Genomic DNA, 55,708 nt, shown 5'->3' with positions numbered 1-55,708 from the left:
GCACCGACGCCCCCGGCACGTCCGGCTCCGACGCCGCCGGCCGCATCGTCCTGCTCACCGCCAGCCACCGTGTGGCGCCGGGCCTGCTGTCCTGGCCCGCCTGGCAGGCGCTGCACGCGGCGGACCGGGTGCTGTGCGGGGACGCCGACCACCCCCAGCTGCCCTACCTGCGGGAGGCCGGGGTGGCCGTCGAGATCCTCCGGCCGTCCGCGCCGGAGCTCGTCGAGGCGTGCGCGGGCGGCCGGACGGTCGTCGTGCTGCCGTCGGGCGAGGGGGACCGGGCGCTGACCGACGGGCTCGCACGGATGGCCGGCTCGGGCCGGGCCGTCATGCCCGACCTGGAGCTGCTGCCCGGCTCGTACGACCTGCCCGGGGCCCGTCTGCTCGACCTCGTGCAGGTCATGGACCGGATCCGGCGCGAGTGCCCCTGGTCCTCCCGGCAGACCCACCAGGGCCTCGCGAAGTACGGCATCGAGGAGGCGTACGAGCTCGTCGAGGCCATCGAGGACGGCGACCGGGAGGCCCTGCGCGAGGAGCTCGGCGACGTGCTGCTCCAGGTGGTCTTCCACGCCCGGATCGCGCAGGAGGACGCCGAGGAGCCGTTCTCCGTCGACGACGTGGCCGGGACGATCGTCGAGAAGCTGATCCACCGCCATCCGCACGTCTTCGGGGACGCCACGGCGTCGACGCCGGAGGAGGTCAAGGAGCACTGGCTGCGGACGAAGGCCGTGGAGAAGCAGCGGGAGTCCGTGACCGACGGCGTGCCGCTCGGCCAGCCGGGGCTCGCCCTCGCCGCGAAGCTCGCGAGCCGGGTGCGGACCGCCGGGCTCGACGTGGCACCGCCGACGGGCGACGGCATCGGCTACGAACTGCTCGCCCTGGCCGTACGGGCGGAGGCCGCCGGGGTCGACCCGGAGGCGGCCCTGCGGGCGGCGGGCCGGCTCTACCGCGAGGCGATCCGCGCGGCGGAGGGCGTGGACCCGGCGTAGGCGCGGAGTCGGGGGAGGGCGTGGACCCGGCGTGGCGCGGGGTCGGGGGAGGGCGTGGACCCGGCGTAGGCGCGGGATCGGCGGCGGGCTCGCGCGCGGCGCGTGGCCGGTGTCCGTGAGGACGCCTACGGCTCGTACGGGGCGCGGGCGTCGGGGTTGTGCCAGTGGAGCGGGGGCGGGTCGAGCAGCCGTTCGGCGCTGCTGCCGGGCCGGGTGATGAAGCGGCCGACGGCCGGCAGGCGGTCGCGGAAGACGCGGGCCGGGTCGGTCCCGAGGTCCTCCAGCTCCTCGGCGACCTCGGTGAGGAAGGCCGGCGGGCCGGCGAGGTAGACGTCGTGCGCGGGCCAGTGGACGCAGGCCCGCAGGGCCTGGACGAGCCGCTCGGTGGCCTGGTCGCGGGGGCGGCGCGGGGCGGCGGTGATGTAGGTGACCTTCAGGCCGGGTATCGCCTCGCGGAGGCGTTCGGCGTCGGCCCGCCCGTACAGGTACTCCTTGGCACGGGCGACCACGAACAGGCGTCCCTCCAGCCGCGGTTCGTCCCGCGCGGCCTCTTCGAGCAGCGCGCGGACCGGTGCCCAGCCCGTGCCGGCCGCGATGTAGGTGCGCGGCTTGCCGGGCGGGGTGCGGGCGGTCACGGCGCCACCCGGCGTGCCGAGCCGCAGCGTCTCGCCCACCCGGAGCCGCTCGGTGAGCGCGGTGCTCATCAGTCCGCCCTTGATCCGGCTGACGTGCAGGTCGAGCGTGCCGTCGGGCCGGGGCGCGTTGGCGAGCGAGTACGTGCGCCAGACCCGGGGCACGTGCAGCGAGCTCACGCTGGCGTACTGGCCGGCGAGGTAGGGGTAGGGCTGCCGGGGCCGCAGGGTCAGCAGCGTCAGGTCCTCGCCGCGCCGCTCGTGCCCTACGACGTCCGCGTCCCACCAGGCCGGGTGACCGGCCGCGACGGACTCCTCGGCCCCGGCGATCATCAGGTCGGCGACCAGCCCGTACGCCTCGGTCCACGCCTTCTCCGCGTCCACGGTCCAGGCGGCGCCCGCGGCGTGCGCGAAGGCGGCGAGCAGACTGGCCCCGACCGCGCTGTAGAGCGCGGGCGTGGCCAGGAACTTGCGGTGGTCGCGGCCCAGCTGCCCGAGGTAGCCGGCGAGTCCGGGGTCCTCCAGGTGCGTCACCACATGGGTGAGCGCGGCGAAGAGCCGGTCCCGCTGGGCGCCCATCTCCTGGGGGAACAGCTCGCGGACGCCCGGGTTGTGCCAGAAGAGGTGCGAGTAGAAGAACGTGACGGCGTGCTCGGCCCGTCTCTCGACGACCGCGAACGTCTTTCTCAGCAACTGGGCATCCACGCGGTGAATCTAAGCCACGGAGCGTCACCACACGTGCGGATCCCGCGCGGACATGTCACCTCACGCGGTACCGCACGTGCGTGACCTTCGGCGAGCCGATCACGCGGACGGGCTCCAGGCGCAGGTCGGGGGAGACGCCGTCGAACAGGCGGGTGCCGGAGCCGAGGACGACCGGCGCGAGATGGATCTCCAGCTCGTCGAGGAGTCCCGCGGCGAGGAACTCCCGTACGGTCTCGGCGCCTCCGGAGACCTGGACGTCCTTCTCCCCGGCCGCCTCGCGGGCGAGCGCGAGGGCGGCCTCGGGGCCCTCGGTGACGAAGTGGAAGGTCGTGCCGCCCTGCCGGACCCACGGCTCGCGCGGGGTGTGGGTGAGGACGAGGACGGGAGCGCGGAACGGCGGCGGGTCGGGCCAGCCGAGCTCTCCCTCGGCGAACATGCGCCGCCCCATGACGTAGGCCCCGGCCCGCTCGAAGTTCTCCGCGACGATCGCGTCGTCGGGATCGCCGCCGGTGCCCCCGGCCAGGCTCTGGCGTTCCCGCCAGGTCTCCACGTCCTCGACCCACTCGTGGATGCGCAGGCCGCCGTCGCCGAGGGGGTTGCCGGGGCGGGCGTTCGGGCCCGCGACGAAGCCGTCGAGGGACATGCCCAGACTCGCGTAGACCGTGCTCATCTCCTCAGGCCTCCTTGCCGGAGAAGAAGTCGGCGAGGACGGGGGCGAGCAGCTCCGGGGCGATGGTGTGCTCCTGGCCGGGGAAGACCCGCAGGGTGTACGGGGCGCCCGACGCGGCGAGTTGGCGCGCGCCGGTCAGCATGTGCGGCGCGCCGGCGTCGCCGCTGCCGACGAGGACCGGCACGGTCACGGACGCCCAGCGCTCGGTGGGCAGGGGGCGGCCGGACATCGTGTCGCCCATGATCCGGCCGTCGTAGGGGAGGGTGTGCGCGACGGCTTCCATGCCCTTCCAGAACGGGGCCTGGCGCATGCCCGCGACGACCTCCTCGGGCAGGCCGACCGCCGCCGTCAGGAAGTACGCGACGGCGTCCCCGTACGCCTCGCGGCGCACGAGGTCCGTCAGGTGCGCGACGTAGTCGTCCGGCAGCGGCGGGCGGGAGGCGTCGGTGACGAACGGCGGCTCGTACAGGGCGAGGCGGGAGACGGCGCTGCCCCGGGCGGTGGCCTCCAGGGCGAGGACGGCGCCGGAGGACATGCCGAAGACCATGGCCGTCCCGCCGGCCGGGCCCTCGACGAGCGCGTCGAGATCCTCGACCTCCCGCTGCACGTCGTACGCGGGGGCATCCGCGCTGTCGCCGCGGCCGCGCCGGTCGTAGGTGATCACCGTGAAGCGCTCGGCGAGCAGCGCGGCGAGGCCGGCGGAGTCGCCGCGGGTCATGAAGGCGCCGCCGACGAGGACGACGGCGGGGCCGGAGCCCTGCCGCTCGTAGGCGATGGCGGTGCCGTCGGCGGAGACCACCGTCTTCACCGCGCGGTTCTCGTCGCTCTTGCTGTTCTCGTGCATGAAGGAACCCTTCCCCCTCGACTTGGGAACTGGACGGTACAGTACTCACGTGAGTACTGGTCAGTCCAGTACTGTTCCGGGAGGGGGGTGCGAACCGAGAAGGAGAAGGAGCAGAGGATGGACAGCCGCTCGGCGCTCAAGCATCAGGCGATCCTGGAGGCCGCCACCACGGTGTTCCTGACCAAGGGGTACTCGGGCACGAGCATGGACGACATCGCGAAGCTGGCGGCGGTGTCCAAGCAGACCGTGTACAAGCACTTCGCCGACAAGGAGTCGCTGTTCGCCGAGATCATCCACGGCGGACTCGACCGGATCGACGAACTCTTCAGCGACGTCACCGGCTCCCTCGCCGAGACCTCGGACCTGGAACGGGACCTCACCGCGCTCGCCCGGCAGTTCGTCACGATCCTCACCCGGCCGCGGCTGCTCCAGCTGCGCCGGCTCGTCATCGCCGAGGCCGACCGCTTTCCCGACCTCGGCCGCACCTATTACGAGCGGGGGCCCGAGCGCGTCCACGCGCTGCTCGCCGGGAGCCTCGCGGAGCTCGGGCGGCGGGGGCTCCTGAGCCGGCTCGGCGACGACGCGGTGCTCGCCGCCAACCACTTCACCTGGCTCATCACCTCCGTCCCCGTGAACCGGGTGATGTTCTGCGGCTCGCAGGAGGGTTTCGCGCCGGAGGAGCTCGACGGCTACGCCGACGCCGCCGTCCGCGTCTTCCTCGCCGCCTACCGCTGACCCGGCGCGAGCGCCCGCCCGTCCCCTTGTACGGTCGGAGCATGAGCACGCCCCCCGCCCCCGAGCTCTTCACCTGGGAGTTCGCCACCGATCCGTATCCCGCGTACGCCTGGCTGCGCGAGCACGCGCCCGTGCACAAGGCCACGCTGCCCAGCGGGGTGGAGGCCTGGCTGGTGACCCGGTACGCGGACGCGCGGCAGGCGCTGGCGGACCAGCGGCTCTCGAAGAACCCGGCGCACCACGACGAGCCGGCGCACGCCAAGGGGAAGACGGGCATCCCGGGCGAGCGCAAGGCCGAGCTGATGACGCATCTGCTCAACATCGACCCGCCGGACCACACCCGGCTGCGCCGGCTGGTGTCGAAGGCGTTCACGCCGCGCCGCGTGGCGGAGTTCGCGCCGCGGGTGCAGGAGCTGACCGACCGGCTGATCGACGGCTTCGCGGAGCGGGGCGAGGCCGACCTGATCCACGAGTTCGCCTTCCCGCTCCCCATCTACGCCATCTGCGACCTGCTCGGGGTGCCGCGCGAGGACCAGGACGACTTCCGGGACTGGGCCGGGATGATGATCCGGCACGGCGGCGGGCCGCGGGGCGGGGTCGCGCGCTCGGTGAAGAAGATGCGCGGCTACCTCCTGGAGCTCATCCACAAGAAGAGGGGAGAGCCGGGGGACGACCTGATCTCCGGGCTCATCAAGGCCTCGGACCACGGTGAGCACCTGACCGAGAACGAGGCCGCCGCCATGGCCTTCATCCTGCTCTTCGCCGGCTTCGAGACCACCGTCAACCTGATCGGCAACGGGGTGTACGCGCTGCTGCGCGACCCGGGGCAGCGGGCCCGGCTGCAGGAGTCGCTCGCGGCGGGGGAGCGCGGGCTCCTGGAGACCGGCGTCGAGGAGCTGCTGCGGTACGACGGGCCCGTTGAGCTGGCCACCTGGCGGTTCGCCACCGAGGCGCTGACCGTCGGCGGGCAGCGGATCCCGGCCGGCGACCCGGTCCTCGTGGTGCTCGCCGCCGCCGACCGGGACCCGGCGCGGTTCGCGGAGCCGGACGTGCTGGATCTGGCGCGGCGTGACAACCAGCACCTGGGGTACGGGCACGGCATCCACTACTGCCTGGGTGCGCCGCTCGCCCGTCTGGAGGGGCAGACCGCGCTCGCGACGCTGCTGACTCGCCTTCCGGACCTGCGACTTGGGGCCGATCCCGCGGAACTGCGGTGGCGGGGTGGGCTCATCATGCGTGGCCTACGCACCCTTCCGGTGGAGTTCACGCCTTCCCACAAAGACCCGCGGAGCTGACGGGCCGTCAAGAATGTGATCTTCGCGTGATCTCCGCTGCATCGACTTGTGACTCACGTTCGAATGCCGCTACTTTCACCCGCAGTCTCAGCTGTCACGCGAAAGGCACTCCGCATGCGCTCCGGGAACGGACGTCACCGCAGACCCCGCCAGGCTCCCGCGCTCGTCGTCGCGGCGGGAGTCACCGGCTCGGCCATGGCGCTGCCACTGCTCGCCACCGGCTCCGCCTCCGCCGCCGACGCGACGACATGGGACCGGGTCGCCGAGTGCGAGTCGGGCGGCGCCTGGAGCGCCAACTTCGGCAACGGGCTCTACGGCGGCCTGCAGTTCTCCCAGGAGAGCTGGGAACGCCACGGCGGCCTCGCCTACGCGCCGAGCGCCGACCTCGCGAGCCGCGCCCAGCAGATCGCCGTCGCGGACCGGGCGCTCGCCGCGGGCGACACCCAGTGGGCCACCTGCGCCCCCATCGCCGGTCTGACGAACGACGGCAAGGCGCCCGGGGTCGACCCGGGCCCCGGTGTCACGCCGAAGCAGAAGACGGGTCCCGTCCCCGAGTCCAACCGCACCGACGGCCTGCCCGCCGGCTCCGACCGGGAGACCGTCGAGCCCTCCGTGACCCCCGCGGCGCCCTCGGCCCCGGCCGGCTCGGTCACCCCCGCGACGCCGACCGGCCCCGCGACCTCGACCCCCGGGACCCCCACCTCCCCCGTGACGCCCGGCATGCCCGTAACACCCGATACGTCCACGACGCCGGGTCTGCCGGGTACGCCCGGTACGCCGGACGCGACCGCGCCGGGCACCGGCAAGCACCGGGGTGACGCGGCGCCGGAAGAGCCGGGCAACCCGGACACCTCATCCGATTCCGGGCGACACGCCGCGCCGACTGACGGGGCGAAGGGTGACGCGACCGACACGGCCACGACCGAGAATTCGGGCACCACGGACAAGGCGGACGAATACACCGTCAAGCCGGGTGACAGTCTGTCGGGCATTGCGGAGGAGAACGGGCTGCCGGGCGGCTGGACCGCCCTCTACGGCGCCAACAAGAAGACCGTCGGTTCCGACCCCGACCTCATCATCCCTGGTCAGAGCCTTGAGTTGGACCTCGGCCTGACGGAATCTCCTAAGTAGTTCGGGGGTGAATGTCCGTTCTGCGTAAGTGAGACATGGGTCTCTCTTCCCGAACTGGCGTGTCACGTCCGCAAACTTTGCTCGGGTCGCCCCTCACCTGCACAAACAGCCCCTGACGGCGTGCAAGTAGGGGCGATTTTTCCGGGTTGATGGACTTTGAACTTCCCCGGGGTCTGTGTCTACGGTCGTGACCGCTCGCCACCGCGGGCCCCACCGACCGGTACGCCGAATCCTGCCGCCGGACGGAGGGAACAGTCGTCGCGCAAGCGCCGAAGGCAGGAGCGGGGGACCCAAGGTAGGTGCCGTCCCCGGCCGTTGAGACAGACGGCCGGCGACCGGCTAGGGGTGGAGCCGCGTGCAAGGTCACGCGGCCGGGCAACTCACTCGCCCGAACCCGACAGCTCACCTCGCAGGCGTCGGTGAGGAGAACTTCCATGCTGCTTTCCGGCAAGGGCAAGCACCGTCGTGCCGCCAAGGTCACCCGTGTCGTCGCGCTCGCCGGTGTCGCCGGCGTCGCCGTCGCGGCCCCGCTGATGACCGCCGGCACCGCCTCGGCCGCCACCGCCTCCGAGTGGGACGCCGTCGCCCAGTGCGAGTCGGGCGGCAACTGGTCCATCAACACCGGCAACGGCTTCTACGGCGGCCTGCAGTTCACCAACTCCACCTGGGCCGCGTACGGCGGCACCGCCTACGCCGCGCGCGCCGACCTGGCCTCCAAGTCGCAGCAGATCGCCGTCGCCGAGAAGGTCCTCGCGGGCCAGGGCAAGGGTGCCTGGCCGAGCTGTGGCGTGGGCCTGTCCAGCGCCGCCTACGACGGTGGCTCGGCCGAGACCGCCGCCCCGAAGCCCGCCGCCCCGCAGCGCACCACCGAGCAGCCGGCGACCCGCAGCGAGCAGCGCCAGGCGCCGAAGAAGAGCGAGTCCAAGAAGACCGTCACCACCCCGACCGGCAAGAAGGTCAAGAAGGGCGACGGCGAGTACAAGGTCGTCGCCGGCGACACCCTCAGCAAGATCGCCGCGGCGCACGGCGTCAAGGGCGGCTGGGAGAAGCTCTTCCAGCTGAACAAGGACGTCGTCGAGAACGCCGACCTGATCTACCCGGGCCAGCAGCTCCACCTCAAGTGAGCCTGCCGACCCTCCCGCGGTGAGTGACCACCCCGGTCCGGAGCGCCCTTCCCCCGTGCGCTCCGGACCGGGGTTTCTCCGCTCCGCGCGGCTCCACGGCGCGCGGCTCCAGGCGCCTCCACGGCGCCGCTCCACCCGCCTCCATGGCGCGGCTCCACCCGCCTTCACGGCGCCGCTCCAGGCGGTCCGACGTGGTTACCCTCCGGTAGATCCGGGGCGTTTCGTCCCCAGATACCTGCCCTCGGGTCCTTTTTCGTCCCAGGGGGCGGGCGCCCGGCTGGCCGGAGCCCCCGAGCCGGTTAGGCTCTTGTCGCAAGGCGAACGAGACCTTGCCGCATGCGTCACAACCAGCGTCACATCCCAGAAGGAGATGCTCGTGCCGTCCATCGACGTCGTCGTAGCCCGGGAAATCCTGGACTCCCGAGGCAACCCCACGGTCGAGGTCGAGGTCGGCCTCGACGACGGCAGCACCGGCCGTGCTGCCGTGCCGTCCGGTGCCTCCACCGGTGCGTTCGAGGCCCTCGAGCTCCGCGACGGTGACCCCAACCGTTACCAGGGCAAGGGCGTGGAGAAGGCCGTGCTCGCCGTCATCGAGCAGATCGGCCCGGAGCTGGTCGGCTACGACGCCACCGAGCAGCGTCTGATCGACCAGGCGATGTTCGACCTGGACGCCACCCCGGACAAGTCCTCGCTCGGCGCCAACGCCATCCTCGGCGTCTCCCTCGCCGTCGCGCACGCCGCCTCCGAGGCCTCGGACCTCCCGCTCTTCCGCTACCTGGGCGGCCCGAACGCGCACCTGCTGCCCGTTCCGATGATGAACATCCTGAACGGCGGCTCGCACGCCGACTCCAACGTGGACATCCAGGAGTTCATGATCGCCCCGATCGGCGCGGAGTCCTTCTCCGAGGCCCTCCGCTGGGGCACCGAGGTCTACCACACCCTCAAGAAGGTCCTGAAGGACAAGGGCCTCTCCACCGGCCTCGGCGACGAGGGCGGCTTCGCCCCGAACCTGGGCTCCAACCGCGAGGCCCTCGACCTCATCCTCGAGGCGATCAAGCAGGCCGGCTACGTGCCCGGCAAGGACATCGCGCTCGCGCTCGACGTCGCCGCCTCCGAGTTCTACAAGGACGGCTCGTACGAGTTCGAGGGCAAGTCCCGCTCGGCCGCCGAGATGACCGAGTACTACGAGGAGCTCGTCTCCGCGTACCCGCTGGTCTCCATCGAGGACCCGCTGTTCGAGGACGACTGGGCCGGCTGGAAGGTCATCACCGAGAAGCTCGGCGCCAAGGTGCAGCTGGTCGGCGACGACCTGTTCGTCACCAACCCGGAGCGCCTGGCCCGCGGCATCGAGGAGGGCACCGCCAACGCCCTCCTGGTCAAGGTCAACCAGATCGGCTCGCTGACCGAGACCCTGGACGCCGTCGAGCTCGCCCAGCGCAGCGGCTTCAAGTGCATGATGTCCCACCGCTCCGGCGAGACCGAGGACGTCACCATCGCCGACCTCGCCGTCGCCACCAACTGCGGCCAGATCAAGACCGGCGCCCCGGCCCGCTCCGAGCGCGTCGCCAAGTACAACCAGCTCCTGCGCATCGAGGAGATCCTCGACGACGCCGCGGTCTACGCCGGCCGCAGCGCCTTCCCGCGCTTCAAGGGCTGAGCCTCTCCGTAGCGGCAGCTTCCGTACGTCCCCGCACTCGGTCCCGTACCGTGTGCGGGGACGCACGTTTGACCAGGGGAGGCGCACGACATGGCCGTGAAGGACCGGGACCGGTTCTCGACCGCGACCCGGATCAGGCTGCTCGGCGAGCAGACCGCCGCCCGTGTCTACCGCTCCCAGACCCGCCGCCAGGCGCGCCGCTCCCGGCTCACCGGCCGCGCCGCCTTCCTGGCCCTCGTCGTCTGCTCGCTGGTGGTGGCGCTCGCCTACCCGATGCGGCAGTACGTCTCCCAGCAGGGCGAGATCGCCGACCAGGAGCGCAAGGCCGCCGAGGCCGCCCGCCGGGTCGAGGAGCTGCGGGACGAGAAGGCCCGCCTCCAGGACCCGGCCTATGTGCGCCGGCTGGCCCGCGAGCACCTGCACTACGTGATGCCCGGCGAGACCGGCTTCACCGTCAACGACCCCGACGCGGAGCACCGGCCCCGCACCGACCAGGGCGCGACGGACCGCCCCTGGTACGACAACCTGTGGGACGGCGTGGACCACGCCGACCGCCCGTAGAGTCGTCACCACGCCCCGAGACCCCGAGCAAGGCAGACATGGAAACGCCCCCTCCGCAGACCGAACGCACCGAGCCCACCGACGCGGACGTCGCCGCGTTCGAGGCCCAGCTCGGCCGGCCGCCCCGCGGCCTGCGCGCCATCGCGCACCGCTGCCCGTGCGGCAACCCGGACGTCGTCGAGACCGCGCCCCGGCTCCCCGACGGCACGCCGTTCCCCACCACGTACTACCTGACCTGCCCGCGCGCCGCCTCCGCCATCGGCACCCTGGAGGCCAACGGGGTCATGAAGGAGATGCAGGCCCGGCTCGCGACCGACCCGGAGCTGGCCGCCGCCTACCGGGCCGCGCACGAGGACTACATCGCACGCCGTGACGCCATCGAGGTGCTGGAGGGCTTCCCGAGCGCCGGCGGCATGCCGGACCGGGTGAAGTGCCTGCACGTGCTCGTCGGGCACTCGCTGGTCGCCGGCCCGGGCGTGAACCCGTTCGGCGACGAGGCGCTCGCGATGCTGCCCGAGTGGTGGGCGAAGGGTCCCTGCGTCACCCCCTGCGTGGACGAGGACGAGGAGCAGAAGTGACCCGGGTCGCCGGAATCGACTGCGGTACCAACTCCATCCGCCTGCTCGTCGCGGACGTGCACCCCGAGACGGGCGAACTGATCGAGCTGGACCGGCGGATGACCATCGTCCGGCTCGGCCAGGGCGTGGACCGGACCGGCCGGCTCGCGCCCGAGGCGCTGGAGCGCACCTTCGCCGCCTGCCGCGAGTACGCGGCGGTGATCGAGGAGTTCGGCGCCGGGAAGCTGCGCTTCGTCGCCACCTCCGCCTCCCGTGACGCCGAGAACCGGGACGACTTCGTGCGCGGGGTCGTCGAGATCCTGGGCGTCGAGCCCGAGGTCATCACCGGCGACCAGGAGGCCGAGTTCTCCTTCACCGGCGCCACCGGCGAGCTGCACGGCGACGACCGGCGGCTGGTCGTCGACATCGGCGGCGGCTCGACCGAGTTCGTGGTCGGCAACAAGCACGTCGAGGCCGCCCGCAGCGTCGACATCGGCTGCGTCCGCCTGACCGAGCGGCATGTGCGCCACGATCCGCCGACCGCCGAGGAGATCGCCGCGGTCCGCGCCGACGTGCGGGCCGCGCTGGACCTGGCGGCCGAGACCGTGCCGATCACGGAGGCCGAGACCCTGGTCGGCCTGGCCGGTTCGGTCACCACGGTCGCCGCCGTCGCGCTGGGGCAGCAGGAGTACGACTCCACCGAGATCCACCACTCCCGGATCTCCCGTGCGCAGGTCGACGCGGTGGTGGAGCGGCTGCTGCGGTCCACGCACGACGAGCGGGCGGCGATCCCGGTCATCCACCCCGGCCGGGTGGACGTGATCATCGCCGGCGCGCTGGTCCTGGTCGAGATCATGGAGCGGACGGGGGCCTCCGAGGTCGTCGTCAGCGAGCACGACATCCTCGATGGGATCGCCCTATCCGTCGCATAGCGGGCAGCTATCGACCCCGGCCATGACCACATGGCGAGAAAGTTCGTGAAGTTCTTCACAAGAGAAAGGGCCCTGTGGGAGCCCGAGGAGCGCCTTTGGGGCCTCCGAGGGGTTCCCCGGGGCCCTTTCGCAGGTGTGGAGGCCACTTCGCTCGAAGTTTCCATCGTGTGAACGGGCCCCTTGGTTCAGCGTTAAGGAAGGCTCTCCGGGCCAGTTCACAAGGGGTGAACAACGTTCGCCCGCGCACCCTGGTTCCTTTGCTGGACCATGACCTGGGTCACGTGGGCGGCGGAGTGTAGCAGAGGACCCCCGGATGCTTGTGAAGGGGCGCACGAGCAACCCCCCTGGAGGGGGTGGATACTCGATGGCATGAGCACCACGGAGCGTCCCAGGATCCTCGTAGTAGGCGGTGGGTACGTAGGCCTGTACGCAGCTCGGCGCATCCTCAAGAAGATGCGCTACGCGGAGGCGACCGTCACGGTCGTCGACCCGCGGTCGTACATGACCTACCAGCCCTTCCTCCCCGAAGCCGCCGCCGGCAGCATCTCGCCGCGCCACGTCGTCGTCCCGTTGCGACGCGTCGTGCGCGGAGCCGAGGTGCTCACCGGTCGGGTCACCACCATCGACCAGGACCGCAAGGTCGCCACGATCGCGCCGCTCGTCGGCGAGGCGTACGAGCTGCCCTTCGACTACCTGGTCATCGCGATGGGTGCCGTCTCCCGCACCTTCCCGATCCCCGGCCTCGCCGAGCAGGGCATCGGCATGAAGGGCATCGAGGAGGCCATCGGCCTGCGCAACCACGTCCTCGAGCAGCTCGACAAGGCCGACTCGACCACCGACGAGGAGGTCCGCCGCAAGGCGCTGACCTTCGTCTTCGTCGGCGGTGGCTTCGCCGGCGCCGAGACGATCGGCGAGGTCGAGGACATGGCCCGCGACGCCGCGAAGTACTACCAGAACGTGTCGCGCGAGGACATGCGCTTCATCCTGGTCGACGCGGCCGACAAGATCCTTCCCGAGGTCGGCCCCAAGCTCGGCCAGTACGGCAAGGAGCACCTGGAGTCCCGCGGGATCGAGATCTACCTCGAGACCTCCATGGACTCCTGCGTCGACGGTCACGTCGTGCTGAAGAACGGCCTCGAGGTCGACTCCAGCACGATCGTCTGGACCGCCGGTGTGAAGCCGAACCCGGCGCTCGCCCGCTTCGGTCTGCCGCTCGGCCCCCGCGGCCACGTGGACTGCAACGAGAAGCTCCAGGTCAACGGCATGGACTACGTCTGGGCCGCGGGCGACAACGCCCAGGTCCCGGACCTGGCCGCGATCAAGGCCGGCGTCCCGGCCGAGCGCGCCTGGTGCCCGCCGAACGCCCAGCACGCCCTGCGCCAGGCCAAGGTCCTCGGCGACAACGTGGTGGCCGGCATGCGCGGCTTCCCGCAGAAGGAGTACAGCCACGCCAACAAGGGCGCGGTGGCCGGACTCGGTCTGCACAAGGGCGTCGCCATGATCGTCATGGGCAAGATGAAGATCAAGCTCAAGGGCCGTCTCGCCTGGTACATGCACCGTGGCTACCACGGCATGGCGATGCCGACCTTCAACCGCAAGATCCGCGTCTTCGCCGACTGGACCCTCGGCATGTTCCTCAAGCGCGAGGTCGTCTCGCTGGGCGCCATGGAGACGCCGCGCGAGGAGTTCTACGAGGCCGCCAAGCCCGCCCCCGCGCCGGCCGCCCCGGCGCAGGAGAAGGCCAAGGCCTCCTAAGCAGTACCGGTAGTACACGCAAGGCCGTAAAAGGGCCGTCCGCCATCCGTGGTGCGGACGGCCCTTCGCGTGTTTTTCCCAGCGTTTACGCGCGGGATGGGATGGCTTCGCCTACGGACGGTGTTCTCCTGGTGACAAGCATTTCTGGGGCACCGGATCACGGAGGTGTTGCACCATGGCCGACGCCGCGTCGCGGCTGACCGCCCTTGCCGAGGACGTCCTGGGAGCGAAGTTCCCGGTGCGGCTGCGGGCCTGGGACGGCAGCGAAGCTGGTCCTGCGGGCGGCCCCGTTCTGGTCGTCCGCGAGCGCCGGGCGCTGCGCCGGCTGCTGTGGAAGCCGGGCGAGCTGGGTCTGGCACGGGCCTGGGTGGCCGGTGAGATCGACGTCGAGGGCGACCTCTACGAGGTCCTGGACAGGCTCGCCGGCTTCGTCTGGGAGCGCGGCGAGGAGTCGCGCGGCGCCCTGGAGGCGGTGCGCGACCCGAAGGTGCGCGCGGCGGTCAGGACGCTGTTCAAGCTGGCCGGCCCCTTCCCGCCGCCGAAGCCGCCCGTGGAGGAGATGCGCGGACGCAGCGGCGCCTCGCACAGCAAGCGGCGCGACAAGCAGGCGATCAGTCACCACTACGACGTGGGCAACGACTTCTACGAGCTGGTGCTCGGCCCGTCGATGGTCTACTCGTGCGCGTACTGGACGGACGGCGGGACGCTGGAGGAGGCCCAGCGCGACAAGCTGGACCTGATCGCGCGCAAGCTGCGCCTGAAGGAGGGCGACCGGCTGCTCGACGTGGGCTGCGGCTGGGGATCGATGGCGATCCACGCGGCGCGGGAGTACGGAGCCCGGGTCGTCGGCGTCACGCTCTCGCGCGAGCAGGCCGCGTTCGCCCGCAAGCGGATCGCCGAGGAGGGTCTGACGGACCGGATCGACATCCGGGTCCAGGACTACCGGGACGTGGCCGACGGGCCGTACGACGCGATCTCCTCGATCGGCATGGCCGAGCACGTGGGCGCCGTGAAGTACCGGGAGTACGCGGACACGCTGTACCGGCTCCTGAAGCCGGGCGGGCGCCTGCTGAACCACCAGATCTCGCGCCGCCCGGAGCCCGACGAGGAGGCGTACCGGGTGGACCCCTTCATCGACGCGTACGTGTTCCCGGACGGCGAACTGGCCCCGATGGGCCGGACCCTGACGACCCTTGAGGACGCCGGCTTCGAGGTCCGGGACGTGGAGGCGATCCGCGAGCACTACGCGCTGACGCTGCGCCGCTGGGTGGGGAACCTGGAGGCGGAGTGGGACACGGCGGTCCGGCTCACCTCCCCGGGCCGTGCGCGGATCTGGCGCCTGTACATGGCGGCCTCGGCGCTCTCCTTCGAGCGCAACCGGATCGGGGTGAACCAGTTCCTGGCGGTGCGGACGCCGGGTTCGGGCGCCTCGGGGCTGCCGCTGCGGTCGCGGGTGTGGAGCGAACCGAGCGAACCGGGGGGAGGCGCCTCCGAAGGCCGTTGATACGTTCGGGGCTTCGGGCTCCGGGTAGGCGGGGTGCCGGCGACGACCGGCACCCCGTTCTTTGCGGGTCCGGTTTGTCATGTATATGCCGTTCTCGTGTCTCGAGGGGGAACCTTGCGCCGCACGACCCGTCTCCTGCTCGCCCTGACCGCCGCCGTCGGCCTGCTCGCCGTCCCGTCACCGGCCGGCGCCGCCGACGCACCGGTCACCACCACGGCCACCTTCAACGACCCGTCGGGTGACGCCACGGCACAGGACCGCATCCGGGCCCACGTCGTCGACCTCATCGGCCGGGCTCCGGCCGGCTCCACGATCACCGCCGGGCTCTACACCTTCACCGACGACTCCGTGACCGACGCGCTCGGCACCGCGAAGAGCCGTGGCGTGAACGTCAGGGTGATCGTCGACCACACCTCCGTCACCATGACCGGAGGCGAGTACGACCGCCTCGCCGCCCGCCTCGGCACCGACCGCACCCAGGGCTCCTGGGTCTTCGCCTGCCCCGCGGGACGCGGCTGCATCGGCTCCCGGCAGCTGCCCGGAGACGCCGACGGCGCCATCAACCACAACAAGTTCTGGCTGTTCTCCAGCACCGGCGGCGCGAGCGACGTCGTCGTGCAGACCTCGGCCAACATGACCGGCGTCCAGCGCACCGACCTGTTCAACAACGCCGTCACCGTCGTCGACAGCGGCCTCTACGGCATCTACCAGGACTACTTCGCCGACCTGCTCTCCTACGGCTCCACGACCGCCGGCGTGAGCCACTACTACAAGACCCCGGCCAGCGGCCCGTACAAGGCCTACTTCTTCCCGCGCAAGGAGGCCTCGGGCACCACGTACGACAACGACGCCTCCACGGACACGGTCAAGCTGATCCTGGACAACGTCGGTTGCGCGGGCGGCACCCAGATCCGGATGGCCGCCAACCTCTTCACCCGCGACGAGGTGGCGAGCAAGCTCGTCGCCCTGAAGAACGCCGGCTGCTCGGTGATCCTCGCGCACGACGGCTACCCCGGTTCCATGAGCTCCGGCGTCGAGTCGATCATCTCGGGCAAGCTCACCCAGCGCGTGCAGTGCTACGAGGACCGGGGCACCGGCGTCGCCAAGGCGGGGCTGCACTCCAAGTACCTGCTGGTCGAGGGCACGTACGACGGCGTGGCCGGCCGGAAGCTCGTCTGGACCGGCAGCCACAACTACACCTACCCCGCCCTGCGGGCCAACGACGAGACCCTGCTGAAGATCGACAACGGGGCGCTCTACGACCAGTTCAAGGCCAACCACCAGTATCTGATGAGCTACTGCGCGGGCAGCTGACCCGCGGGCACGCGCGAGGGCCGGACTCCCCCCGGGGGAGTCCGGCCCTCGTCGTGTTCCTCCGGCCGCTACTCGGCCTTGATCGCCTGCAGCATGTTCAGCTTCGCCGCGCTGCGCGCCGGCCACAGGGAGGCCAGGACGCCGACCAGTCCGGCGAGGAGCAGGAAGACCGCGATCCGGCCCCACGGCAGGACCAGCGCGTAGTCCGGCAGGCTGTCCCGCAGCGTCTCGCCGATCGCCCAGCCCAGGAAGGAGCCGAGGGCGATGCCGACCACCGCGCCGAACAGCGAGATGACCACGGCCTCCAGACGGACCATCCGCTTCACCCGGCGCCGGTCGAGACCGATCGCCCGCAGCATGCCGATCTCCTGCTGCCGCTCGAAGACCGACATCGCCAGCGTGTTGACCACCCCGAGCACCGCGATGATCAGGGCCATCGCGAGCAGGCCGTACATGATGTTCAGCATCATGTTGATGATGCCGCCGAACTGGTCGCGGATGTCCTTCTGGTCCATCACCGTCATGGCCGGGTTGTCGCCGAGCGACTTCGTCACGGCCTTCTCGGCGGCGTCCGACGGGCCGCCGTCCATCTTCACGAAGATCTGCGGGATGTACGGCTTGGGGTCGTGGACGTTGAGGATCCGGGCGTCCAGGACCAGCGGCGAGACGAACTCGCTGTCCTCGAAGACCGCGCCGACCTTCAGGGTGCCCTTCTTCTTGTCCGAGAACTCCACCGGCAGCGTCGAGCCGACCTTCCAGCCCTTCTTGTCGGCGGTCTTGTCCGCGACCGCGACCTGGCCGTCGGCGAGCGAGCCGAGCGAGCCGTCGACCACCCGGAGGTTCAGCACCTTCTCGACGTCACCCGGGGTGACACCGGACGCGGACGTGAAGTCGCCCTTCACCTGCAGCCAGCCGGCCTGCTGCGGGGAGACCGCGGTGGCGCCCGGGGTCTTGCGCACCGCGTCCAGCGCGGCCTGGTTGAGGCCGTCGCCGCTGGCCATGGTGATCATGTAGTCGGCCTTGATCTGGTCCGTCGTCATCCGGTCCACGGCCGAGCCGACCGTGGTGCCGAGCACCGACAGACCCGTGACGAGGGTGAGGCCAATGGCGAGCGCGGAGGCGGTGGCGCCGGTGCGGCGCGGGTTGCGGACCGCGTTCTGGCCGGACAGCGCGCCGGCCACGCCGAAGGGCTTCAGGAACGGGCGGGCGAGCGCGATCACCGGGCGGGCCAGCAGCGGGATCAGGATGATCACGCCGATGAGCGCGAGGAAGGCGCCCAGGCCGATGAGCATCCGGCCGCTGTCGCCGCCGGTGGAGGCGCCGCCGAGGATGGCGAGCACACCGAGGCCGGTGATGATGCCGCCGATGATGTTGCGCGTCACCAGGGACTTGGTGGTGGCCACCGCGTGGACGCTGTTCATGGCGGCGACCGGCGGGATCTTCGCGGCGCGGAAGCCGGGCAGCAGCGCGGCCACCATGGTGACGAGGACGCCGACGGCGAGGGCCGCGACCAGCGGGGTGCCACCGATGATCAGGTCACCGGCCGGGATCTTCAGACCGAAGGCGTTCATGCCGGAGCGCAGGCCCGCGGCGAGCCCGATGCCGAGCCCGAAGCCGATCGCGGAGGCGACCAGGCCGACCAGGCCGGCCTCGGCCAGCACCGAGCGGGTGATCTGGCCGCGGGAGGCGCCGACGGCGCGCATCAGGGCCAGCTCCTTGGTGCGCTGGGCGATGAGCATGGTGAAGGTGTTGGAGATCAGGAAGACGCCGACGAAGAGCGCGATGGCGGCGAAGGCCAGCAGCATCGTGCTGAGGTTGCTCAGCCCGCTCTCGATGTCCTCGGCCTGCTGGTCGGCGAGGGCCTGACCGGTCTGGGCCTCGGCGTGGTCGCCGACGATCGGCTTCACCGCGGCGAGGATCTTCCCGGCGTCCGCGCCGGGCTTGCCGGCGACGTTGACGTCCTGGAAGAAGCCGGGGCGCAGGAAGAGCTTCTGGGCGACGTCCGTGTCGAAGAGGACGAGGCTGCCGCCGGCGTTCACCGCGCCGTCCTCGGTGGTGAAGACACCGGAGAGCGTGTAGGTCTCGACCGGGCCGTTGGTGGCGACGCGCACCTGGTCGCCGACCTTGTAGCCGCCCTTCTCGGCGGTCTCCCGGTCCAGCGCGATCTCGTCGTCCTTCGCCGGACCGTCTCCGGAGGTGAAGGAGTACGCGCTGTCCTTGCCGTCCTGGCCGGGGGCGAAGTTGGTGCCCTTGTTGGACCAGCCGGCGCCGATCAGCTTGCCGTCCTTGTCCGGCACGCCGGCGAAGCCGTTGACGCGACCGGTGGCCGAGGCGACGCCGTCGATCGCGGCGATCTTCTGCCGGGTCTGCTCGGACAGGCCCGGGACGGCGTTCGGGTCCTTGCCGTCCGGCGTGGCCGAGACGGCGACGGCGATGTCGTCGTAGCTCTTGGCGGACTGGTTGCGGAAGGCGTTGGAGAGGGTGTCGGTGAAGACCAGGGTGCCGGAGACGAAGGCCACGCCGAGCATCACGGCGAGCACGGTCATCAGCAGCCTGGCCTTGTGCGCGAGCACGTTGCGCAGGGCGGTACGGAACATGGGGTGTCCTGAACGGAAGGTGGGACGGAAGGACGGGTGAGGGGCCCGGGGGGGCCGGGGCTCAGCTCGTGCGGCCCTTGGCGTCGAAGGCCTTCATGCGGTCGAGCACGCCGTCCGCCGTCGGGTGCAGCATCTCGTCGACGATCCGGCCGTCCGCGAGGAAGATGACGCGGTCGGCGTAGGACGCGGCCACCGGGTCGTGGGTCACCATGACGACGGTCTGGCCGAGCTCGCGCACCGAGTTGCGCAGGAAGCCGAGGACCTCGGCGCCGGAGCGCGAGTCCAGGTTTCCGGTGGGCTCGTCACCGAAGATGATCTCGGGCCGGGAGGCCAGGGCGCGGGCCACGGCCACGCGCTGCTGCTGGCCGCCGGAGAGCTGCGAGGGGCGGTGGCTCAGCCGGCCGGAGAGGCCGATCATGTCGATGACCTGCTGCACCCACTGCTTGTCGGGCCGGCGGCCCGCGATGTCCATCGGCAGCGTGATGTTCTCCAGGGCGGTCAGCGTCGGCAGCAGGTTGAACGCCTGGAAGATGAAGCCGATCTTGTCGCGGCGCAGCTGGGTGAGCTGCTTGTCCTTCAGGGTGCCGAGCTCGGTCTCGCCGATCCGGACGGAGCCGGAGGAGAAGGAGTCGAGGCCGGCGACGCAGTGCATGAGGGTCGACTTGCCGGAGCCGGAGGGGCCCATGATCGCGGTGAACTCGCCCTGCCGGAAGTCCACGGTCACCCGGTCCAGAGCGACCACCTGGGTCTCGCCCTGTCCGTAGACCTTCGAGAGGTCGGTGGCGCGGGCGGCCACCGCGGTGGCGCGGGGCACGGTGGGGGTGGTGGTCACGACGGCGACTCCTGTCACTGCGGCTGCTCGGGAACCACTCCATCGTTTCGAACGTTCTGGCGCCGGACGTCCGTCCACGTGCCCGTTCCCGGGGCAGTCTCGAGTCGGACCACCGGGGTGCTCCGTCATCCTGAGGTATGACGGCGACCCTGAGCCGGTGACTCCTTACGGGTGTGCCGGGGATGTGCCGGAGACGTGAGGGTGCCGTGCGGGGCGAGGTGACACAGTCCCGTCGATCAGGCGGCGAGTTTCCGTCAATCCAGGGGCCCCGCCTTTGCTGCCGCGAGCCCTGTCACACTTCGTCAGAAGGCCCCCCACCTGCACTGACACACCCTCAGGTGTCAATAAAATAAGACAACATCGGGCGGCCGTTCCGCTGAACGGGCGACGCGCCCCGATAGGCTCGTGTGCCAACGCGGAGCTTCGCGCCACGCCCGGATGGTGGAATGCAGACACGGCGAGCTTAAACCTCGCTGGCCTTCGGGCCGTACCGGTTCGAATCCGGTTCCGGGCACTCCTCGCCACCGCATCTCCCCCGCACTCCTCGACACGATCGTATAAAGATCCTCCCCCAGCACGAGGGAGTTCCTTTTGCCTTCGCATTACTCTTGACGCAAGGCCGCGCAGTGCGGCCATGGAGGAGTGAGATGAGGAGCAGCAACCCGGTCTTCTCGCGACGGGGGTTCAGCCGCGACAACGGCTACGCCGGCTTCAACGCGCAGCAGCCGCAGGCCGGGGGCCCCGCCGCAGGAACCAACCCGTACGCCACCGGCAACCCCTACGCCGAGGGCGCGACCAACCCGTACGCGACCAACCCGTACGCGCCGCAGGACACCCTGGGCGCGCCGCAGCAGGCCCGCGGCAACGTCATGACCATCGACGACGTCGTCAGCCGTACGGCGATGACGCTCGGCACGGTCGTGCTCACCGCCGTGCTGTCCTGGCTGCTGCTGCCGGTCGACCCGGCGAACCTGAACAAGTCGTACGCCATCGGCGTCGGCGCCGGTCTGGTGGCCCTGGTCCTGTCGCTCGTCCAGTCGTTCAAGCGCAGGCCGTCGCCGGCGCTGATCCTCGGCTACGCGGCCTTCGAGGGCGTCTTCCTCGGGGTGATCTCCGCCGCCGTCTCCACGTACATCGCCGACGGCGTGGTCGCCCAGGCCGTGCTCGGCACGATGGCGGTCTTCGCCGGTGTGCTGATCGCCTACAAGATGCGCTGGATCCGCGTCACCCGCCGCTTCTACGGCTTCGTGATGGCGGCCGCGATCGGCTTCGTGCTGCTGATGGCGGTCAACCTGCTGTTCGCCGTCTTCGGCGGCGGTGACGGCCTCGGCTTCCGCAGCGGCGGCCTCGGCATCATGTTCGGCGTCATCGGCATCATCCTGGGCGCCTGCTTCCTGGCCCTCGACTTCAAGCAGGTCGAGGACGGCATCACCTACGGCGCTCCGCGCGAGGAGTCCTGGCTGGCGGCCTTCGGCCTCACCATGACCCTGGTGTGGATCTACATGGAGTTCCTGCGCCTGCTGTCGATCCTCCAGGGCGACGACTGACGCACCGCGTGACACGGGAAGGGCCCGTCCGGCATCCGCCGGGCGGGCCCTTCCGCCTTCCCGGGTCTCCGGGGTGCTCCGGCGTTCTCCGGGGCTCTCCCGGGGCGCCTCAGGGCACGTAGGCGTCGAGCAGCACCCTGGCGGCGTCCTTGGCCTGCGCGGCGGGCTCCGAGGTGCCGTGGATGCCCGCGACGGCCATGGCTCCGTTGGCGAGCAGCGCCAGCTGGTCGGCGAGCGCGGGCGGGGCGTTCATGGCCGTGGTCTGCTCGGCGAAGTAGTCCCGCAGGGCCTGCTTGTGGCCGCGGGCGATCTCGGCGACGGCCGGGGAGATGCCGCCCATCTCGCCGAAGGTGTTGATGAAGGCGCAGCCCCGGAAGCCGGGGTCGGCGAACCAGCCGCCGAGGTAGTCGAAGACCGCCAGGGCCCGCTGGTAGGGGTTGGTGGCGTGGGTGGCGCCATGGGCCGCGATGGCCTCGCGCACGGCGCGGTCACGGCGCTGGAGGACCGCCCAGACCAGATGGTCCTTCGACGGGTAGAGCTGGTACAGCCGCTTCAGTGAGACGCCGGACGCGCTGCGGATGGCGTCCATCCCGACGGCCTGGACACCCTTCTCGTCGAACAGGGCCTCGGCCGTCTCCAGGAGTCTCAGCTCGGCGGTTTCGGTGTCCATGACCGGTCACCCCTCGCAGAGAACCGTCGTTCTCCCACTCTAACCGGGCGGGAGAACGACGGCTCCCGGTCCGTCAGAGCATGCGGCGGGCCGCCCGGCGGAGGTCGTACTCGTGGATGATCGCCTTGGCGTGACCGTAGGCGAGACCGTGTTCGCCGCGCAGCCAGCTGACCTTCTCTTCGAAGCGGATGAGGGAGGGGCCCTCCTCGACGGCCCTCAGCCAGTCGGAGATATCACGACCGGTGCAGTGCGGGATGCGGGCGAGCAGATTGCGATGGGTCTCTTCGGAGAATGTGTGGGACATCGGCGCCTCCGGACGCGTTGTGCCGTGTGCTCCTTCACGTCACCGTGCCCCAGCGTTCGCCCGTTGGCAATGGTCCCCGGACGGCGCGTAGGGTCGCGGAGTGCGCGATACGAGTGAACTGACCGCCGCCGCAGAGCGGTTCGCCGACCGGCTGCGGGCCGCCCCGCACAGCCGGCTCCAGCGCGGCGCGGCCGCCGAAGGACTGGCGCTGGCCAGGGAGTTGGCCGTCCGGGCGCAGCGGCTGGAGTTCCCGGACCGGGAGCCGCGGATCATGCCGGACGCGGGGCTCTTCGCGGTCGGGGACCAAGTGGTGGTCGCCGCCGCGGATCTGGCCGAAACATTGCGAACGGCCCCGGACGCCCCCGAGGGGGAGCTCGACGAGGCCGTGGGACTGGTGCGGGCGGCGGAGGCCCGCGCGGGGCTCTGACCCTCTCCCCTTCCGGGGAGGGGCGGGGGCGCGCCTCCGGGCGCGCCAGGGGCCTACAGGCTGGCGATCACGCGGTCGGCGAGGATGTACACGTTGTCCTCGGCCGCGTCGCCGCACGAGAAGGTCAGGGCGTAGGCGCCGGAGACGCCCGAGCCGCCGAGCAGGACCGGGCTGTGACCGGCCCGCAGGGCCTCGGCGAGGCGTTCGGCGGTCTCGCGGTGACCGGGGGTCATACAGAGCGTGGTGCCGTCGGCGAAGACGTACACGTCCAGCGTGCCCAGCGGGCCGGGGCGGACGTCCGTCAGGGCCGTGCGCGTGTCGGCGAGCTCCTCCAGGCGGGACACCGTCCGCTCGTGGTCGGTGACGACGGGCGTACGGACCGGCACGAAGTCGGGGTGCGAGGGGTGGCGGCGGCGGGCCGCGGCCAGCTCGGGGGAGTCCTCGGGGTACTCGCCGGCGCCGGTGAGCTCGGGGAACTCCTCCAGCTCCGCGTAGGTGTCGAAGGGGTCGAGCGCGTCCTGGGCGTCCCGGGCCTCGCGGCCGTCGAGCGCGGCGGCCTCCGCCTCCATGGCCTCCAGGGCCATCGCCTCCAGGCCCACGAAGTCGGCCTGGCGCGGCACGTAGTACGGACCCTCCTCGGCGGCACCGCCGAGGAGCGACGGGGCGTCGGCGGCGTCCCGGGCCTCCTGCGCGGCCCAGAAGGCGCGCGCCTCGGCGAGCTCGCGCTCGCGCTCCTCGGCCAGGGCCTCGGCGACCGCGGCCCGTATCTCGGCGGCGGGCGTCTGACGGGCGGCGGGCACGGACACGCCCCGCGCGGCGGCGAGTTCGCCACGCAGCGCGGTGACCTGCTTACGGAGAGCGTGGGCGGAGTGCAGGGCGGCGGCCCCCACGGCCGTGGCAGCGGCCGTGGTCACCAGCAGGGCAAGAGACAGTGCGCTCACTGACGTACTCCCGATTCCGAGTCGATCCCCCGACTTCCTACATCAGCTTGTCGTGGGGTGCCGCCACCTGTCAGTGCATTACGTCACGAATTGGACAGGTATTTCTGCCTGGTGTTTAGTCCCGTAACGGCCGTGACCTGCGAAAACGACTCTCCCCCGGGATGTATGTCACATCCTGGGGGAGATTCGGTCACGGCTTGGACGCGGGGTGGTTGGACCACCCGGCCCGTGGAGACGCCCGACCGGCTGGAACGGCTGTAGGACTCAGCTCAGCCGCTCGCTCTTCCGGTCGCGCTGAGCTTCGCCTCCGCTGCGGGCAGGTGCCGCCCTCGTTCCTCGGGCGACCCCTACCCTCCGCTACGCCTCAGCTCAGCCGCTCGGCTTTCCGGTCGCGCTGAACTTCGCCTCCGCTGCGGGCAGGTGCCGCCCTCGTTCCTCGGGCGACCCCTACCCTCCGCTACGCCTCAGCTCAGCCGCTCGATGACCATGGCCATGCCCTGGCCGCCGCCCACGCACATCGTCTCCAGGCCGAACTGCTTGTCGTGGAACTGGAGGCTGTTGATGAGGGTGCCGGTGATGCGGGCGCCCGTCATGCCGAAGGGGTGGCCGACGGCGATGGCGCCGCCGTTGACGTTGACCTTGTCCAGGTCGAAGCCGAGGTCGCGGTAGGACGGGATGACCTGCGCGGCGAAGGCCTCGTTGATCTCGACCAGGTCGATGTCGCCGGTGGTCAGGCCGGCCCGCTGGAGCGCCTGCTTCGACGCCTCGACCGGGCCGAGGCCCATGATCTCCGGGGAGAGGCCGGAGACGCCGGTGGAGACGATCCGGGCCAGCGGGGTCAGGCCCAGCTCGCGCGCCTTGGTGTCCGACATGATCACGAGCGCGGCGGCGCCGTCGTTCAGCGGGCAGCAGTTGCCGGCGGTGACCAGGCCGTCGGGGCGGAAGACCGGCTTGAGGCCGGAGACGCCCTCCAGGGTGACGCCGGCGCGCGGGCCGTCGTCCGTGGACACGACCGTGCCGTCCGGGAGCGTCACCGGGGTGATCTCGCGCTCCCAGAAGCCGTTCTTGATGGCCTGCTCGGCGAGGTTCTGCGAGCGCACGCCGAACTCGTCCATGTCCTGGCGGGTGACGCCCTTCCAGCGCGCCAGGTTCTCGGCGGTCTGGCCCATGGCGATGTACGCGTCGGGGACGAGGCCGTCCTCGCGCGGGTCGTGCCAGGTGGAGCCCTCGGACGCGGCGACGGCGGCGGTACGGGCCTCGGCGTCGGCGAAGAACGGGTTGTGCGTGTCCGGCAGCGAGTCGGAGTTGCCCTTCACGAAGCGCGAGACCATCTCGACACCGGCCGAGATGAAGACGTCGCCCTCGCCCGCCTTGATCGCGTGCATGGCCATGCGGGAGGTCTGCAGCGAGGAGGAGCAGTAGCGGGTGACGGTGCAGCCGGGGAGGTGGTCCATGCCCATCTGCACGGCCACGATGCGGCCCAGGTTGTTGCCCTGCTCGCCGCCGGGCAGACCGCAGCCCAGCATCAGGTCGTCGATGTCGCGCGGGTCGAGCTCGGGGACCTTGGCGAGGGCGGCCTGGATGATCGTGGCGGTCAGGTCGTCGGGACGCAGGTCCTTCAGGGAGCCCTTGAAGGCCCGGCCGATGGGGGAGCGGGCGGTCGAGACGATGACGGCTTCGGGCATCACGGCTCCAGGAGGGTCTGGGTGGGCGGACTGAAAGGGAAGTTACCCGTACGTACCGCGCGTGGTCACCGGGGACGGACTGTGATGCGGACCTCTTTTCTAAGCGCCCGCTCAGCTGCACCCCCGCGCTCCCCACCCCGCGCTCCCCACCCACGCTACGACCTGCCCGCCCCCAGCCGGCAAGCACCGCCCGCCCTCCCCGGGCGGCGCCCGCCTCGGGGCGGACGTCGCGGTGGCCGGCGTGGAGGGTCAGGTGTCCTGGGGCAGGGGGGTTTCCTGGGGGGTCGGGGTCGGGGCGGTGTCGTCCGGGGGGAGGGGGAGGCGGCGACGGCGGCGGTGTTTCAGGAGGGCCCACGGCGCCCGCGCGCCCGTGACCTCCGTACCGCCCTCCTTGACCGCCTCGGCCGCCGCCTTCGCCACCGGCAGCATGTCCTCGTCCCGGTCCACGTCGATCCGGTCCGGCTCCGGCCACACCCCGAGCGCCGCGCACACCGTCGGCAGCAGCGCCATCGCCGCCGTCGCGTAGCCCTCCGCCGAGGGGTGGAAGTTGTCGACCCCGAACATCTCGCGCGGATTCGCCGCGAACTCGGGACCCAGCAGGTCGCCCAGCGACACCGTCCGCCCGCCCTGCTCGACGACCACGATCGTCTGCGCCGCCGCCAGCTGCCGCGAGGCCCGCCGCGCCAGCCAGCGCAGCGGCTGGTAGACCGGCTCGATGGTGCCCAGATCCGGGCAGGTGCCGACCACCACCTCGGCACCCGCCGTCCGCAGCCGCCGCACCGCCGCGGCCAGACAGCGCACGGACTGGGTGGCCGGCAGCCGGTGGGTGACGTCGTTCGCGCCGATCATGATCACGCACACGTCGGGGGCCCCCGCCGGCGCCGCGAGCAGCAGCGACACCTGGCGCTCCAGGTCGTCGGAGCAGGCCCCCGACAGCGCCACGTTCCGCAGGTCCACCGGACGCTCGGCCACCGCCGCCAGCCCGGAGGCAAGCAGCGCGCCCGGGGTCTGTCCCGTGCGGCGCACCCCCTGGCCGGCGGCCGTGGAATCACCCAGAAGGGCCAGCCGCAGCGGCTGCCCGGGGTCGTACGAGCGCCCGTACCGGCCGTCCGCGCCCGGCGGCAGCGGCGCGACCCCGCCGCCGACCGACCTCTTGGCCAGCTGCACCTCGGCCAGGAGGACCCCCACGGCCGCGACGCCCAGCAGGCCGATGCTCCCGCCGCCGTACGCCGCACCCGCCGCGATCCGCCGTGCCACCCTCGCCCTGGACATCGGGGCGGTCACCTCCTTCAAGCCGTCTCTCGTGTAACTGCCCCGTAAGCGGCTCCGCCTACGCATTTCACGGAATACGCTGGCTGCACCATTACGGAGACCCCGGAGATTACGGTGCAATTCCACGACTCGATGATCAGCCTCGTCGGCAACACCCCGCTGGTGAAGCTCAACAACGTCACCACGGGCATTCAGGCGACCGTCCTGGCCAAGGTCGAGTACTTCAACCCGGGCGGCTCGGTCAAGGACCGCATCGCCCTGCGCATGATCGAGGCGGCCGAGGAGAGCGGAGCGCTCAAGCCCGGCGGCACCATCGTCGAGCCCACGTCCGGCAACACCGGCGTCGGCCTGGCGATCGTGGCCCAGCAGAAGGGCTACAAGTGCATCTTCGTCTGCCCCGACAAGGTGTCCACGGACAAGATCAACGTGCTGCGCGCCTACGGCGCCGAGGTCGTCGTCTGCCCCACGGCCGTCGACCCGGAGCACCCCGATTCCTACTACAACGTCTCGGACCGCCTGGTCCGTGAGACGCCGGGCGCCTGGAAGCCCGACCAGTACTCCAACCCGAACAACCCGCGCTCGCACTACGAGACCACCGGTCCGGAGCTGTGGGAGCAGACGGACGGGAAGATCACCCACTTCGTCGCGGGCGTCGGTACCGGCGGCACCATCTCGGGCACCGGCAAGTACCTGAAGGAGGTCAGCGGCGGCAAGGTCCAGATCGTCGGCGCCGACCCCGAGGGCTCGGTCTACTCCGGCGGCTCCGGCCGGCCGTACCTGGTCGAGGGCGTCGGCGAGGACTTCTGGCCCACCGCCTACGACGCCTCGGTCACCGACCGGATCGTCGCGGTCTCGGACAAGGACTCCTTCCAGATGACCCGCCGCCTCGCCAAGGAGGAGGGCCTGCTCGTGGGCGGCTCCTGCGGCATGGCGGTCGTCGCCGCCCTGGAGGTCGCGCGCGAGCTCGGCCCCGACGACGTCGTGGTCGTGCTGCTGCCGGACTCCGGCCGCGGCTACCTGTCGAAGATCTTCAACGACGAGTGGATGGCCGACTACGGCTTCCTGGAGGACACCACGTCCGCCACGGTCGCCGACGTGCTGCGCCACAAGTCGGGCGGCATGCCGTCGCTCGTCCACATGCACCCGGACGAGACCGTCGGCCAGGCCATCGAGGTGCTGCGCGAGTACGGCGTCTCGCAGATGCCGGTCGTCAAGCCGGGCGCCGGTCACCCCGACGTCATGGCCGCCGAGGTGGTCGGCTCGGTCGTCGAGCGGGAGCTGCTGAACGCCCTGTTCACGCAGAAGGCCTCCCTGGAGGACCCGATCGAGGACCACATGTCCGGCCCGCTGCCGCAGGTCGGCTCGGGTGAGCCGGTCGCCGACCTGATGACCGCGCTCGGCGACGCCGACGCCGCGATCGTCCTGGTCGAGGGCAAGCCGACCGGTGTGGTGAGCCGCCAGGACCTGCTCGCCTTCCTGGCCGCCAACGGCGGTACGAAGCAGCACTGACGCCGGGGCGTCCGCGGTGGTCCGGCTGCGGGTGCGGCGTTCGCGCAAACGGTACGAGCGCGACACGTACCCGCAGCACCCGCTTAACAAGGCTCCGGCAGAGTGATCCTCGTCGGCGTCACGGACATCCGGAGCGGCTCCCGGAACTCCACGCGCGTCGCGGACGCGGACCGGCCCTGACCCGGGCCCGTGTCCCTCGCGGGGACCGCCGTCGTCCCGCCCCCCGGAAACGGGGGTGCGGCGGTCCCCGCGCCATCCCACCCCTCGGTCCCCGGGGCCCCTTCCCTTGCCTGTCTGCATATGGTCATGCAGAGTTCCAGGTGGATGAATAGGTGGAGGAAGGGGGACGGCATGAGCGACAGCCCGGCCGGACGGCTGCAGGCGCTCTTCGAAAGGCACCGGCTGACGCCGACCCAGCGGAGGATCGCGCACTGCATGGTGCGGCGGGCCGCCGACGTCCCGTTCCTGTCCAGCGTCGAGCTGGCGGAGCTCGCCGGGGTCTCACAACCCTCCGTCACCCGCTTCGCCGTAGCCCTCGGCTTCGACGGCTACCCGGCCCTGCGCAAGCACCTGCGCGAGAGTGTGCCCGCGGCCGCCGAGGAGCGCGCCGAGCACAACGAGTACCAGCAGGCCGTGCTCGGCGAGATCGAGAACCTGCAGCACCTCGCCGAGCTGCTCGCCGACCCCACGCCCGTCGAGCGGGCCGGCCGGCTGCTCGCGGCCTCCCGGCCGCTGCCCGTGCTCGGACTGCGGGCCGCCTCCTCGCAGGCCCGGGGCTTCGCGTACTTCGCCGGCAAGGTCCACCCGGACGTGCGGCTGCTCGACGAGGGCGGCTCGATGCTCGACGACCGCCTCGACGCCGCCGTACGGGCCGGGGCGACGGCGCTGCTCTGCTTCGCGCTGCCGCGGCACCCGCGCGAGGTCGTCGACGCCCTGGCGTACGCCCGCTCGGCCGGCCTCACCGTGGTGACCGTCGCCGAGTCCGCCTTCGCGCCCGTCGCGGCCCACAGCGACCTGCTCATCCCGGCCGCCGTGGGCACCGGCCTCGCCTTCGACACCGCCTGCGCGCCGATGCTGCTCGGCCGGGTGCTCCTGGAGGCGATGGCGGACGAGCTGCCGGACGCACAGGCCCGCCTGGAGGAGTTCGACGTGAAGGCGGCGGCCCGCGGTCTGTTCGTCGACTAGGACCTAGATCTCCAGCTCCGCCTCGATCTTCTTCAGCTGGTGGCGGGCCATCGCCAGGTTCGCGCGGTTCTTGTCGAGGGCCAGGTAGAGGAAGAGGCCGGTGCCGCCGCGGGTCTTCAGCAGGCGGATGAGGTGGTACTGGCCGCCGAGGGTGATCAGGATGTCCTCGATGTCGTCGTTGAGGCCCAGCATCTCCATGGTGCGGACCTTGGCGCGGACCACGTCCGTGTTGCCGGCCGCCGCCATGTTCAGGTCGAGCTCCTTGCCGCCGCCGATGGTGCCGAGGGCCATGCCGCTCGTGTAGTCGACGAGGGCGGCGCCGATCGCGCCTTCGATCTGGGCCGCTTCCTTGAGGGAGGTCTCGGTGTTCGCCATGGTTCTTCCTTCGTGAGAGTGGGAGATGAGGGGCAGTTCGTTCAGTTCAGGTCTCTGCGTTCCAGGGCCCCGTCCACCAGCTCGCCTATCCGGGTGCTGGACCGGCGGGCCTCCAGGTGGAGCCGGCCGACGTTGATCCGCGGCTCGGCGAGCAGGGTGAGGACGGCCGAGCCGCCCGCCGCGTACGTCGCCACGTAGCCGTGCTCGCCCCGGACCAGGAGCTCGCGGAAGCCGCCCTGCCCGGTCATGTCGGCGAGCCGCTGCCCGACACCGAGGGCGGCGGCGGTCAGCGCGGCCACGCTCTCCGCCTCGCCGTCCACGGCGTCCTGGGCGAGCACCAAGCCGTCTGCGCTGGCCGCGAGGGCCCCACTGAGCTGCGGCAGCCGGGCCCGCAGCCGTCTCAGCTCGACGAGCACCTCGGCTTCTGCGGTCATCATTTGTCTCCTCTCGGCGCGCAGGCGCAGGGCACGCCTCATCACAGAGCTGCCTCCAGGGCGTCACGGAGCCGGCGGAGCAGGGCGATGTCGGGGTCGTGGGTGGCGACGTCGCCGACCCAGGCGGGTACGGCGGGCGGGGCCGGCGGGGGCGCTTCGTACGGGGTCTCCACCAGGCCGGCCGCGGCCAGCCGGCGAACGTCGAGCAGGGTGTGGAAGGCGGGCCGGCCGAGCAGCCGGGCGATGTCCGCCGGGGTGCGGATCCCGTCGGCCGCGGCGAGCAGGGCCCGCTGCCGGGCGCCCACCGGCTGCCCGGGAGAGGCGCGGCGGGGGACCACGGGCGCGGAGTCGACGGCCGGGTAGGGCCAGACGGCGTCGAGGAGTTCGCGGCGGCGCAGGGTCTCGCGCTCGACCGCCCCGGTGTCGACCGGCCGCACCGTGCCGAACCAGTGCCCCACCCCGTACCGGAAGCGGGTCGGGCCGCTGGCGGGGCCGAGGGCGAAGAAGGCCGCGTCGAAGACGGCGCCGAGGTGGCATATCTCCAGTTCGCCGTCGTGCAGCCGGCCGCTGTCGACGAGGAAGCGGCCGACGGCGCCGCGCGCCCCGGCCCGGTCCACGGCCTCGTCCCAGCCCTCGCGCGGCAGCCGCCCGCCCGCGGTGAGCAGCACGTCGACGCCGGGGGAGCTGGGGCTCTCGGCGTGCACGACGCGCCCGTCGACGAGGTAGAGCGTGCCGTGGTCGCGGAGCAGGGCGCCGGTGGCCTTCTCGGCGGCGAGGCGGGTGAGCATCGGGGAGACGGTCGTGGCCGTCGCGGTGGCGGTCATCCGAGCACCAGTCTTTCGGCGAGGTCGCCGAGCCTCATGCGGGCGAGGGCGAGGTTCCCGGTGTTCCGGTCGAGCCAGACGTGGAGGAAGACGCTGCTGTCGAAGGCGGTCTCGACGAAGCGGATGACGTGGTAGCCGGCGCGGGTGGTGACGATCAGGTCCTCGACGGGCGGGACGGCGTCCGCCCGTGCGGCGCCGGTGGCCGCCGGGTCCGTCGGCGCGGCGCCCGGGGCCGAGGCGTGCGGTCCGGCGGGCGACTCGAACTCGGCCGCGGCGCGGGCGAGTTCGGCGCTCTCGGCGGCGGTGGTCTCGTGGTCGCCGACCGGGGACTCACCCGCCGCCCCGAGGGCCAGTCCGCTGGTCCAGTCGACCAACCAGGCCCCGCGTGCCCCGGGCAGGCCCATGGCCTCCAGCAGGCACTCGTCGATTCCGGGCACGCGTGATCCCCTCCCGATGCGGCGTGCGGACGTACGGCAGTAACGGTGACGCTACTCAACGTCGTGATCGACGGGGGGAGTTCTGGCATTTTCCAAGGGAATTTGTCAGAGGCTGATCGGCGCTTGGCCGGGAGGCGATCGAAGCCGCTCCCGAGCGGCGTCCCGCGGGGCGGTCAGACGTGGCTCTCGACCGCCCGCGCGATCTCGTCCAGGTCCTTCCCGAGCGCCCGCGCCACGGCCCGCGAGCCGACGCGGCCGAGCAGCCGGGTCAGCAGGCCCGGGGTGCGGTCGTGGGCCGGGCGGGCGGTGAAGGTCATCCGCAGGGTCGTCGCCGTGGCGGCGACCGGGGGCCCCTCGGGCACGAGGGTGATCTCGGAAACGTAGTGCATCCCGTGCGAGTCGGCCACCGTGACGTAGCGGTCGGGCGGCTCGCAGACGGTCACGGTCATCTCCTCCGTGGCCTCCCGGCCCAGCATCCGCCGGGTCTCGCGCCAGCGGGTGCCCACCGCGAAGCCGCCCTCGGTGAGCACCTCGACGCGCTGGACGCCGCTGAGCACCCGCGGCATGTTCCGCAGGTCGGTGATGGACTCCCAGACCCGCCCGGGCGAGGCGTAGACCCGGCGCTCGACGACCACGGAGGTGCTGTGTGTCATGGCTCCATGGGAGCACCGGTCGCGGCCTCCCGCAGGGGCTGCCCGAGCAGCGCGTCGGGCCGGTCGCCGCCGGATTCGGCCACGATCTCGTCGAGGCTCTGGGCGCGGCGGACGGTCGCGAAGGCCACCCGGCCGTCCTCCGTCGGGGTGAATCCGTGGACGGCGGGCCGGGGCAGACTGTTGTACGCGTAGTGGTGCGCGAAGTAGTACGCGCCGGTGTCCGGCACCGCGACGACGTCGCCGGGCCGCAGCAGCGGCAGCGACCGGCCGGTGGAGAGCAGGTCCCCGGCGAAGCAGGCGGGCCCCGCCACGTCCTGGACGACCTCCTCGCCCCGCCGGGGCCGGCCCTCGGCGTCGTACGCGAGGACCCGCAGCGGCCAGGACTCGGGGGCGTAGACGGTGCGGGTGGCCACCTGGACGCCGGCGTGGGTGACGGCGATGGGCCGGCCGCCGGAGGTCTTGGTGTACTCGACGCGGGCCAGGACCGTGCCGTGCTTGGCGAGCAGGGAGCGCCCGAACTCGGTGACGAGGGCGTAGCGCCCGTCGAGCAGCCCGGGCACCGTCGCGGCGAGCAGGCGCGCGTAGTCGTCGTGGTCCGGGGTCTCCTCGTCCGAGGCGAAGTTGACCGGGAGTCCGCCCCCGATGTCCAGGGTGTCGATCTGCTGCCGGCCGGCCTTGGTGTTGATCTCCTCGGCGAGCGCGTACGCGGCGCCGACGCCTTCGGCCATCAGGGCGAGCGGGATGCCCTGGGAGCCGGTGTGGGTGTGCAGCCGGGTGAGCCAGGGCCGGTCCAGGTACGCCTGGACGACGGCCTCCCGCGCCCCCTGGTCCCGCAGCGCGACGCCGAACTTGGAGGTGGCGGTGGCCGTCGAGAGCGCGCCGATGGAACCCGGGCCGACCTGCGGGTTCACCCGGATCCCGAGCGGTGAGGCGGTGGGCGCGGAGGCGACCAGCGCGTCGAGCCGGTCCAGCTCCTGGAGGCTGTCCGCGTTGACGGCGATGCCGAGCGCGAGGGCCTGGCGCAGTTCGGCGGGGGTCTTGGCGGGCGAGTCGAGGACCGTACGGGTCGGCGGCACGCCGGCCGCCCGGGCCAGGGCCAGCTCGCCGGGGCTCGCGACCTCGGCGCCGAGCCCCGCCTCGTGCAGCAGGCGCAGGACGGGCACCAGGGGGCAGGCCTTCACCGCGAAGGCGTGCAGCACGGGGGCGTCGGTGACGGCGGCGAAAGCGCTGGTCAGGGCGGCGGCGGAGGCGCGGATGCCCTCGGTGTCGAGGAGGGCGACGACGGGCTCGGCGGGAGAGAGGAGCCCTTGCTCGACGGCGGCGCGGACGGCCAGGTCGCGGGCGTGCTCGCGACGGTCCGCGCGGGCGGAGGAAGTCATGGGTCCATGGCACCACCGGGTGGGGTGCGCCCGCAGCTGTTGACTAAGACTATTCATCAGGACAGGATGTGAATACCTGAATGAATAACCGAGCATCGAGGAGGCACCGCCATGTCAGGACCCCGACCCGTCCGAGCCCCGCGCGGTACGGAACTGAGCGCCCTGGGATGGCAGCAGGAGGCCGCCCTCCGAATGCTCCAGAACAACCTGGACCCCGAGGTCGCCGAGCACCCCGACAAGCTCGTCGTCTACGGCGGCACCGGCAAGGCCGCCCGCGACTGGCGCTCCTTCGACGCCATGGTCCGCACCCTGCGCACCCTCAAGCAGGACGAGACCATGCTGGTCCAGTCCGGCCGCCCGGTCGGCGTCATGCAGACCCACGAGTGGGCCCCGCGCGTCCTCATCGCCAACTCCAACCTGGTCGGCGACTGGGCCAACTGGGAGGAGTTCCGCCGCCTGGAGCAGCTCGGCCTCACCATGTACGGCCAGATGACCGCCGGCTCCTGGATCTACATCGGCACCCAGGGCATCCTCCAGGGCACCTACGAGACCTTCGCCGCCGTCGCCGCGAAGAAGTTCGGCGGCACCCTGGCCGGCACCATCACCCTCACCGCCGGCCTCGGCGGCATGGGCGGCGCCCAGCCGCTCGCCGTCACCATGAACGACGGCGTCGCGATCTGCATCGACTGCGACCCGCGCGCCATCGAGCGCCGCATCGAGCACCGCTACCTGGACGTGAAGGCCGACAACCTCGCCCACGCCCTCCAGCTGGCCACCGAGGCCCGCGACGCCCGCCGGCCGCTCTCCATCGGCCTGCTGGGCAACGCCGCCGAGCTGCTTCCGCAGATGCTCGCCGAGGGCGCGCCCATCGACATCGTCACCGACCAGACCTCGGCCCACGACCCGCTGTCCTACCTGCCGGTCGGCGTCGCCTTCGAGGACATGGCCGACGCCGCCGCCAAGGACCCGGCCGGCTTCACGCAGCGCTCCCGCGAGTCCATGGCCAAGCACGTCGAGGCCATGGTCGGCTTCATGGACGCCGGCGCCGAGGTCTTCGACTACGGCAACTCGATCCGCGGCGAGGCCCAGCTGGCCGGCTACGACCGCGCCTTCGCCTTCCCCGGCTTCGTCCCCGCCTACATCCGCCCCCTCTTCTGCGAGGGCAAGGGCCCGTTCCGCTGGGCCGCCCTGTCCGGCGAGGCCTCCGACATCCACAAGACCGACAAGGCGATCCTCGACCTCTTCCCGGAGAACGAGTCCCTCGCGCGCTGGATCAAGATGGCCGGCGAGCGGGTCCACTTCCAGGGCCTGCCCGCCCGCATCTGCTGGCTCGGCCAGGGCGAGCGCGACAAGGCCGGCGACATGTTCAACGACATGGTCGCCGACGGCACCCTCGCCGCGCCCCTCGCCATCGGCCGCGACCACCTCGACTGCGGCTCCGTCGCCTCCCCGTACCGCGAGACCGAGGCCATGCTCGACGGCTCCGACGCCATCGCCGACTGGCCGCTGCTCAACGCCATGGTCAACGTGGCCTCCGGCGCCTCCTGGGTGTCGATCCACCACGGCGGCGGCGTCGGCATGGGCCGCTCCATCCACGCCGGCCAGGTCACCGTCGCCGACGGCACCCCGCTCGCCGGCGAGAAGATCCGCCGCGTGCTCACCAACGACCCCGGCATGGGCGTCATCCGCCACGTCGACGCCGGCTACGACATCGCCGAGCGGGTCGCCGACGAGCGCGGCGTGCGGGTCCCGATGCGCGAGGGCGGCGCCGAGGAAGGCTCGGCGTGAGCCAGTCCTTCCACGCCATGTGGACGTCGCTGCGGCCGATCGGCCGCAGCGACGCCTCCGGCGGATACCGCCGCTACGCCTGGACCGGCGCCGACGCCGACTGCCGCCTGTGGTTCCGGATGCAGGCGGAGGCCCGGCGCCTCGACGTCGAGACCGACCGCAACGGCAACCAGTGGGCCTGGCTCGGCGACCCGACCGCCGGTGACGCCGTCGTCACCGGCTCCCACCTGGACTCCGTGCCCGACGGCGGTGCCTTCGACGGCCCCCTCGGCGTCGTGTCCGCCTTCGCCGCCCTCGACGAACTCCGCGCCCGCGGCGTCTCGTTCAAGCGGCCCCTCGCCATCGTCAACTTCGGCGACGAGGAGGGCGCCCGCTTCGGGCTCGCCTGCGTCGGCTCCCGTCTCACCTCCGGGCAGCTGACCAAGGAGAAGGCCTTCGAGCTGCGCGACGCCGACGGGATCAGCCTCCCGCAGGCGATGGAGGCGGCGGGCTACGACCCCGAGGCCATCGGCCACGACCCCGAGCGGCTGAGCCGCATCGGCGCCTTCGTCGAGCTGCACGTGGAGCAGGGCCGCGCCCTGGACCTGTCCGGGGACCCGGTCGGCATCGCCTCCGCCATCTGGCCGCACGGCCGCTGGCGGTACGACTTCCACGGCGAGGCCAACCACGCGGGCACCACCCGGCTCGTCGACCGGCGCGACCCGATGCTGCCGTACGCCGAGACCGTCCTCTCCGCCCGGCGCGAGGCCGAACTCGCGGGCGCCGTCGCCACCTTCGGCAAGATCGCCGTCGAGCCCAACGGCGTCAACGCCATCCCCTCGCTCGTGCGCGGCTGGCTGGACGCCCGCGCCGCCGACCAGGAGTCCCTGGACGCGGTCATCGCCGGCATCGAGGCCGCCGCCCGCGACCACGCCGTGCGGCAGGGCGTCGACCTGGCCGTCGTACGCGAGTCGTTCACCCCCGTCGTCGAGTTCGGGCACGCCCTGCGCGAGGAGATGGCGCGGATCCTCGGCGACACCACCGGCGACAAGGTGCCGGTCCTGGGCACGGGCGCGGGACACGACGCGGGAATCCTCTCCGCCTCCGTCCCGACCGCCATGCTGTTCGTACGCAACCCCACGGGCGTCTCGCACTCCCCGGCCGAGTTCGCGGCCGAGGACGACTGCGTGGCGGGCGTCCGCGCACTCGCCGACGTACTGGAGGGCCTGGCGTGCAGGTGACCACCTACTGGCTGGAGCACGCCTGGCTCGACACGAACGTCGAGCCCGGGGTGCTCCTCGAGGTCGCGGACGGGCGCGTCACGAGCCTCCGGACGGGGGCGGCGACGCCCCCGCCCGGCGCGGTCGTGCTGCGCGGCCTCACGATCCCGGGCCTGGCGAACGCCCACTCGCACGCCTTCCACCGCGCCCTGCGCGGCACCGTCCAGGTGGGCTCCGGCACCTTCTGGACCTGGCGCGAGGTCATGTACACGGTCGCCCAGCGCCTCACGCCGGACAGCTACTTCGCCCTGGCCCGTGCGGTGTACGCGGAGATGGCGCTCGCCGGCATCACCTCCGTGGGCGAGTTCCACTACCTCCACCACGCACCCGGCGGCCGCCCGTACGCCGACCCCAACGCCATGGGCGAGGCCCTGATCGCGGCCGCCGCCGAGGCCGGCATCCGCATCACCCTCCTCGACACGGCCTACCTCTCCTCCGGCTTCGGTGCGGCCCCCGAGCCGCACCAGCTCCGCTTCACCGACGGCACGGCGGACGCCTGGGCGGACCGGGTGTCGACGCTGAAGGAGCGGGACGGCGTCCGGATCGGCGCCGCCATCCACTCCGTCCGGGCTGTCCCGGCGGACCAGCTGAGCACCGTGGCCCAGTGGGCGCAGGCCCGTCGGGCCCCGCTCCACGTCCACCTCTCCGAGCAGACCGCGGAGAACGACGCCTGCCAGGCCGCGCACGGCCGGACACCGACGCAGCTCCTCGCGGACCACGGCGTCCTCGGCGCCCGCACGACGGGCGTGCACAACACCCACATGACGGACCAGGACATCGCGCTCATCGGCGGCACGTCCACCGGCACCTGCATGTGCCCCACCACCGAGCGCGACCTCGCCGACGGCATCGGCCCGGCCGTCGCCCTCCAGCGCGCGGGCTCGCCGCTGTCGCTGGGCAGCGACAGCCACGCCGTCATCGACCTCCTGGAGGAGGCGCGGGCGATGGAGCTCGACGAGCGCCTGCGCACCCGCACCCGCGGCCACTGGACGGCCGCGGCCCTCCTGCGCGCCGCGACGGCCGACGGCCACGCGGCCCTCGGCTGGCAGGACGCCGGCACCCTGCAGGCGGGCGCGCTGGCCGACTTCACGACGATCGCGCTCGACTCCGTCAGGACTGCGGGGCCGGTGCCGCGTCTGGCAGCAGAGACGGCGGTATTCGCAGCGTCGGCCGCGGACGTACGGCACACGGTCGTGGGCGGCCGTCACGTGGTGCGGGACGGGGTCCACCGGTCCGTCCCGGACGTGGGGCAGGCCCTCGCGGCCTCGATCGCCGCCCTGCGCGGCTGAAGGAGACACCTCTCATCATGGAAACGAGCCCCGCGGCGACGAACAGCCCGGCGCCGACCTCCGCGCCCACGAGCGCGAACAGCGCCGTGGCGACCACCGCCACGGCCATCGTCAACATCGCCAGCCTCGTCACCAACGATCCCTCCCTCGGTGATGGAACCCCCCTGGGCCTGATCCAGGACGCGGCCGTCGTCATCGACGGCGACCGGGTCGTCTGGGTCGGTGAGTCGAGCAAAGCACCCGCCACTGACAACCGGGTCGACGCGGCGGGCCGTGCGGTGATCCCCGGCTTCGTCGACTCCCACTCGCACCTGGTCTTCGCGGGCGACCGCACGGCGGAGTTCAACGCCCGGATGTCCGGCCGGCCGTACCAGGCCGGCGGCATCCGCACCACCGTCGCGGCCACCCGCGCGGCGACCGACGCCGAACTCTCCGCGAACGTCGCCCGCTTCATGCGGGAGGCCCTCCGCCAGGGCACCACGACCTTCGAGACCAAGTCCGGCTACGGCCTGACGGTCGAGGACGAGGCCCGCGCGCTCCGCATCGCCGCCGAGCACACGGAAGAGGTCACGTACCTCGGCGCCCACATCGTGTCCCCGGAGCACGCCGACGACCCGGCCGCGTACGTGGACCTGGTGACCGGCGAGATGCTGGACGCCTGTGCCCCGTACGCGCGGTGGGTGGACGTCTTCTGCGAGAAGGGCGCCTTCGACGGCGACCAGGCCCGCGCGATCCTCACCGCGGGCAAGGCGAAGGGCCTGCACCCGCGGGTGCACGCCAACCAGCTGTCGTACGGCCCCGGTGTGCAGCTCGCCGTGGAGCTGGACGCGGCCAGCGCGGACCACTGCACCCATCTGACCGACGCGGACGTGGACGCCCTGGCCTCGGGCGACACGGTCGCCACGCTGCTTCCCGGCGCGGAGTTCTCCACGCGCGCGCAGTGGCCGGACGCGCGCCGGCTGCTCGACGCGGGCGTGACCGTGGCGCTGTCCACGGACTGCAACCCCGGCTCCTCCTTCACGTCCTCCGTGCCCTTCTGCATCGCGCTCGCGGTCCGTGACATGCGGATGACCCCGGACGAGGCGGTCTGGGCGGCCACGGCCGGCGGCGCGGCGGCCCTCCGGCGCACCGACGTCGGCCGCCTGGCCGTGGGCGCCCGCGCCGACCTCGCGATCCTCGACGCCCCGTCCCACGTCCACCTGGCCTACCGGCCGGGCGTGCCGCTGGTGGCGGAGGTCTGGCGCGCGGGCGTGCGCACGGTCTGACCCGCTTCGCCGGGCCGGGCGCGGGCGGGCCGCCGGCGGGGCGCGCCGTCGGGGCGCCCCGCCCGGGAGGTCACTCGTCGAGCGTCAGGCCCCGGCGCAGCCGGGCGAGGGTCCGCGAGAGGAGGCGCGAGACGTGCATCTGGGAGATGCCGAGCTCCTCGCCGATCTCCGACTGGGTGAGGCCCGCGGTGAAGCGGAGCGACAGGATGCGGCGTTCCCGGGCCGGGAGCGAGGCGATCATCGGCTTCAGGGACGCGATGTACTCGATGCCCTCGATGCCGTGGTCCTCGTAGCCGAGCCGGTCGGCGAGCGTGGCGCCGTCGGTGTCGTGCTCCTCGGGCGGCGCGTCGAGGGAGCTCGCGGTGTACGCGTTGGCCGCGGCCATGCCCTCGACGACCTCGTCCGCCCCGATGCCCAGTTCGCGGGCGAGTTCGTCGACCGTGGGGGCGCGGTCCAGGCGCTGGGCGAGTTCGTCGCCGGCCTTGGCCAGGTCGATGCGGAGTTCCTGCAGCCTGCGCGGGACGTGCACGGACCACGAGGTGTCGCGGAAGAAGCGCTTGATCTCGCCCATGATCGTGGGCATCGCGAAGGTGGGGAACTCGACGCCGCGGGCCAGTTCGAAGCGGTCGATCGCCTTGATCAGGCCGATGGTGCCGACCTGGACGATGTCCTCCATGGGTTCGCTGCGGGTGCGGAACCGTGAGGCGGCGAACTTGACCAGGGCCAGGTTGAGTTCGATCAGGGTGTTGCGTACGTACGCGTACTCGTGGGTGCCCTCCTCCAGGTCGCCCAGGCGGGCGAAGAGGGTCTTCGACAGTGCGCGCGCGTCGTGCGGCGCGATCTCGTCGGCGGGCGGGATCCGCGGGAGTTCCGCGAGGCCCGGGACCGCCAGGTCCGGAACGTCGAGCCGGGGGGACATGGTCTCCTCCATCGTTGTCTCGCTGCGGTTTGCGGCGCCTCCAAAGCCGGCCAAGTGGAAGGTGTCCTTCTAGCCCTACCGGTTCCACCCCGATGGTTGCAAGTGTCAATTGTCCCGTTTGTAACCTTTGGGAGGGAGCTTGTGTGCGGGAGACGGCGGTGCGCTTGTATGGTTCGACGCATGTACCGCCAGCACATCGGCAGCGCAGCCGGGCGGTTCCGGGTCGAGGTCCGGACCGTCGGGGCGAGCGAGGTGCTCACCCTGGTGGGTGAGCTCGATCACCACACCGCCGAACTGTTGCGTGCGCCACTCGACCGCGCGCTCGACGAAGGCCGGACACGCCTCGTGCTCGACTGTTCACGGCTCGAGTTCTGCGACTCCACCGGACTGAACGTTCTGCTCGGCGCCCGGCTGAAGGCGGACGCCGCGGGCGGCGGAGTCCATCTGGCGGCGATGCGGCCGCCGGTGGCCCGGGTCTTCGAGATCACCGGAGCGGACGCCGTCTTCACCCTCCATGACTCGCTCGACTCGGCCCTCCCCGGCTGAGCGCGCACCCCGTCCGCCCGGTGTCGCGGCCCCCGGCCCGGCCCCGTGTCCTGAACTCGTCAATCGGTTGAATCGGTGAGGTGAAGCGTTGAAGGAGACCGCCTCCGGCGAGCCCGAGGTCCGCACCCTCGCCCTCGGAGCGGCCAGTGGCACCGTTCCACTCGCCCGTGACTTCACCCGCCAGGCCCTCTACGACTGGGGCTGGCTGCCCGCCGCGACCGCGGACCGCCGCGCCGCCGCCGAGGACGTCCTGCTCGTGGTCTCCGAGCTCGTCACCAACGCCTGCCTGCACGCCGAGGGTCCCGAGAGCCTGCGCGTGCTGCGGCTCGACGAGGTGCTGCGCCTCGAGGTCGTCGACCGCGGCGCGGGTCAGCCCGCCCCGCGCACCCCGCACCGCGCCGGCCGGCCCGGCGGACACGGCATGTTCATCGTCCAGCGCCTCTGCCGCGCCTGGGGCATCGACAGGGTGCCCGGGGCCCCCGGCAAGACGGTCTGGGCCGAGCTGGCCGCACCCGCGTAGGACTTTCACACCCCTCTCTCTTCCCTCCGCAACGCCCCGGGCGTACCTTGACGGCCAATCTGATAGACCGTCAGTAATTTTGCGGTGAGGGGTGCTTGAGGTGCCGTACCGGAGGAGAACAGCCTGTGCGCTCACGGCGGCGGTGGCGGTGGCGGGCTCGGCCGTCCTGCTCTCCGCGCCCACCGCCCAGGCCGAGGTCGTCGACGTCAACTACGCCTGCGAGACCAAGATCGGCCCCAAGAGCGCCGTCTCGCCCGTCGACATCAAGGCCGTCAGGAGCGGCGGCTCGTACACCGTCACCATGTCCTTCGAGAAGGGCGTCTCCGACAGCCCGGTCGACCTTCCCAAGGGCGTCATGACCCCGCGCGCCGACCTCGTCCTCGGCGGCGCCGAGAGCGGCCGGGTCCAGGTCAAGGGCGTCCCGAACGCCGCCCTCATCCCGGCCAACACCCCTATCAAGATAGGACAGTTGACGGGCGCCTATACGCCGAGGAAGAGCGGGAAGGTCACCTTCACCGCCGGCACGCTCACGGTCCACGCGCTCGGCATGGACGCGGCCGTCTGCAAGCCCACGAACAGCCCCAGGCCCGCTCTCGAACTGGACGTGACGGCGGCGGGCGGCTCGGGCGGATCCGGCGGCTCCGACGACTCCTCGGGCGGTACGGGATCGGGCGGCGAACTGCCCAGGACCGGCCCGCTCGACTCGGCGACCGCGCTCGGCACCCTCGGCGGCACCGTCCTGCTGACCGGCGCGGCCGGGGTGCTGTGGCTCACCCGGCGCACCGCACGGCACACGGCACGCTGATGCGGGTGGCACGGGCCGCGGCCGCCACCCTGCTCGCGGCGGCCGGCACGGCCGGCACGGCCGTGCCCGGGCCGGCCTCCGCCGCGGCGGCGGAACGCGTGGCACCGGTGGCCGCCGTGGCGCGTACGGGTCCGCCGCCGGCCGTGGGGCGTACGGCTCCGATGCCGGCCGGGGGGCGTACGGCCGCGGTCGAGGCCGTGGCCCGTACCGCTCCCGTCCCCGGCGCCGGCTGGAGCGCGGCGCCCGCCGCCGGGCGGCCGTACGTGTATCTGGAGGGGGCCGCCGGCAGCGTGCTGCAGGACACCCTGTCCGTGACCAACGCCGGGGCCGAGCCGCTCACCGTGCGGCTCAGCGCGGACGGCGCGCCCGTCGCGTTCGCCGCGCGGACCGTCACCGTGCCCGCCAGGACACGGGCGGACGTGCCGTTCGCCGTCACCGTGACCGCCGACACCCCGCCCGGGGACCACCAGGGATCCGTGCGGGCCGGCGCCGCCGGCCGGGAGGCGGTCGTCCCGCTGCATCTGCGGGTCAGCGGGCCGCGGCTCGCCGCGCTCACCGTCGAGGACGTCCGCGTCGAACCCTCCGGCACGCTGCGCTACACCCTGGTCAACCGCGGCAACACGGTCCTCGCCCCGCGCCTCGCCGTGCGCGCCGAGGGCCTGCTCGGCACCGTCCTCGACCGCCCCGAACACCCCCTCCCGCTCGTCCTCCGCCCCGGCGAGCGCGCCACCCGCACCGAACCCTGGCCCGACCCGCCCGCGCTCGACTCGGTCACCGTCCACCTCACGGCCGGCGCTCCCGGCGCGGCGCCCGCGAGCGCCCGCGCGGACGCCTCCTTCGCCTCGCCCGTGGGCGTCGGTGCCCTGGCGGCCGCCCTCCTGGCGGCGGCGGGCGCGGCCACGTACGCGATACGGAGGAGACGATGACGTACCTGCGTACGGCCGCGGGCGCGCTGCTCACCGCGCTGCTGCTCGCCCTGCTGCCGGCCACCGGCGCCACCGCGGCCGAGCGGCCCGGGGTCGCGCTCTCGAAGAGCGAGGGCGGCAAGGGCGGTGAGATCACCGTCAGCGGCTCCGGCTGGAAGCCCGGCGCCCTGCTCATGCTGCTGGTCTGCGGCCGGGCCACACCCGACAGAGGCGTCATCGGCGGCACCAACTCCTGCGCCAACACCGACGGCCGCGCCGCCACCGTCGACGCCAAGGGCGCCTTCAGCCAGAAGCTGCCGGTCGCCGAACCGCCCACCCCCTGCCCCTGTGTGGTCCACGTCGCCGGCGTCACGGGCCAACAGGACGTGGTCGACGTCGTGTTCACGGTCGCCGGGCACCCGACCGCCCCCCTGCCCGAGTCCTCGGGGCCCGGCTCGCTGCGCGTGCTCACCTCCGCCCGGCTCGAAGGCTCCGACGGCGTGCTGGTGTGGTTCGGCGCACCGGCCCGCCGCGAGGTCGTGGTGACCCTCGGCAACCTGGGCCAGACCGCGGTCAAGGACCCCGTCTTCGACATCGGCACCAGCCACGGCGTGTTCGCGCCGCGGTACGAGGAACGGCAGTGGCGCGGCACCATCGAGCCCGGCCGCAAGGCCCTGGTGAAGCTGCCCGTCGAGCTGACCGCGGGCGCCCACGGCGACTACCAGGTGTCCGTGCGGTACGGCGGCCAGGTGATCGTCGAGCAGCCCTGGGGCGTCGGACGCCCCTGGGGAGTGACCCTGTTCTGGCTGCTGCTCGCGGTCGTCGTCCCGGCCGCCCTGTTCCGCGTCGGCATGGCGATCGTCGACCGGGTCCGCCCGCCGGGCCGCCAACGGCCCCGGCCGGGCCACCCCCGTCCCCGTCGGCCGCGCCCCGCGGGCCGCGGGCCCGGCCCCGTATCCGTACCGGCGGCCACCGCCGGCGACGAACCGACGGCGGTCCTGCCGTGGTTCACCCCCGACTCCGCACCGTCAGAGAACAGTCCGACGACGAAGGGACAGTCGTGAGCCCGACACGCACGACACGGAGGATCAGCGCGGCGGGCGTCGCCCTGATGCTCGGCGGCGCGGGGATCCTGCTGGCCGCCGGCCCCGCCATGGCGGCGGAGGTCGCGTACAAGACCGAGTGCATCCCGCCCTCCATCTCCGGCCTCCCGCCGGTGCAGGGCACCACCAAGGTGCAGATCGTCGCACCCGCCGAGGCCAAGGTCGGCGACGAGGTGGAGGTGGTCTGGAAGACGGTCGAGGCCGCCTCCAAGAACCCCGACATCCTCGATCTGGACAAGGACACGGTGAAGCCGACCGGCGTCGTCAAGATCGGCGGAGCGGCGACCGGCACCCTGGCGATGGAGGGACCGCGGCAGAATCCGCCGATCAAGAAGAACAGCCCGATGGTCCTGCCGGACATGAAGGGCAGGCTGAAGCTGGACAAGGCGGGCGACATCACGCTGACGCCCGACAAGTACACGATCAACGTCTCCAAGCCGATGTCGACGGACACCAAGTGCTCCCCGAAGGAGACGGTCGCGGTCGGCGCCACGATCAAGGTGACGGCCGGCGGAGGCTCCTCCGGCGGCACCACCACGTCCGGCGGCTCCACGACCACCTCGGGCGGCAGCTCGTCCGGCGGTACGACCACCACGTCGGGCGGTACGACCACCTCCGGCGGGTCCACGACCTCGGGCGGGTCCACGACCTCGGGCGGGTCCACCACCTCGGGCGGGTCCACCACCTCCGGCGGGTCCACCACCTCCGGCGGCTCCACCACCTCCGGCGGCACCTCCGGCGGTGGCGGCGGACAGACCGACTTCCCCGGCAAGGAGGTCGCGGTGAGCTTCGCCTGCCAGCCGCCCGGCCCGGCGTCGATCACCTCCAAGGTGACCGTCAACGCCAGGAAGAGCGGCGGTTCCTACGCCCTCACCGTCAAGACCGCCAAGGGCGTCATGAACAGCCCGGCCGCCCTGCCCAAGGGCGCCCTCAAGCCGTCCATGGCCGTGCGGATCGGCGGCGCCGACAGCGGCACGGTCACGGTCACCGGCGCCCCCAACCCGGCTCCCCTGGAGGCGGGCAAGCCGGTCGACCTGACCGACATGACCGGCACCTACACGCCGGGGGCGAGCGGCAAGGCCACGCTGAGCCCCGGGAAGCTGACCATCAGCGTCTCGCTCGGCGGCTCGCCCATCGTGATCCCCTGCGAGGTCAAGGGCTCGGCGCAGGCCTCGCTGACCCTCGACACCGAGAAGCAGGCCGGCGGCGCCTCCGGAGGCGGCGGCAGCCCCTCGGGCGGTGCCGGGGGCTCCGGCGGCGAGCTGCCCCGGACCGGGGCCGGGGACGACGGCGCCCTGCGCGCCCTCGCCCTGGTCGCGGGCACGGCGATCCTGCTCGGCGGCGCGGTGTTCACCTTCACCCCGTGGGCCCGGCTGCGCCGCTGACGCCACCCGGGAAACGGCGGAGGGCCGCCGCACCGAGTCCGGTGCGACGGCCCTCCGTACGGGACCTACGAGGTCAGTGGACGCTGCCCATGAGCGCCTGGACCTTCTTGCGGTACATGTAGATCGCGAATCCGGCGACGACGGCCAGCGCCGCCTGCAGGGCGATGATCCCGGTCCCGTTGAGGTCCACGCCCGCGATGGAGAGCAGACCCGTGGTGCAGTCACCGGCGGTGACGGCGAGGAACCAGACGCCCATCATCTGGGAGGCGTACTTCTTCGGCGCCATCTTCGTGGTGACGGACAGGCCGACAGGAGACAGGCACAGCTCACCGATGGTCTGGATCATGTAGATCGAGACGAGCCACATCGGGGAGACCTTGGTGCCGTCGCCCGCCATGTTCATCGGGACGATGAAGACGAAGAAGGAGATGCCGACCAGGACGATGCCCATCGCGAACTTCACGATGGTGTTCGGCTCCTGGTTCTTGCGGGCCAGCCACAGCCACAGCCAGGCGAAGACCGGGGCCAGCGCCATGACGAACAGCGGGTTCAGGGACTGGTACCAGGTGGCGGAGAAGCCGAGGCCGAAGACCGTGTCGGCGGTCTTGTCGTCGGCGAAGAGCGACAGGGTCGAGCCACCCTGGTCGTAGATCATCCAGAAGACGGCGGCGGCCACGAAGAACCAGATGTAGCCGGTCACCCGGGACTGCTCGGACCGGTCGAGGTCCTTGTCGCGCTTGATGCGGGCGAGGACGGCGATCGGGATGATCAGGCCGGCGAGGGTGAGCGGCACCAGGGCCCAGTTGAGGGTGTACATGCCCAGGGCGACGACGGCGCCGTAGAAGACGGCGGCGAGGACCAGGACCAGGCAGACCTTGACCAGGATGCCCTTGCGCTCCGCCGGGCTCAGCGGGTTCGGGACCTCGCTGCTCTTCGGGTTGAGGCTCTTGCCGAAGGCCAGGAAGACGGCGAGACCCAGGCCCATGCCGACCGCGGCGAGGGCGAAGCCGAGGTGCCAGCTGACTTCCTTGCCGATCGTGCCGATGAGCAGCGGGGCGACGAAGGCGCCGAGGTTGATGCCGATGTAGAAGAGCGTGAAGCCACCGTCACGGCGCGGGTCGTCCGGGCCGTTGTAGAGGTGACCGACCATCGTCGAGATGTTGGCCTTGAGCAGGCCGGAGCCGACGGCGACGAGCGCCAGGCCCACGAAGAACATCGCCTGGCCGGGCAGGGCCAGCGAGATGTGACCGGCCATGATCACGAAGCCGGCGATGGCGACGGTCTTGCGGGCGCCCCAGACACGGTCGCCGAACCAGCCGCCGGGCATGGCCATGAGGTAGACCATCGACACGTACACGGAGTAGATGGCCGTGGCCGTGGCCGCCGTCATGGCGAGACCGCCACCCTGGCTGCCCTTGGCGGCGTCGACGCCGCCGGAGACCAGGTAGTAGACCAGCAGGGCCCGCATGCCGTAGTAGGAGAAACGCTCCCACATCTCGGTGAAGAAGAGGGTGGTCAGGCCGCGGGGGTGGCCGAGAAACGTCTTCTGGTACCGGGGCATTCCGGTGGAAGCCGTCGTCAGGCTGGACGCCATGTCGATCCTTGCTCTGTCGGGACGCGCGCTTTGTGAGCGGGATGCGCCCGGTGGGGGAGGCCGGCACCGGCGGGGAGCGGTCGCACCCCTCCGGGATCCACGCCCTGGCGCCTTCTCGCGCCGTAGGACCCGGCCCACAGGTCGTTCACTGTTCCCAAGGCCGCCGTGGCCGCCTTGTGCAGAAAAGAGACCCTTGGCGCACCAACACGACCAAAGGTCCCCGATTACCGCTACAGAACTCTCGACACCATACGACACGACAGTGCCCGATTAGGAAGGACTTGAGAGATGGATCACAGGCGTCGCCGGAACCAACTTCCCTCTTTCGAAGGTCATGAAGAGGTTACGCGCCAAGATCCAGAGGCGCCGACCCCGCCCTGTGGATCACGCTCCGGCCCCGCGTCCGTCCGGACTACCATCACCTCATGACCCGTGTACTGCTCGCCGAGGACGACGCCTCCATCTCGGAACCGCTGGCCCGCGCCCTGCGGCGGGAGGGGTACGAGGTCGAGGTCAGGGAGGACGGTCCGACCGCCCTCGACGCCGGCCTCCAGGGCGGGGTCGACCTGGTCGTGCTCGACCTCGGCCTCCCCGGCATGGACGGCCTGGAGGTCGCCCGGCGGCTGCGCGCCGACGGTCACACGGTGCCGATCCTGGTGCTCACCGCCCGCGCCGACGAGGTCGACACGGTCGTGGGCCTCGACGCCGGCGCCGACGACTACGTGACTAAGCCCTTCCGCCTCGCCGAGCTGCTCGCCCGCGTCCGGGCCCTGCTGCGGCGCGGCGCCACCGAGCCCGCCGCCGCGCCCACCACGCACGGCGTGCGGATCGACGTCGAGTCGCACCGCGCCTGGATGGGCGACGAGGAGCTCCAGCTCACCGCCAAGGAGTTCGACCTGCTCCGGGTCCTGGTCCGGGACGCGGGCCGGGTGGTCACCCGCGACCAGCTGATGCGCGAGGTCTGGGACACCACCTGGTGGTCCTCCACCAAGACCCTCGACATGCACATCTCCTGGCTCCGCAAGAAGCTCGGCGACGACGCGGCCAACCCGCGCTACATCGCCACGGTCCGGGGCGTCGGCTTCCGCTTCGAGAAGAGCTAGGGTCCGGTCCTTCGTGCGTCGCCGCCTGATCAACTCCACGCTCGCCGTGGTGCTCGTCGTCATCGCCGTCTTCGGCGGTTCGCTGGTGATCGTCGAGACCCGCACGGCCTCCAGCAGCGCCCAGGAGAGCGTGGATTCGGAGGCGCTGCGGATCGTGTCCATCGTGGACAGCCGGCTGATCGGGGGCGAGCCGGTCAACCCGGCGATCCTGGCCGACCAGAGCGGCGCCAAGCGGTACGCGCGGGTGCTGATCCCCGGCCGCGACCCGATCGAGATCGGCACCCGCCCCTCCGGCAGCGTCATCCGGGGCCTCGCCGAGGGCGAGCGCGGCGAGAGCGTGATCGTCGAGGAGGCCCGCTCGGTCGTGATGGCCGAGGTGGGACGCACCCTGCTGATCATCGCCACGGTGGCGCTGCTGTGCGTGGTGGCCGCCGTGCTGCTCGCCGTACGGGCGGCGAACAAGCTGTCCTCGCCGCTGACCGATCTGGCCGAGACCGCCGAGCGGCTCGGCTCCGGTGACCCGCGCCCCCGGCACAAGCGGTACGGGGTCCCCGAGCTCGACCGGGTCGCGGACGTGCTGGACGCCTCCGCCGAGCGGATCGCGCGGATGCTCACCGCCGAGCGCCGGCTCGCCGCCGACGCCTCCCACCAGCTCCGTACGCCCCTCACCGCCCTCTCCATGCGCCTGGAGGAGGTCGCCGTGGCCGGCGACCTGGAGACGGTCAGGGAGGAGGCGACGATCGCGCTCACGCAGGTCGAGCGGCTCACCGACGTGGTCGAGCGGCTGCTCACCAACGCCCGCGACCCGCGTACGGGCTCCGCCGTCGCCTTCGACCTGGACGAGGTCATCAAGCAGCAGATCGAGGAGTGGCGGCCGGCCTACCGCAGCGCGGGCCGGGCCATCGTGCACTCCGGCAAGCAGGGGATGCGGGCCGTCGGCACCCCGGGCGCGGTCGCCCAGGTCCTGGCGGCCCTGATCGAGAACTCGCTCATGCACGGCGGGGGCACGGTCGCGCTGCGCACCCGGGTCACCGGCAACCAGTCCGTGATCGAGGTCACCGACGAGGGCCCGGGCGTGCCCGCCGACCTGGGGGCGCGGATCTTCGAGCGGGCGGTCAGCGGCCGCAGCTCCACGGGCATCGGCCTGGCGGTCGCGCGGGACCTCGCGGAGGCGGACGGCGGGCGTCTGGAGCTGCTCCAGCAGCAGCCGCCGGTGTTCGCGCTGTTCCTGGGGCGCGAGGTCAGGAGCCGCACGGAGCCGGAGCCGGAGCGCCCGGTCCGCTAGGCCCACGGGAAACAGCCCCGGGGGGCCCGTCCCGGACCCGCTCCCGGAGCCGGTCCCGGACCGCGCGTCGGCCCCGGTCTCAGACCCGGTCGGGCTGGCGGCGGCTGGCCTGGCGGGGGGCCTGCTCCAGGAAGGACTCCGCGGTCTGCACCGCCTCCTTCGCGGGCAGCGCCCGGAAGACCCAGGTGCGGTACGACCAGAAGCGGAACAGGGTCGCGACGCCGATGCCGAAGAACTTGAAGAAGTTGCTCTGCAGCGGGGTGTCCCAGCCGAAGCCGTACGTCGCCGCGTAGAGCACGCCGTTCTCGATCACCATGCCGACGACGCTGAACAGCAGGAACAGGACCAGTTCCTTGGTGCGGCCCGACTTGTCGCGGTCGCGGTACGTGAAGTAGCGGAACCCCACGTAGTTGAAGAGGATCGCCACGACGGTGGCGATGATGCTGGCGCGCACCACCGGAAGTTCGGTGACGTGGCGCACCAGGTTGAAGACGAGCAGATTCACCAGGACGCCGAGTCCGCCGACCACGCCGAACTTGGCGACCTCGCGGACGAGCCGGTCCACTCGCATGCGCAGCGCGCCGGGTTCACTCATGGTGATGGGTCTGCCCCGTCCGTTTCGGAGGTGTTCCGCCGACGCCCGGACGGCGTCAACCAAGCCATGCTAACCACCGCGTCTGTCACTCGCCTGTGTTGGCGCCGATCCGTGTGCGATCCGTGTGCGAGCCCACCCCGACTGTGACAAGACACAGCCGGACGAGGCTCCGCCACTTGTGCGGATACCCTAAGAGGGTGACGTTCCCGGTAGTCGGCATGGTCGGTGGCGGTCAGCTCGCCCGTATGACCCACGAGGCGGGCATCCCCCTCGGCATCAAGTTCAAGCTCCTCAGTGACACCCCGCAGGACTCGGCGGCCCAGGTGGTCAGCGACGTCGTCATCGGCGACTATCGCGACCTGGACACGCTGCGTGACTTCGCGCGCGGCTGCGACGTGATCACCTTCGATCACGAGCACGTGCCCGCGGAGCACCTGGCGGTCCTGGAGGCGGACGGCGTCGTCGTCCGTCCCGGCCGCGGGGCCCTCGCGCACGCCCAGGACAAGGGGGTGATGCGGGCGAGGCTCGACGAGATCGGCGCGCCCAGCCCGCGGCACCGCATCGTGGCCGACCCGGCCGACGCGGCGGTCTTCGCCGCCGAGGTCGGCGGCTTCCCGATCATCCTCAAGACCGTGCGCGGCGGCTACGACGGCAAGGGTGTCTGGTTCGTGCGCTCGGAGGCGGACGCCCACGACGCCTTCAAGGCCGGCGTGGCGGTGCTCGCCGAGGAGAAGGTCGACTTCGCGCGCGAGCTCGCCGCGAACATCGTGCGCTCCCCGCACGGCCAGGCCGTCGCCTACCCGGTGGTGGAGTCGCGGCAGGTCGACGGGGTCTGCGACACCGTGATCGCCCCCGCGCCCGAGCTGTCCGACGAGCTGGCCGGCCAGGCGCAGGAGCTGGCCCTGCGGATCGCCAAGGAGCTCGACGTCGTCGGCCACCTGGCCGTGGAGCTCTTCGAGACCCGCGACGGCCGGATCCTCGTCAACGAGCTCGCCATGCGCCCGCACAACTCCGGTCACTGGACCCAGGACGGTGCGGTCACCTCGCAGTTCGCCAACCACGTCCGGGCCGTTCTGGACCTTCCGCTCGGCGATCCGCGCCCGCGCGCGAAGTGGACCGTGATGTGCAATGTTCTGGGAGGCGACTTCCCGGACATGTACCAGGCGTACCTGCACTGCATGGCCCGCGACCCGCAGCTCAAGATCCACATGTACGGCAAGGACGTGAAGCCCGGCCGCAAGGTGGGCCACGTCAACACCTACGGCGACGACCTGGACGACGTGCTGGAGCGCGCCCGTCACGCCGCCGACTACCTGCGAGGGACGATCGTTGAGTAACCCGACCGCTGCGAGCCCGCTCGTCGGCATCGCGATGGGGTCCGACTCGGACTGGACCGTCATGGAGGCCGCGGCCCAGGCCCTGGACGAGTTCGAGATCCCGTACGAGGTCAACGTCCTCTCCGCGCACCGCATGCCGCGCGAGATGATCGCGTACGGCGAGGAGGCCGCCGACCGCGGTCTCAAGGCGATCATCGCGGGCGCCGGCGGCGCCGCCCACCTGCCGGGCATGCTCGCCTCGGTCACCCCGCTGCCGGTCATCGGCGTGCCGGTGCCGCTGAAGTACCTCGACGGCATGGACTCGCTGCTCTCGATCGTGCAGATGCCGGCCGGCGTGCCCGTCGCCACCGTCTCGGTCGCCGGCGCCCGCAACGCGGGCCTGCTCGCGGCCCGCGTCCTCGCCGCGCACGACCCGGAGCTGCTCGGCCGGATGAAGGAGTTCCAGCAGGAGCTCAACGACCAGGCCACGGAGAAGGGCAAGCGGCTGCGCCAGAAGGTCGAGGGCTCGGGATCCTTCGGGTTCGCCCAGTGAGCACGGCGGCCGACCGCCTGGCGGAGGCCCGGGAGCTCCTCGCCTCCGCCCCCGTCGTCGACGGCCACAACGACCTGCCCTGGGCGCTGCGCGAGCACTGCGGCTACGACCTCGACAAGCTCGACATCGCGGGCGACCAGCGCGGCGCGCTCCACACCGACCTCGCCCGGCTGCGGGCCGGCGGCGTGGGCGCCCAGTTCTGGTCGGTGTACGTGCCCGGCCGGCTGGCCGGCGACCACGCGGTGAGCGCCACCCTGGAGCAGATCGACGTCGTCGACCAGCTGCTCACGCGGTACGCGGCCGACCTCGCGCCGGCGCTGACCGCCGACGACATGGAGGCGGCCCGCGCGGAGGGCCGGATCGCCTCCCTCAAGGGCGCCGAGGGCGGCCACTCGATCGACAACTCCCTCGCCACCCTGCGTGCCCTGCACACCCTGGGCGTGCGCTACATGACGCTCACCCACAACGAGAACAACGACTGGGCGGACTCGGCCACCGACGAGCCCCGGCACGGCGGCCTGACCGCCTTCGGCCGCGAGGTCGTCCGGGAGATGAACCGCTGCGGCATGCTGGTCGACCTCTCGCACGTCGCCGCGACGACCATGCGGGACGCGCTGGACGCCACGGCCGCGCCGGTGGTCTTCTCGCACTCCTCGGCCCGCGCGGTCTGCGACCATCCGCGCAACGTCCCGGACGACGTCCTGGAGCGGCTGCCGGCCAACGGCGGCGTGGCGATGGCCACCTTCGTGCCGAAGTTCATCCTGCCGGAAGCCGTCGACTGGACGGCCCGCGCCGACGACAACCTGCGCGCCCACGGCCTGCACCACCTCGCCACCACCCCCGAGGCGATGGCGATCCACCGGGCCTTCGAGGCGGAGCACCCGCGTCCGATCGCGACGGCGGTCACGGTCGCCGACCACCTCGACCACATGCGCGAGGTCGCGGGCATCGACCACATCGGCATCGGCGGCGACTACGACGGCACCGCGTTCACCCCGGACGGCCTGGACGACGTCGCCGGCTATCCGAACCTGATCGCGGAGCTCCTGGTCCGCGGCTGGTCGCGCGCCGACCTGGCGAAGCTGACCTGGTCCAACGCGGTCCGCGTGCTGCGGGACGCGGAGGCGGTCGCGCGCGAGCAGCGGGCCCTGCGGGGGCCGTCGGTCGCGACGATCGAATCGTTCACCTCCTAGGCATTCGCAGGGAGTTGACGGAACGTCATGAGGGGCCCGCCGGCGGCGGGCCCCTCGTCGTGCCGTCCGGCGCGTCGACGCGGCCCGTCCCCCGGACGGCCCAGTCCACCGCGCCCGGCGCGGGGCGCGGTGGCACGGTGGCCGTACTGCCTCAGGAGTACGGAGTGAGTCACCCATGGCAGATCTGCTCGACGATCCCACCACCACGCCCTTCAGCGCCGCCCGCGTCGCGTCCGCGGGCGACCTCGATCCCCCCGGACATCCCCGGCCCCTCGACGAGTCGGCGCGTGCGCGCGCCCTGCTCGCGGCGCAGCCGGTGGTCGAGGGGCACACGGAACCGCCCCAGGTGATCGACCCGGACCCGGAGGACCTTCCGCCGGCCCGGGCGCCGGAGACGGGAGCCCAGCTCTGGTCGCTGCGCGTGGACGCCGACGAGGGCGTCCTCGGCACCCTGCGCCGGATCGACGACGTCCGGGCGCTCGTGGCCGCCTGCCCCGAGGACCTGCGCCTCGCCACGACCACCTCGGAGATGGAGCACGCCCGCAACTGCGGCCGGGTCGCCGTCGTCCTCGGCACGGTGAGCTGGTCGGCCGTCGGCGGCTCGCCCGCCACCCTCCGGGCGTACCACGCGCTCGGCGTACGGGCGGTCAACCTCACCCGCTACGACCGCTTCGCCCGCGAGGCGGTGCGCGAGATGAACCGCCTCGGCCTGGCCGTGGACCTCGCGGGCGCCGACCCCGACACGGTCCGGCAGGCCCTCGCGGTGAGCCGGGCCCCGGTCCTGCTCACCCGCGCGGAGCCGGCGGGCACGGCGGACGACGTCCTGCGCCTGCTCGGCGAGAAGGGCGCGGTGTGCATGGTCCCGGTCGGCCCGGACCCGGCCGCCGCGGCCGACGCCCTGGACCGGATCCGCACCCTCGCGGGCCCCCGGTCCGTCGGTCTCGCCCACACCACGGACCCCGGCGCCGGGTACGTCCCGCTCTTCGCGGAGCTGCTGCGCCGGGACTGGCCGACCCCGGACCTGGTCGGCCTCGCCCACGGCAACGCCACGCGCGTGCTGCGGGAGGCCGAGTTCCGGGCGCGGGCGTCCCGTCCGAGGGCCGCCTAGCCGGTAGGGCGGAGCAGGGCCGGAGAGGCCCTGGCCGGAACGGCGCGGGGCCCGGCTCGTACCTTCGGGGTACGGGCCGGGCCCCGGGGCGTACGGGGGCGGGTCAGGCCTGCGGGCGGCCCATCGCGCGGTAGGTCCAGCCGGCCTCGCGCCAGCGGGCCGGGTCGAGGGCGTTGCGGCCGTCGAGGATGACGGGGGAGGAGACCACGAGGGCCAGCTCCGCGGGGTCGAGCGCGTCGCGGAACTCGCGCCACTCGGTCAGGTGGAGCACCACGTCCGCGCCCCGCACCGCGTCGAGGGCCGTCTCCGCGTAGCCGAGGGTCGGGAAGAGCCGGCGGGCGTTGTCCATGCCCTTGGGGTCGTAGACGGTGACCTGGCCGCCCTGCAGGTGGATCTGCCCGGCCACGTTCAGCGCGGGCGAGTCGCGGACGTCGTCCGAGTCCGGCTTGAAGGTCGCGCCGAGGACGGCCACCCGCTTGCCGAGGAAGCCGCCGCCCAGCGCCTCGCGTGCCATCTCGACCATGGACGCCCGGCGCCGCATGTTGATGGAGTCGATCTCGCGCAGGAAGGTCAGCGCCTGGTCGGCGCCCAGTTCGCCGGCCCGTGCCATGAAGGCGCGGATGTCCTTGGGCAGGCAGCCGCCGCCGAAGCCGATGCCGGCCCGCAGGAACTTGTTGCCGATCCGCTCGTCGTGGCCGATCGCCTCCGCCAGCTTGGCGACGTCGCCGCCGGCGGCCTCGCACACCTCGGCCATCGCGTTGATGAAGGAGATCTTCGTAGCGAGGAAGGAGTTGGCGGAGGTCTTCACCAGCTCGGCGGTCGGGTAGTCGGTCACCACGAACGGCGTGCCGTCGGCCACCGGCACCGCGTACACCTCGCGCAGCAGCTTCTCGGCCCGGTCCCCGCCCGCTCCCTCGGTGACGCCGATGACGATCCGGTCCGGGCGCAGGGTGTCCTGCACGGCGAAGCCCTCGCGCAGGAACTCCGGGTTCCAGGCCAGCTCCACGCCCTCGGGCAGCACACCGGCGAGCCGCTCGGCCGAGCCGACCGGCACGGTCGACTTGCCGACCACCAGGGCCCCTTCCCGTACCACCGCGGCGAGGGAGGCGAAGGCGGCGTCGACGTACGACATGTCGCAGGCGTACTCGCCGTGCTTCTGCGGGGTGTTCACGCAGACGAAGTGGACGTCGCCGAAGGCGCCGATCTCCTCCCAGGAGGTCGTGAACCGCAGCCGGCCGCTGGAGCCCTCGATCCCGTCGACGTGCCGTGCGAGCAGCTCCTCCAGGCCCGGCTCGTACATGGGGACGCGTCCGCCGGAGAGCATCTCGATCTTCTCGGGCACGACGTCGAGCCCCAGCACCTCGAAGCCCAGTTCCGCCATGGCCGCGGCGTGCGTGGCGCCGAGGTAGCCGGTGCCGATCACGGTGATCTTCAGGGCCATGCGGTCTCCAGTGAGGAGTCGAGGTCGGGCGGAATGCCTGCCCGAGCATAGTCGGGGCCTGGATCGGGGCCCGGTCACGCCCTACCATTTGGGTTACTTAACGGTAGTTAGCAAGCGTGGGAGTGAATGAGCGTGGCGGGTTCTGCCGATTTCGACCTGTATCGACTGTCCGAGGAGCACGAGATGCTCCGGGAGACGGTCCGCGCGCTGGCGGAGGCGAAGATCACGCCGTTCGCCGCGGCGGTCGACGAGGAGGGCCG

Annotated in this window: 53 protein-coding genes, 1 tRNA gene and 1 riboswitch (1 of these 55 cut by a window edge); of the genes, 34 read left to right on the top strand and 20 right to left on the bottom strand. The window is 72.2% G+C overall.

Annotated elements, in window-relative coordinates:
• A protein-coding gene (locus ACIGXE_RS27910) for a nucleoside triphosphate pyrophosphohydrolase (protein WP_399751631.1) crosses the window boundary here: on the top strand, nt 1-989 show its 3' portion. The gene continues 46 nt to the left of window position 1, outside the view; 989 of the gene's 1,035 nt are visible here — the last part of the coding sequence; its start codon lies beyond the left edge, outside the window; the stop codon is at nt 987-989.
• A 125-nt stretch (nt 990-1,114) separates the two neighbouring features.
• Here the strand turns inward: ACIGXE_RS27910 and ACIGXE_RS27905 are convergent, their stop codons facing one another.
• From ACIGXE_RS27905 to ACIGXE_RS27895, 3 genes are read right to left on the bottom strand one after another with little or no spacing between them, the layout of a single operon-like run.
• Nucleotides 1,115-2,326, bottom strand: coding sequence for a globin domain-containing protein (locus ACIGXE_RS27905; RefSeq protein WP_399751630.1), 1,212 nt, complete (start codon nt 2,324-2,326; stop codon nt 1,115-1,117).
• Between the two features lie 55 nt (nt 2,327-2,381).
• Nucleotides 2,382-2,996: a dihydrofolate reductase family protein gene (locus ACIGXE_RS27900; protein ID WP_399751629.1), complete on the bottom strand. Its 615-nt coding sequence runs from the start codon at nt 2,994-2,996 to the stop codon at nt 2,382-2,384.
• A 4-nt stretch (nt 2,997-3,000) separates the two neighbouring features.
• On the bottom strand, nt 3,001-3,840 hold the full coding sequence (locus tag ACIGXE_RS27895; protein ID WP_399751628.1) for an alpha/beta fold hydrolase: 840 nt from the start codon (nt 3,838-3,840) through the stop codon (nt 3,001-3,003).
• Nucleotides 3,841-3,957: 117 nt separating this feature from the next.
• On the opposite strand from ACIGXE_RS27895, the gene ACIGXE_RS27890 reads away from it, so the two are divergent.
• The 11 genes from ACIGXE_RS27890 to ACIGXE_RS27840 all read left to right on the top strand — a co-directional run bounded on the left by ACIGXE_RS27890 (nt 3,958) and on the right by ACIGXE_RS27840 (nt 16,405).
• Complete coding sequence (locus tag ACIGXE_RS27890) at nt 3,958-4,575, top strand: TetR/AcrR family transcriptional regulator (protein WP_399751627.1); 618 nt, start codon at nt 3,958-3,960, stop codon at nt 4,573-4,575.
• A gap of 41 nt (nt 4,576-4,616) precedes the next feature.
• Entirely contained in the window at nt 4,617-5,870 is a 1,254-nt protein-coding gene (locus tag ACIGXE_RS27885; RefSeq protein ID WP_399751626.1) for a cytochrome P450, read from the top strand.
• A gap of 114 nt (nt 5,871-5,984) precedes the next feature.
• On the top strand, nt 5,985-7,001 hold the full coding sequence (locus ACIGXE_RS27880; protein WP_399751625.1) for a transglycosylase family protein: 1,017 nt from the start codon (nt 5,985-5,987) through the stop codon (nt 6,999-7,001).
• A 257-nt stretch (nt 7,002-7,258) separates the two neighbouring features.
• Nucleotides 7,259-7,432: riboswitch (cyclic di-AMP (ydaO/yuaA leader) on the top strand.
• A 3-nt stretch (nt 7,433-7,435) separates the two neighbouring features.
• Entirely contained in the window at nt 7,436-8,125 is a 690-nt protein-coding gene (locus ACIGXE_RS27875) for a transglycosylase family protein (protein WP_399751624.1), read from the top strand.
• Between the two features lie 370 nt (nt 8,126-8,495).
• On the top strand, nt 8,496-9,782 hold the full coding sequence (eno, locus tag ACIGXE_RS27870) for a phosphopyruvate hydratase (protein ID WP_399751623.1): 1,287 nt from the start codon (nt 8,496-8,498) through the stop codon (nt 9,780-9,782).
• Nucleotides 9,783-9,872: 90 nt separating this feature from the next.
• Complete coding sequence (locus tag ACIGXE_RS27865; protein ID WP_399751622.1) at nt 9,873-10,343, top strand: septum formation initiator family protein; 471 nt, start codon at nt 9,873-9,875, stop codon at nt 10,341-10,343.
• A gap of 38 nt (nt 10,344-10,381) precedes the next feature.
• Entirely contained in the window at nt 10,382-10,921 is a 540-nt protein-coding gene (locus ACIGXE_RS27860) for a DUF501 domain-containing protein (protein WP_399751621.1), read from the top strand.
• Nucleotides 10,918-11,832: an exopolyphosphatase gene (locus ACIGXE_RS27855; RefSeq protein ID WP_399751620.1), complete on the top strand. Its 915-nt coding sequence runs from the start codon at nt 10,918-10,920 to the stop codon at nt 11,830-11,832. The genes ACIGXE_RS27860 and ACIGXE_RS27855 overlap by 4 nt, the downstream gene beginning before the upstream one ends.
• Nucleotides 11,833-12,201: 369 nt before the next feature.
• The gene (locus ACIGXE_RS27850) at nt 12,202-13,587 is read left to right on the top strand and encodes an NAD(P)/FAD-dependent oxidoreductase (RefSeq protein ID WP_399751619.1); all 1,386 of its coding nucleotides are present in this window, start codon (nt 12,202-12,204) and stop codon (nt 13,585-13,587) included.
• A 175-nt stretch (nt 13,588-13,762) separates the two neighbouring features.
• Nucleotides 13,763-15,091 (top strand): class I SAM-dependent methyltransferase, encoded by a 1,329-nt coding sequence (locus tag ACIGXE_RS27845; RefSeq protein ID WP_399751618.1) that lies wholly within the window; start codon nt 13,763-13,765, stop codon nt 15,089-15,091.
• 114 nt (nt 15,092-15,205) lie between these two features.
• Nucleotides 15,206-16,405 (top strand): phospholipase D-like domain-containing protein, encoded by a 1,200-nt coding sequence (locus ACIGXE_RS27840; RefSeq protein ID WP_399751617.1) that lies wholly within the window; start codon nt 15,206-15,208, stop codon nt 16,403-16,405.
• 68 nt (nt 16,406-16,473) lie between these two features.
• Here ACIGXE_RS27840 and ACIGXE_RS27835 read toward each other — a convergent pair whose 3' ends face one another.
• Nucleotides 16,474-19,002, bottom strand: a complete 2,529-nt coding sequence (locus ACIGXE_RS27835) for an ABC transporter permease (protein WP_399751616.1) — start codon at nt 19,000-19,002, stop codon at nt 16,474-16,476.
• A gap of 61 nt (nt 19,003-19,063) precedes the next feature.
• Entirely contained in the window at nt 19,064-19,834 is a 771-nt protein-coding gene (locus ACIGXE_RS27830) for an ABC transporter ATP-binding protein (RefSeq protein ID WP_399751615.1), read from the bottom strand.
• A gap of 432 nt (nt 19,835-20,266) precedes the next feature.
• On the opposite strand from ACIGXE_RS27830, the gene ACIGXE_RS27825 reads away from it, so the two are divergent.
• Together ACIGXE_RS27825 and ACIGXE_RS27820 are read left to right on the top strand one after the other, a co-directional pair.
• A tRNA-Leu gene (locus ACIGXE_RS27825) sits at nt 20,267-20,348 on the top strand.
• A gap of 133 nt (nt 20,349-20,481) precedes the next feature.
• Complete coding sequence (locus ACIGXE_RS27820; RefSeq protein WP_399751614.1) at nt 20,482-21,381, top strand: Bax inhibitor-1/YccA family protein; 900 nt, start codon at nt 20,482-20,484, stop codon at nt 21,379-21,381.
• A 109-nt stretch (nt 21,382-21,490) separates the two neighbouring features.
• Here the strand turns inward: ACIGXE_RS27820 and ACIGXE_RS27815 are convergent, their stop codons facing one another.
• On the bottom strand, nt 21,491-22,051 hold the full coding sequence (locus ACIGXE_RS27815) for a TetR/AcrR family transcriptional regulator (protein ID WP_399751613.1): 561 nt from the start codon (nt 22,049-22,051) through the stop codon (nt 21,491-21,493).
• A gap of 73 nt (nt 22,052-22,124) precedes the next feature.
• Nucleotides 22,125-22,355 carry a DUF4287 domain-containing protein gene (locus ACIGXE_RS27810; RefSeq protein ID WP_399751612.1) on the bottom strand — a complete coding sequence of 77 codons (231 nt, stop codon included), beginning with the start codon at nt 22,353-22,355 and terminating at the stop codon, nt 22,125-22,127.
• Nucleotides 22,356-22,455: 100 nt separating this feature from the next.
• On the opposite strand from ACIGXE_RS27810, the gene ACIGXE_RS27805 reads away from it, so the two are divergent.
• Complete coding sequence (locus ACIGXE_RS27805) at nt 22,456-22,782, top strand: hypothetical protein (RefSeq protein ID WP_399751611.1); 327 nt, start codon at nt 22,456-22,458, stop codon at nt 22,780-22,782.
• Between the two features lie 53 nt (nt 22,783-22,835).
• Here the strand turns inward: ACIGXE_RS27805 and ACIGXE_RS27800 are convergent, their stop codons facing one another.
• The 3 genes from ACIGXE_RS27800 to ACIGXE_RS27790 all read right to left on the bottom strand — a co-directional run bounded on the left by ACIGXE_RS27800 (nt 22,836) and on the right by ACIGXE_RS27790 (nt 26,680).
• A complete protein-coding gene (locus tag ACIGXE_RS27800) occupies nt 22,836-23,723 on the bottom strand; it encodes a hypothetical protein (RefSeq protein ID WP_399751610.1) in 888 nt (295 codons plus the stop codon).
• A gap of 464 nt (nt 23,724-24,187) precedes the next feature.
• Entirely contained in the window at nt 24,188-25,408 is a 1,221-nt protein-coding gene (locus tag ACIGXE_RS27795) for an acetyl-CoA C-acetyltransferase (RefSeq protein WP_399751609.1), read from the bottom strand.
• Nucleotides 25,409-25,657: 249 nt separating this feature from the next.
• Entirely contained in the window at nt 25,658-26,680 is a 1,023-nt protein-coding gene (locus ACIGXE_RS27790) for an SGNH/GDSL hydrolase family protein (RefSeq protein ID WP_399751608.1), read from the bottom strand.
• 114 nt (nt 26,681-26,794) lie between these two features.
• On the opposite strand from ACIGXE_RS27790, the gene ACIGXE_RS27785 reads away from it, so the two are divergent.
• Both ACIGXE_RS27785 and ACIGXE_RS27780 read left to right on the top strand, forming a co-directional pair.
• The gene (locus tag ACIGXE_RS27785; protein ID WP_399751607.1) at nt 26,795-28,189 is read left to right on the top strand and encodes a cystathionine beta-synthase; all 1,395 of its coding nucleotides are present in this window, start codon (nt 26,795-26,797) and stop codon (nt 28,187-28,189) included.
• A gap of 351 nt (nt 28,190-28,540) precedes the next feature.
• Nucleotides 28,541-29,374: a MurR/RpiR family transcriptional regulator gene (locus tag ACIGXE_RS27780; protein ID WP_399751606.1), complete on the top strand. Its 834-nt coding sequence runs from the start codon at nt 28,541-28,543 to the stop codon at nt 29,372-29,374.
• A gap of 3 nt (nt 29,375-29,377) precedes the next feature.
• Here ACIGXE_RS27780 and ACIGXE_RS27775 read toward each other — a convergent pair whose 3' ends face one another.
• The 6 genes from ACIGXE_RS27775 to ACIGXE_RS27750 all read right to left on the bottom strand — a co-directional run bounded on the left by ACIGXE_RS27775 (nt 29,378) and on the right by ACIGXE_RS27750 (nt 33,476).
• Nucleotides 29,378-29,749 carry a hypothetical protein gene (locus ACIGXE_RS27775; RefSeq protein ID WP_399751605.1) on the bottom strand — a complete coding sequence of 124 codons (372 nt, stop codon included), beginning with the start codon at nt 29,747-29,749 and terminating at the stop codon, nt 29,378-29,380.
• 41 nt (nt 29,750-29,790) lie between these two features.
• The gene (locus tag ACIGXE_RS27770) at nt 29,791-30,183 is read right to left on the bottom strand and encodes a roadblock/LC7 domain-containing protein (RefSeq protein ID WP_399751758.1); all 393 of its coding nucleotides are present in this window, start codon (nt 30,181-30,183) and stop codon (nt 29,791-29,793) included.
• Between the two features lie 41 nt (nt 30,184-30,224).
• Entirely contained in the window at nt 30,225-31,007 is a 783-nt protein-coding gene (locus ACIGXE_RS27765; protein WP_399751604.1) for a transcriptional regulator, read from the bottom strand.
• Nucleotides 31,004-31,444, bottom strand: coding sequence for a hypothetical protein (locus tag ACIGXE_RS27760; RefSeq protein ID WP_399751603.1), 441 nt, complete (start codon nt 31,442-31,444; stop codon nt 31,004-31,006). Before ACIGXE_RS27760 ends, ACIGXE_RS27765 begins: the two co-directional genes overlap by 4 nt.
• 173 nt (nt 31,445-31,617) lie before the next feature.
• Nucleotides 31,618-32,097 (bottom strand): SRPBCC family protein, encoded by a 480-nt coding sequence (locus ACIGXE_RS27755; RefSeq protein ID WP_399751602.1) that lies wholly within the window; start codon nt 32,095-32,097, stop codon nt 31,618-31,620.
• Nucleotides 32,094-33,476 carry a diaminopimelate decarboxylase gene (locus tag ACIGXE_RS27750; protein ID WP_399751601.1) on the bottom strand — a complete coding sequence of 461 codons (1,383 nt, stop codon included), beginning with the start codon at nt 33,474-33,476 and terminating at the stop codon, nt 32,094-32,096. The genes ACIGXE_RS27755 and ACIGXE_RS27750 overlap by 4 nt, the downstream gene beginning before the upstream one ends.
• Nucleotides 33,477-33,587: 111 nt before the next feature.
• Here ACIGXE_RS27750 and hutU point away from each other — a divergent pair, with 111 nt between their 5' ends.
• Genes hutU through hutI form a run of 4 tightly spaced genes read left to right on the top strand, consistent with a single transcriptional unit; the run spans nt 33,588 to nt 39,077 of the window.
• Nucleotides 33,588-35,264, top strand: coding sequence for a urocanate hydratase (gene hutU / locus ACIGXE_RS27745; RefSeq protein ID WP_399751600.1), 1,677 nt, complete (start codon nt 33,588-33,590; stop codon nt 35,262-35,264).
• 17 nt (nt 35,265-35,281) lie between these two features.
• Entirely contained in the window at nt 35,282-36,484 is a 1,203-nt protein-coding gene (locus ACIGXE_RS27740) for an allantoate amidohydrolase (protein WP_399751757.1), read from the top strand.
• Nucleotides 36,475-37,812 carry a formimidoylglutamate deiminase gene (locus tag ACIGXE_RS27735; RefSeq protein WP_399751599.1) on the top strand — a complete coding sequence of 446 codons (1,338 nt, stop codon included), beginning with the start codon at nt 36,475-36,477 and terminating at the stop codon, nt 37,810-37,812. The genes ACIGXE_RS27740 and ACIGXE_RS27735 overlap by 10 nt, the downstream gene beginning before the upstream one ends.
• Nucleotides 37,813-37,829: 17 nt before the next feature.
• The gene (gene hutI / locus ACIGXE_RS27730; protein ID WP_399751598.1) at nt 37,830-39,077 is read left to right on the top strand and encodes an imidazolonepropionase; all 1,248 of its coding nucleotides are present in this window, start codon (nt 37,830-37,832) and stop codon (nt 39,075-39,077) included.
• A 70-nt stretch (nt 39,078-39,147) separates the two neighbouring features.
• Here hutI and ACIGXE_RS27725 read toward each other — a convergent pair whose 3' ends face one another.
• Complete coding sequence (locus tag ACIGXE_RS27725) at nt 39,148-40,008, bottom strand: RNA polymerase sigma factor SigF (protein ID WP_399751597.1); 861 nt, start codon at nt 40,006-40,008, stop codon at nt 39,148-39,150.
• 168 nt (nt 40,009-40,176) lie between these two features.
• Between ACIGXE_RS27725 and ACIGXE_RS27720 the strand changes: the two genes are divergently transcribed.
• The 6 genes from ACIGXE_RS27720 to ACIGXE_RS27695 all read left to right on the top strand — a co-directional run bounded on the left by ACIGXE_RS27720 (nt 40,177) and on the right by ACIGXE_RS27695 (nt 45,260).
• Nucleotides 40,177-40,542 (top strand): STAS domain-containing protein, encoded by a 366-nt coding sequence (locus tag ACIGXE_RS27720; RefSeq protein WP_399751596.1) that lies wholly within the window; start codon nt 40,177-40,179, stop codon nt 40,540-40,542.
• Nucleotides 40,543-40,630: 88 nt separating this feature from the next.
• Nucleotides 40,631-41,062 (top strand): ATP-binding protein, encoded by a 432-nt coding sequence (locus tag ACIGXE_RS27715; protein ID WP_399751595.1) that lies wholly within the window; start codon nt 40,631-40,633, stop codon nt 41,060-41,062.
• A gap of 100 nt (nt 41,063-41,162) precedes the next feature.
• Complete coding sequence (locus ACIGXE_RS27710) at nt 41,163-41,867, top strand: peptidase (RefSeq protein WP_399751594.1); 705 nt, start codon at nt 41,163-41,165, stop codon at nt 41,865-41,867.
• A gap of 5 nt (nt 41,868-41,872) precedes the next feature.
• Nucleotides 41,873-42,793 carry a hypothetical protein gene (locus ACIGXE_RS27705; protein ID WP_399751593.1) on the top strand — a complete coding sequence of 307 codons (921 nt, stop codon included), beginning with the start codon at nt 41,873-41,875 and terminating at the stop codon, nt 42,791-42,793.
• Entirely contained in the window at nt 42,790-43,836 is a 1,047-nt protein-coding gene (locus ACIGXE_RS27700) for a hypothetical protein (protein WP_399751592.1), read from the top strand. The genes ACIGXE_RS27705 and ACIGXE_RS27700 overlap by 4 nt, the downstream gene beginning before the upstream one ends.
• Nucleotides 43,837-43,883: 47 nt before the next feature.
• Complete coding sequence (locus ACIGXE_RS27695) at nt 43,884-45,260, top strand: hypothetical protein (protein WP_399751756.1); 1,377 nt, start codon at nt 43,884-43,886, stop codon at nt 45,258-45,260.
• Between the two features lie 73 nt (nt 45,261-45,333).
• Here ACIGXE_RS27695 and ACIGXE_RS27690 read toward each other — a convergent pair whose 3' ends face one another.
• On the bottom strand, nt 45,334-46,854 hold the full coding sequence (locus ACIGXE_RS27690; protein WP_399751591.1) for a peptide MFS transporter: 1,521 nt from the start codon (nt 46,852-46,854) through the stop codon (nt 45,334-45,336).
• 425 nt (nt 46,855-47,279) lie between these two features.
• Between ACIGXE_RS27690 and ACIGXE_RS27685 the strand changes: the two genes are divergently transcribed.
• Together ACIGXE_RS27685 and ACIGXE_RS27680 are read left to right on the top strand one after the other, a co-directional pair.
• On the top strand, nt 47,280-47,957 hold the full coding sequence (locus ACIGXE_RS27685; protein ID WP_365350689.1) for a response regulator transcription factor: 678 nt from the start codon (nt 47,280-47,282) through the stop codon (nt 47,955-47,957).
• 13 nt (nt 47,958-47,970) lie between these two features.
• A complete protein-coding gene (locus ACIGXE_RS27680; RefSeq protein ID WP_399751590.1) occupies nt 47,971-49,242 on the top strand; it encodes an ATP-binding protein in 1,272 nt (423 codons plus the stop codon).
• Nucleotides 49,243-49,321: 79 nt separating this feature from the next.
• Here ACIGXE_RS27680 and ACIGXE_RS27675 read toward each other — a convergent pair whose 3' ends face one another.
• Nucleotides 49,322-49,837, bottom strand: coding sequence for a GtrA family protein (locus tag ACIGXE_RS27675; protein WP_399751589.1), 516 nt, complete (start codon nt 49,835-49,837; stop codon nt 49,322-49,324).
• A gap of 197 nt (nt 49,838-50,034) precedes the next feature.
• Here ACIGXE_RS27675 and ACIGXE_RS27670 point away from each other — a divergent pair, with 197 nt between their 5' ends.
• The 4 genes from ACIGXE_RS27670 to ACIGXE_RS27655 all read left to right on the top strand — a co-directional run bounded on the left by ACIGXE_RS27670 (nt 50,035) and on the right by ACIGXE_RS27655 (nt 54,007).
• Entirely contained in the window at nt 50,035-51,174 is a 1,140-nt protein-coding gene (locus ACIGXE_RS27670; protein ID WP_399751588.1) for a 5-(carboxyamino)imidazole ribonucleotide synthase, read from the top strand.
• Between the two features lie 34 nt (nt 51,175-51,208).
• On the top strand, nt 51,209-51,706 hold the full coding sequence (purE, locus tag ACIGXE_RS27665) for a 5-(carboxyamino)imidazole ribonucleotide mutase (RefSeq protein ID WP_399751755.1): 498 nt from the start codon (nt 51,209-51,211) through the stop codon (nt 51,704-51,706).
• Nucleotides 51,703-52,899 (top strand): dipeptidase, encoded by a 1,197-nt coding sequence (locus tag ACIGXE_RS27660; protein ID WP_399751587.1) that lies wholly within the window; start codon nt 51,703-51,705, stop codon nt 52,897-52,899. Before purE ends, ACIGXE_RS27660 begins: the two co-directional genes overlap by 4 nt.
• Before the next feature lie 175 nt (nt 52,900-53,074).
• A complete protein-coding gene (locus ACIGXE_RS27655) occupies nt 53,075-54,007 on the top strand; it encodes a membrane dipeptidase (RefSeq protein WP_399751586.1) in 933 nt (310 codons plus the stop codon).
• A gap of 103 nt (nt 54,008-54,110) precedes the next feature.
• On the opposite strand, the gene ACIGXE_RS27650 is transcribed toward ACIGXE_RS27655, so the two are convergent.
• A complete protein-coding gene (locus tag ACIGXE_RS27650) occupies nt 54,111-55,448 on the bottom strand; it encodes a UDP-glucose dehydrogenase family protein (protein WP_399751585.1) in 1,338 nt (445 codons plus the stop codon).
• 132 nt (nt 55,449-55,580) lie between these two features.
• Here ACIGXE_RS27650 and ACIGXE_RS27645 point away from each other — a divergent pair.
• Nucleotides 55,581-55,708 (top strand): acyl-CoA dehydrogenase family protein (locus tag ACIGXE_RS27645; protein ID WP_399751754.1); only part of this gene is annotated, 128 nt, incomplete at its 3' end.

It is taken from the genome of Streptomyces sp. NPDC053431 (assembly GCF_044544925.1).
Classification (GTDB): domain Bacteria; phylum Actinomycetota; class Actinomycetes; order Streptomycetales; family Streptomycetaceae; genus Streptomyces.
Note: the sequence above shows the minus strand (reverse complement) of the source record. Positions and strands in the feature narration are given on the sequence as shown.

What these genes read in the sequence shown, in the direction of transcription:
- ACIGXE_RS27900 (WP_399751629.1), bottom strand. Translation starts at nt 2,996, where the DNA reads ATGAGCACGGTCTACGCGAGTCTGGGCATGTCCCTCGACGGCTTCGTC.
- ACIGXE_RS27895 (WP_399751628.1), bottom strand. Translation starts at nt 3,840, where the DNA reads ATGCACGAGAACAGCAAGAGCGACGAGAACCGCGCGGTGAAGACGGTG.
- ACIGXE_RS27890 (WP_399751627.1), top strand. Translation starts at nt 3,958, where the DNA reads ATGGACAGCCGCTCGGCGCTCAAGCATCAGGCGATCCTGGAGGCCGCC.
- ACIGXE_RS27885 (WP_399751626.1), top strand. Translation starts at nt 4,617, where the DNA reads ATGAGCACGCCCCCCGCCCCCGAGCTCTTCACCTGGGAGTTCGCCACC.
- ACIGXE_RS27880 (WP_399751625.1), top strand. Translation starts at nt 5,985, where the DNA reads ATGCGCTCCGGGAACGGACGTCACCGCAGACCCCGCCAGGCTCCCGCG.
- ACIGXE_RS27875 (WP_399751624.1), top strand. Translation starts at nt 7,436, where the DNA reads ATGCTGCTTTCCGGCAAGGGCAAGCACCGTCGTGCCGCCAAGGTCACC.
- eno (WP_399751623.1), top strand. Translation starts at nt 8,496, where the DNA reads ATGCTCGTGCCGTCCATCGACGTCGTCGTAGCCCGGGAAATCCTGGAC.
- ACIGXE_RS27865 (WP_399751622.1), top strand. Translation starts at nt 9,873, where the DNA reads ATGGCCGTGAAGGACCGGGACCGGTTCTCGACCGCGACCCGGATCAGG.
- ACIGXE_RS27860 (WP_399751621.1), top strand. Translation starts at nt 10,382, where the DNA reads ATGGAAACGCCCCCTCCGCAGACCGAACGCACCGAGCCCACCGACGCG.
- ACIGXE_RS27850 (WP_399751619.1), top strand. Translation starts at nt 12,202, where the DNA reads ATGAGCACCACGGAGCGTCCCAGGATCCTCGTAGTAGGCGGTGGGTAC.
- ACIGXE_RS27845 (WP_399751618.1), top strand. Translation starts at nt 13,763, where the DNA reads ATGGCCGACGCCGCGTCGCGGCTGACCGCCCTTGCCGAGGACGTCCTG.
- ACIGXE_RS27835 (WP_399751616.1), bottom strand. Translation starts at nt 19,002, where the DNA reads ATGTTCCGTACCGCCCTGCGCAACGTGCTCGCGCACAAGGCCAGGCTG.
- ACIGXE_RS27820 (WP_399751614.1), top strand. Translation starts at nt 20,482, where the DNA reads ATGAGGAGCAGCAACCCGGTCTTCTCGCGACGGGGGTTCAGCCGCGAC.
- ACIGXE_RS27815 (WP_399751613.1), bottom strand. Translation starts at nt 22,051, where the DNA reads ATGGACACCGAAACCGCCGAGCTGAGACTCCTGGAGACGGCCGAGGCC.
- ACIGXE_RS27810 (WP_399751612.1), bottom strand. Translation starts at nt 22,355, where the DNA reads ATGTCCCACACATTCTCCGAAGAGACCCATCGCAATCTGCTCGCCCGC.
- ACIGXE_RS27795 (WP_399751609.1), bottom strand. Translation starts at nt 25,408, where the DNA reads ATGCCCGAAGCCGTCATCGTCTCGACCGCCCGCTCCCCCATCGGCCGG.
- ACIGXE_RS27790 (WP_399751608.1), bottom strand. Translation starts at nt 26,680, where the DNA reads ATGTCCAGGGCGAGGGTGGCACGGCGGATCGCGGCGGGTGCGGCGTAC.
- ACIGXE_RS27780 (WP_399751606.1), top strand. Translation starts at nt 28,541, where the DNA reads ATGAGCGACAGCCCGGCCGGACGGCTGCAGGCGCTCTTCGAAAGGCAC.
- ACIGXE_RS27775 (WP_399751605.1), bottom strand. Translation starts at nt 29,749, where the DNA reads ATGGCGAACACCGAGACCTCCCTCAAGGAAGCGGCCCAGATCGAAGGC.
- ACIGXE_RS27770 (WP_399751758.1), bottom strand. Translation starts at nt 30,183, where the DNA reads ATGACCGCAGAAGCCGAGGTGCTCGTCGAGCTGAGACGGCTGCGGGCC.
- ACIGXE_RS27765 (WP_399751604.1), bottom strand. Translation starts at nt 31,007, where the DNA reads ATGACCGCCACCGCGACGGCCACGACCGTCTCCCCGATGCTCACCCGC.
- ACIGXE_RS27755 (WP_399751602.1), bottom strand. Translation starts at nt 32,097, where the DNA reads ATGACACACAGCACCTCCGTGGTCGTCGAGCGCCGGGTCTACGCCTCG.
- ACIGXE_RS27750 (WP_399751601.1), bottom strand. Translation starts at nt 33,476, where the DNA reads ATGACTTCCTCCGCCCGCGCGGACCGTCGCGAGCACGCCCGCGACCTG.
- hutU (WP_399751600.1), top strand. Translation starts at nt 33,588, where the DNA reads ATGTCAGGACCCCGACCCGTCCGAGCCCCGCGCGGTACGGAACTGAGC.
- ACIGXE_RS27740 (WP_399751757.1), top strand. Translation starts at nt 35,282, where the DNA reads ATGTGGACGTCGCTGCGGCCGATCGGCCGCAGCGACGCCTCCGGCGGA.
- hutI (WP_399751598.1), top strand. Translation starts at nt 37,830, where the DNA reads ATGGAAACGAGCCCCGCGGCGACGAACAGCCCGGCGCCGACCTCCGCG.
- ACIGXE_RS27725 (WP_399751597.1), bottom strand. Translation starts at nt 40,008, where the DNA reads ATGGAGGAGACCATGTCCCCCCGGCTCGACGTTCCGGACCTGGCGGTC.
- ACIGXE_RS27720 (WP_399751596.1), top strand. Translation starts at nt 40,177, where the DNA reads ATGTACCGCCAGCACATCGGCAGCGCAGCCGGGCGGTTCCGGGTCGAG.
- ACIGXE_RS27700 (WP_399751592.1), top strand. Translation starts at nt 42,790, where the DNA reads ATGACGTACCTGCGTACGGCCGCGGGCGCGCTGCTCACCGCGCTGCTG.
- ACIGXE_RS27695 (WP_399751756.1), top strand. Translation starts at nt 43,884, where the DNA reads ATGCTCGGCGGCGCGGGGATCCTGCTGGCCGCCGGCCCCGCCATGGCG.
- ACIGXE_RS27690 (WP_399751591.1), bottom strand. Translation starts at nt 46,854, where the DNA reads ATGGCGTCCAGCCTGACGACGGCTTCCACCGGAATGCCCCGGTACCAG.
- ACIGXE_RS27685 (WP_365350689.1), top strand. Translation starts at nt 47,280, where the DNA reads ATGACCCGTGTACTGCTCGCCGAGGACGACGCCTCCATCTCGGAACCG.
- ACIGXE_RS27675 (WP_399751589.1), bottom strand. Translation starts at nt 49,837, where the DNA reads ATGAGTGAACCCGGCGCGCTGCGCATGCGAGTGGACCGGCTCGTCCGC.
- purE (WP_399751755.1), top strand. Translation starts at nt 51,209, where the DNA reads ATGGGGTCCGACTCGGACTGGACCGTCATGGAGGCCGCGGCCCAGGCC.
- ACIGXE_RS27655 (WP_399751586.1), top strand. Translation starts at nt 53,075, where the DNA reads ATGGCAGATCTGCTCGACGATCCCACCACCACGCCCTTCAGCGCCGCC.
- ACIGXE_RS27650 (WP_399751585.1), bottom strand. Translation starts at nt 55,448, where the DNA reads ATGGCCCTGAAGATCACCGTGATCGGCACCGGCTACCTCGGCGCCACG.